The following is a 57671-nucleotide window of genomic DNA, read 5'->3' on the forward strand; positions in this document are numbered from 1 at the left end:
CTCGGCATCTCCGTCACCTACCACGAGATCTCGTTCGCCGACCACGGCAGCGTCGCCTACCTCGCCCTCCCGGGCATGCTGCACTGGCTCGACCGCATGACGCGCCCCTGAGACGACGCGTGTGCTTCTACGCGAGGTGTGGGCGAAGACCGAGCGCTTCGCGATAGCCGGTCCGCAGGACTGCCGCTCCGCCCAAGAGCGAGGCACCTCCGTCGACGACGATCTCCGCACCGGTGATCATCCTCGCCGAGTCCGAGAGGAGGAAGGCGACGGCTCCCGCGACATCGCCGGGACCCACCTGCCCATTGAGCGGCGTCGCCTCGTCGAGCGCCCGCGCATCGTCGTCGTCGAGGCGGGATCGGGTGTGCGCTGTCGCTGTCCAGCCGGGAGTCACCAGGTTCACCCTGATGCCTCGATGTCCGTACTCGGCTGCCGCCTGGCGCGCCATCGCGGCGACGCCGGCCTTGGCCGCGGCGTATGCCGGGTACCCCGGGTGAGGGGCCGCGGCGTGCACGGACCCCACGATGCCGATGGCGCCGCCACGATCCGCCATCGACCGGATCCCGGCGCGCAGCGAGCGGAAGACGGTGTGGAGGTTCGAGTCGAGAGTCTCCTGCCAGTCCCCGTCGGAGAGTTCGGCGAGCGAGCCTCCACGAGTCGTTCCGACGGCGATCGCGAGGCGGGCCAACCGTCCCGTCTCAGCGACCATGCCGAACACCCTGTCGATCTCCGCGGTGGATGCGGCATCGATCGCGAATGCGGATGACCCCGGATGTGTGGACGCGACCTCCGCCAGGCGTTGCGCATCCCGATCGATCAGCGCGAGCCGATTGTCTCCCGCCAGCGCATTCGCGATCGCCTCTCCGATCTGCCCGCCTGCACCGACGACGACGGCGACGGGTCGGGGATCCTCACTCATGGTCCTACTCTGCACGAAACTCATCGACGCGAGACCAGTCGAGCTCGATGCCGAGTCCAGGACCGGAAGGAACGCGCAGCATCCCGTCGGAGAACTCGAACGGGGTGGTCGCAAGTTCGTCGCGCAGGGGGTTCGGCAGGCGGTTGTACTCGTAGATGCGGAAGTTGGGAACGGACGCCGACAGCTGAAGGGCGGCAGCGAGCCCGACGGCCGACCCGACTCCGTGCGGAGCGATGTCGACGTGGAAGGTCTCGCACAGCGCGGCGATCTTGCGCGATTCCGTGATGCCGCCGGCGCGGGCGAGATTGGGCATCACGACATCCACCGCACCTGCCTGGAGGTAGTCCCGGAAGTCCCAGCGGGTGAACAGCGTCTCGCCGTTCACCAGGGTCACCGGAAACGCGTCGCGAATCCTCCGGTACCCCGCGACGTCATCCACGGCGACGGGCTCTTCGATCCACGTCACGTCCAGATCGATGAGCCGCCTCACGACGTCGACCGCCCGGTCCGCCGTGTACGCGCAGTTGAGGTCGACGTAGAGGTCGACCTCTGGACCGATGGCCTGTCGCACCGCAGCGGCGTGGGCGATGTCCACGCGCGTCCCTCTGCCGAGCTTCAGCTTGAGAGCGTGGAAGCCGGCGTCCACGAACGAGCGCGCGTAGTCGGCCGACTCCCCGGGTTCGTCGAGCATCGGCACGGGGCTCGCATAGACCTCCACGCGATCGCGGTGCGGTCCGCCGAGAAGCCGGTGCACGGGGAGCCCGAGCACCTTGCCCTTGATGTCCCACAGCGCCACATCGATGCCGCTGATGGCCTCGAGGAAGTAGCCGCGCACCTGACCACCCCCGCTCATCGAGGAGAACACGCGCGACCACAGATAGTCGGTCGCGAGCGCGTCCTCCCCGATGAGCAGAGGTGCGATGATGTCGCGCACGATCTGCGCGGTCACCCTCGGAGCAGGCAGCCCATAGCATTCACCGACACCTACGACGCCGTCCTCGGTGGTCACCCGGATCAAGGTCGAATACTGACCCTTGCGCTCGAGCGTCCGGTGGCTCGCGGCCGGCTGGAGCAGCCAGCCGGGCACATCGCCGTCCCGATACAGCCGGGAGAAGGGGGCGATCAGGGGGATCGCTTCGATGGAGCGGATGCGGGAACCCGCCCCCGCAACGTCGAGTCGGTCCATTCCCGGGGAGGTGTCGATGATGCTCATGACTACTTGACCAGCGCCTGCATCTCGGCGGCCGCCGTGTCCAGGGCCTCCTGAGCGGACTTCTCCCCGATCAGCACCGCCTGAATCTGCTCGGCCAGCTTGGCCTCCATCTGGGCGTACTCCGGGAACACCCACAGCGGGTTCGGCGAGGCGGTGTCGGTGATCTGACTCTGCCAGGTCGACGCGTATCCGTCGTCGGCGAACACCGGGTCCTCGAGCGCGGTCTGGGTCGTCGGGACGGAGCCGACCTGCGTGAAGCGGTTGATCGCGGTGTCGACATCGCTGGAGAGGAAGTGCGCGAATTCCCCGGCAGTCTGCGTCGGGCCCTCCGTGAAGACCACGAGCAGGCCGCCCCAGGCGAGCGAGCGCGGCTCGTCGCCGGCCTTCACGACGGGTCGGGCGATGGGAAGCGTGTCGTCGAGCAGGGTGGGGCTCGCCGCCTGGGCCTTCAGCGTGCCGCGCACCTGGTTGGCGTCGTCGAAGAATGCGGCCTTGCCCTGACTGTAGAGCGTGCGCGCCTCGGGACGGCCGACGTTGAGGCTCACGAGGCCCTCATCGACCAGCGACGCGATCCACTCGAGGGCCTTGACGGCGCCCTTGTCGTTGACCACGATCTCGTCACCGTCGACGACCTTCGAGCCGAAGGTCTGCAGCCACGGAATGAAGTCCTTGATCGTCTCCGGCTTCGTCGCAAGTGCGTAGGGGACGACGTCGCCGCCGAGCGCCTTGACCTTTCGCAGCGCGTCTTCGAACTCTGTCACCGTCTCGGGCGTCTCCGTGACGCCCGCCTGCTTCAGCAGCGCGGTGTTGGAGATCAGGCCGATGGAGCCGGTGTACCAGGGCAGGCCGTACTGGACACCGTCCACCTGGCCGTTCTTGAGCGCAGCGTCGGTGTAGTCGGTCTCGGCCGCGTACTGGCTGAGGTCGGCGAGCACGCCGAGTCGCTGGAGGGACTGGATGTCGGCGATGTCGAGCTGAGCGGCCCCGGTGGTCGAACCGTCGCGCGAGCGGAGCAGGATCTGATTCCGATACTCGGCGAAGGGGAAGGAGACGAGCTCGGCGTCGATGTCCTTACCATCGGTGAAGCCCGCGACCTCCTGCTCGATGAGCGCCTTCTGCGCATCCTCGCCGTAGTTCCAGCTCGTGAAGGTGAAGTCCTGGTACTCGACGGGACCGTCGGACGGTGCGGATGTCGGCGCGGACCCGCCTCCGGAGGCGCAGGCGCTGAGGGCGAAGGCGCTGACGAGGGCGAGACCGACGACGGCCATCACGCGGGGGCGACGGCGCGTTCGACGCTGAACTTCGGACATGGTGTTCCTTTCGGGGGTGTTTCGTGGTGCGGAATCGGGATGTGCGGGTTCAGCCCTTGATCGCGCCGGAGCTGAGCCCGGCCACGAAGAAGCGCTGGAGCGCGAGGAAGATGATGATCACCGGCACGGAGGCGATGAGGGATGCCGCCATGAGCTCGGGCCAGCGGTTGCTGAACTCGCTCAGGTAGGTGTTGACCAGCCCCGGGGGCAGCGTGCGGGTGGCATCGCCGGAGAGCGTGAGGGCGAAGACGAAGTCGTTCCAGCCTCGGATGAAGGCGAACAGCCCGGCGGCGATCATGCCCGGCGCGATGAGCGGCAGCAGGATGCGGTGGATGATGACGCCTTGACCCGCGCCGTCCATCTTCGCGGCTTCGATGATGTCATCGGGGATGTTGTCGAAGATGCCCTTCATCATCCAGACGCACAGCGGCAGGGTGAACGTCGTGAACGAGATGATGAGCGCGGGATACGTGTTGAGAAGTCCCCAGGCGCTGAACATGCCGTAGATCGTGATCAGGAGCAGGATCTGCGGAAACAGTTGCGACACCAGGAGGAGGAACATGAACGAGCGGCGTCCGCGGTAGCGGAACTTCGAGAACGAGTAGGCGCAGTACATCCCGATGAAGACGCTGCCGAGCGCTGTGACGGAGGCGACGAGAAGGCTGTTGCCGAGGTAATGGAGCAGTTTGCCGTCGGCGAAGATCGTCGCGAACGCGTCGAAAGTCACCGAGGTGGGGAGGAACCTCGGCGGGAACTCGAACACCTCGGCCCCCGTGCGCAGGCTCGTGAGAATCATCCAGTAGATCGGCAGCAGCGCGAACAGCGCGACGAGCGTCAGGGAGACTCGGCGCAGCCAGGCGATCGCCGTGCTCTCCCCCACCGCGCGGGCGCGTCGGCGCTCCTGACGACGGTCCGTGCGCGTCGGGCGGGATGCGGCATCCGTCGCGATGCGCTCGCTCGTCGTCGCGATCGGTCGTGGAGCGGTTGTCATCGTCACTTCTCGTTCTCCATTCCGCGCAGGTACAGCAGCACCACCGGCAGGAGCACGAGCATCCAGAGGATGCCGAGCGCGCCCGCCATTCCGAGGTCGAACCCCTTGAACGCCGTCTCGTAGACCGCGAGGGAGAACGTCGTCGTCGCGCCCGCGGGCCCGCCGCCGGTCAGGACGTACAGGAGGTCGAACTGCTGGAAGTTCCAGATGAACTCGAGCAGGACCACGATCGTGGCTACGGGCATGAGCCCTGGCACGGTGATGTACCGGAATCGCTGCCACGCGTGGGCGCCGTCCATGCGCGCGGCCTCGTAGGTCTCACCGGGGAACGACTGCAGGGCGGCGAGCAGCATCACCATCATCCAGGGAAAGGATGCCCAGGTGCGTGCCACGACCACCGCCGTCATCGCGCCGGCCCCGGAATCGAGCCAGCCGATGTTCTCGCCGATCACACCGAGGGAGCGCAGGATGCCGTTGAGGACGCCGTAATTCGCGTCGAAGATCCAGAGCCAGAGGAAGGACACGACGACACCGGGGAGCACCCAGGGGAAGAGCAGGACCGATCGCAGCACGGCGCGTCCGCGCATGCGCTGATTCAGACCGAGTGCGGCGACGAGTCCGATCGCGAAGGGCGCCACGGTCGCGGGGAGCGCGAACGCCAGGGTCTTGCCCAGCAGCTCCCAGAACTCGCCGGTGAACGCGGCACCGATGTTCTCCAGTCCGACGAACGTCTTGTCCGGGTACAGCAGGTTGCTGTCGAAGAACGCGTCGGCGAGCGCTCCGATGAGTGGGTAGATGAGCACCGCGACGAGCAGTGCCGCCGCCGGCGCGATGAGAAGCAGCGGGAACAGGCTGCGAGGCCGTCGGCGTGTGGGGGCGAGGGCATCGATGGCGCTCACAGGTCCTCCTCGATGAAGATCACGAAGGTTACAATATACGAAATTCGATCTATTGCAACCCATGGACCGCGCCGGTATATTTTTAGTCGATATACGATCAGCGACGATAGACGTCGCACGATGATGGAGGTCCCGATGAAGAGACGACTCCTCTCCGGAGTGAGTGCGATGGCGCTCGCCGTCCTGCTGGCCGGAGGACTGTCACCTGTATCTCCGGCGGGGGCGGCGGCACCCCCTCCCCTCCCGGAGGTGATCGTCGACAACCCCGACAAGGGCGACGTCGGCACGTGGACCCTGTCGAAGTTCAAGCCGAACTACTACGGCGCGACGGGGTACCTGACCACTCCGAAAGCTTCGACGGTGACGGCGAGCGTCAGGTTCACGCCCGATGTGCCCGTCGCGGGTACGTATGGCGTGTACTACTGGCTTCCTGACGGCGGGACCGACCGAGCGTGGGACATCCCGTTCCGTGTCCACGATGCGCTGGGCGACGTGGGCTACTCCGTCTCCGCGCAGCCGGCCAGGGGCGGCGAGTGGATCCTCCTCGGCAACCACACTTTCGAGGTCGGCACCACCGGTTATGTCGAGGTCACGAACAAGGCCGGCGCAGTGGTGGTCGCCGATGCCATCAAGCTGGGCGCACCCAGCGAGCACGTCGATTACCGCGTGCGCCCCGACATCGAGAAGCAGACCATCCTGGGCATCGGCGTCGAGATCCAGAGCGACAGCATCGGATCGGGCAACAATGGACTTCCCGACGACAGTCCGGCGTACGTCCCCGGAGATCTGACCCCCTCGGAGCGGCAGCGATTCTACGACGAGATGCTCACGGGCTTCCGATATGTGCGGCTCGCGATGGGGCTCTATCTCCGCGGGCTGACGCCCGACAGGAAGAACATCGTCGAGCGCTACTCGGGTCAGATGGAACAGCTCGCCGAGATGATCGAGGAATCCGGCATCGAGGGCGCGAACGTCGAGTACTGGTCGCCCGCCCCGTACTGGAAGGACAACGACAGTTTCGTCCGGGGAAGCTTGGACCTCGTTCACATCGAAGATCAGGCCGAGCGGGATGCCTGGGTCGACGAGTACTCCGACGCGATGGTGCAGGACATCGAGTACCTCGAGTCGCACGGCATCCCCGTCAAACAGTGGAGCCTCCAGAACGAGCCGACGGCGCTCACGGGGTATTCGTCGGTCTACCTCGATCATCAGGAGTACTACGAGGTCTTCCGTCAGGTGGCCAAGAAGATCAAGGAACGCGACCCTTCGGTGTACATCCACGGCGACAGCCACCACGGGCAGACCGGCCAGGGATCCGCGCTGATCAAGAGCGACCCGGAAGCGCTGAAGTACCTGGATGCCTGGTCGCACCACCGCAACTGGGGATCCAGTGACGAGCTCATCGACAACCGCGTCGCGATCAACTCGGGACTCGAAGGCAAGGACGTCTTCAACTCCGAGTGGGAGTTCCTGGACGACAAGACGAGCGAGACGCGGATGATCGAGACGGCTCAGTCGATCATGAACTGGATGACGTTCATGGACGCCCCGACCTGGTACTGGCTGCATGCACTCAAGCCGACATACAACAAGGAGTCCGAAGGGTACGGCCTCGGATTGTGGCGGCCCAGCGATGACCCGATCGAACCCGGCGATCCCTACGCCGACATCGCTCCGCAGCACTGGGCGCCGATCAAGACGAACTGGCACGGCGTCGCGCCGTTCGTACAGCACCTGCCCTGGGACTCCACCCGCCTGCAGGTCGATGAGAAGATCGTGCGCAAGGGTCAGCGCATCATGGCATGGGAATCGCCCGACGGCGACCTCGGTATCGCGTTGACGAATCGGTCCGATTCGCCATTCCGCTTCAACATCGACCTGGGCGACGCCCAGACCCTCTACGGCCACCGCTATGACAAGACCGTCGAGGATCAGGAGCTCGCCGCGAAGTCCGGGCAGGTGATCCAGGTCATCGTCCCGCCGAAGTCGATCGAGATCTGGACTGAGGACGACGGAGCATCCGCCCCGGTCCTCCAATCGGCACAGCTCAGCGCCTCCGATCTCGACCTGGTCGTCGGAGACTCGGCGACCACCACGCTCGCCGGCACCCTCTCCGACGGCGTGGCAGCCGACCTCGCGGGTGCTGCGATCGAGTACTCCTCCAGCGATCCCTCCGTCGCTTCCGTCGACGAGGCAGGACGCATCACAGCACTCTCGGGCGGCACGACCGAGGTGAGCGCCACAGTGACGTCAGGAGAGTCGGTCGTGTCGACGAATGCCCTCGCCGTCAGGGTCTCTACGGCGCCGCTCGCGACGGCCCGCCCCGGGTCGCCGGCCCTCTCCAGCAACATCGGGCACGCACACGGGCTCGCTCTCGGCGATTTCACGCTGTCGATGAACATGTGGTGGGGTCAGAACGCGACGTCGGTGCGGCTGTACGAGGGCGACACACTGATCGGCGAGAAGACCCTGAGGGATGCCACGCCCGCCGCGCAGTCGGCGTCGTTTCCCATCACGGGGAAGCCGAACGGAACATACGTGTACCGCGCCGAGCTCGTGAACCCGCACGGAGTGACCTCGAGCACGCCGCTCACGGTCACTGTCAAAGACGCCGCGCCGGGGAGACCCGCCCTCTCCCACGACAACTGGGACGGCGACGGATCCTTCGCCGTCACGGCGGATCTGTGGTGGGGGACGAATGCGACGTCGTACCGCGTGTTCGAGGACGGCGTCCTGCTCGACGAGGGCTCGCTGACGGCGGCGACGCCTCTCTCGCAGCGCGTCACGACGAGAGTCGCAGCGCGCACCCCCGGCACCCACTCCTATCGGGTGGAGCTGGTCAACGCGGCCGGCGTGACGAGCAGCGGCGACCTGATGGTCCAGGTCCGCCCATGAGCGATGCTGGGCGAGGCGGCGGGCCACACGGGCGAGTCGAGCAGATCGACATCGTGTCGCGCGTCGGTAGTATACGAAATGCGAAGCGGTACAGCCGCCTCGCCCAGCATCCGGGAGGACCACTCATGTCTTTCGCAAGCCACCCCTTGGTCGTGGACACCAAGGCGAACCTCGTGCGTCAGCGTCTGGCAGAAGCGATCATCAACGGCGAGCTCCGCCCCGGCGATCGACTGGTGCTCGACGAGATCGCCCGAGATCTCGGCATCAGTAAGATCCCGCTCCGCGAGGCCCTGTCCGGACTGGAGGCCGCAGGACTCGTGGTCACCAGCCCGCACGCCGGCCCGCGGGTCGCGCCACTGCCGTTTCACGAGATCCGCGGGATCTACCTGCTCCGCGAGCAGGTGGAGACCCTCGGGATGCAGCTCGCGGTCACCCACATCGACGACGCCGTCGTCGAGGATCTGCGCCAGATCAACGAAGAGATGCGAACAGGGCTCCGCGAATCCGACGTCGTCGCGATGAGCGACCTCAACGCCCGGTTCCACCTGGCGATCGCCCGCGCCAGCAGCTATGACACCATCGTCGAGTCCGTCGCCGAGCTGCTGATCAAGGTGCGACGCTACCGTGCCGTGATCAACGGTCTCGCCGCCAACTGGACTCGCGCCGTCGCGGAGCACGATGACATCATCGACGCGCTCGCCTCCGGCGACGCCGCGCGGGCGATCGACACGATGCGCTCGCATGTCCACAACCAAGGTCAGCTCGAAGCCGCCGAGGAGCTCATCCGCGCCGAGAGCGACGATGCCTGATGTGCTGACCGTCGGCGAGGCGATGCTCACGCTGAGCCCGCTCGGCGCGCCGCTCGCCAATGCGGACCGCTTCGCGGCGGGCGTGGCCGGGGCGGAGTCGAACGTCGCAGCGCACCTCGCCGCGCTCGGCCACTCGCCGATATTCGCCTCTCGCGTCGGCGCCGATCCCATCGGCCAGAGGATCATCTCTGACCTCGCATCCCGGGGAGTCGACACCTCCTACATCGTGGTGGATCCGACTCGTCCCACAGGAGTGATGTTCAAGGATCCATCGCCGGAAGGGTCGACCGTGCACTATTTCCGGCGCGGATCTGCCGCGTCGGCGATGGATGCCGGTTTCCTCCCGGCTCCGGCTCTCTCCGAGGTCACCGTGGTGCATCTGTCAGGGGTGACGCCGGCGCTGTCACCCACATGCGTCCGCCTGGTGGATCATCTGTTCGCGGATGCACAGGACCGCGGCATCCGGGTCTCGTTCGACGTGAACTATCGACCAGCGCTGTGGTCGGTCAGTGCGGCGGCGGCCGCGCTGCTCCCGCTCGCCCGCCGCGCGGACATCTGCTTCGTGGGGCGTGATGAAGCTGAGGCGGTCTGGGGCACCGAGCGAGCGGATGACATCCGGGCTCTGATATCGGAACCCGATCTGCTGATCGTCAAGGACGGAGCTGTGGGCGCCACCGCCTTCCAGAAGTCGCGCGCGCCGGTGTTCGTCGCTGCTCCGGCCGTAGAAGTGGCCGAGCCCGTCGGCGCTGGAGACGCGTTCGCGGCCGGTTTCCTCTCGGGCGTCCTCCGCGGACGATCGACCGCGGAGTCGCTGCAGTCCGGACACGATCGGGCGGCACTTGCTCTCACCACCCTCGCCGATCTGCCGGAGAGGGAGCGTGCCGCATGACCGGATTCGATCGGATGCTGGGCGGAGTTCCCGTCATGGCGATCCTCCGCGGCTATGGCGCTGAGCGCACGGTCGCCCTCGCGCGCAGAGCGTGGGAACTGGGGGTCACGTGCGTGGAGGTGCCGTTGCAGACGGAGAGGGATGCCGAAGCGCTCGCGGCGCTCGTCGATGCAGCGCGTCCTCACGGCCACCCCGTCGGGGCCGGCACCATCCTCGATGTCGAAGGTGCTCAGCGCGCTCAGGAGCTGGGCGCGGTCTTCACCGTGAGCCCCGGCCTCGACGCCGATGTCGCCCGCGCGTCGCTCGGCCTCGGGATGCCCCACCTTCCCGGCGTCGCCACCGCCACCGAGGTGCATCAGGCGCGCAAACTCGGCCTGGAGTGGCTCAAGGCCTTTCCCGCATCCGACATCGGTGCGGAATGGATCACCGCAATGCTCGCACCGTTCCCCGAGGCGAGATTCGTGGCGACAGGCGGAGTCTCCGCACGCAACGCCAAGATCTTCCTCGAGGCCGGCGCGAGGGCGGTCGCCGTCGGGTCCGCTCTCGACGACCCTGCTCAGCTTCCGATGCTGCAGCGCATTCTCGCTGCACGCAGCGAGAGCTGAGGTCGAGGCTTCCGCACTCGCGCCGCGGGCTCCGCACGCCCGGTCTGCGGGACGAGAACTGTTCGAAACGGCCAGTCGGCTCCGTCGCACCTTCAGCCAGTCTTTCCTGGAGAGACCACGGCCGAAGGGACCAGAGACGTCGATGAAAGCACAGCACCTCGAGCCCGCACAGCCGACGCTCTCCGGTGTCGGAGAACTCGACCGGCAAGCGGTGACAGCAGTGATGGCGCAACTCGTCGACGCATTCGCGCACCGGGACTCGGCGCTCCTCGACGGGATCTTCGCCGAGGACGTCGACTGGTTCACCGGACTCGGCTCAGCGGTCCGGGGTCGCGCTGCGGTCATCCAGCACTTTCACCAGCACTTCCTCCGACCCGACTTTCCCCGCACTGCCGTGACATCGGGGGCTGACTGGCTGGTTCATCGCCTCGACGAAGACAGAGTGGTCGTCCTTGCGCCCCTGCAGGTGGTCGGCTCCGTCCGCCCCACCTCCACCGATCGCGACACCCGCTCGGTCCACGTGCTCTCGCGGCTCGCCAGTGGGGCGTGGTGCATCACCCTGCAGCTCTTCCACAGCCCCCTGCGGATCTCGGATTCGGTCCACACGGGCGGCGCTGCCGTTCAACGACTGAGCCCCGACGCCCTGAGCGCGAACCGCCCAGAGCTCCTGAGCGGTCCGCGCATCGACCTGAGCGACTCGAGGTCAGTCGATGAATCCGACGGGTGAGGGCTCGGAATCCAGGGAACGGAGGAGAGCGGCAGCTTCGATTCCCCACCCGGCATACAGCTCGTACATCCTTGCGCCTGCGGCGCGAGCCTCTCGGGCTCGGGCCTTCAGGTCGCTCAGGTCCGCCACTCCGGCGACCAGGCCGATGAAGTCCACGCGCCGAAGCTCTGTGGTGGAGCTGGCCTTGTAGAAGAAGGCGGCATCGATCGATTCTCCGGAGGCGTACGCCTCTTTGTAGGCCGCAGCCAGTTCCAGCGAACCGTAGTCGTAGCGATTGAGTCGAACCTCGACGGATGGACCGACCGCGGCGATCACTTCGGTCGCGAGCTCGACCGACATCCCCCCGCACAGCTCGATCCGTTCCGCACCATCGGCCACCGCGGCCCTCGCGGCGGCTGCGAGGTCCCGCGGGATGACACCTTCGATCTTGGTGGAATCGTCTTGGACGAAGATGGCCGGATCGCCATCGAACTGTTCGATCAGTACGTGTGTTTTCATGTCTCAACGGTAAAAGCTCAAGCACACTTGAAGTCAAATCGCGGGCGCTCGACGCCGGCATCACGGAGGCGGAGTGTCCGATCAGCATGATTCTGGGGAACTGCTCACCATCGGCGAGGTCAGTCAGCGAACGGGTGTCGCGACCTCGGCGCTCCGGTTCTACGAAGAACTGGGCCTGATCGGATCGACACGCACCGCGGGGAATCAGCGCCTCTTCGCTCGCCACATGCTGCGTCGCGTCGCTCTGATCTCCGTCGCCAAGCGGCTCGGCATCCCGCTGTCCGACGTGCACAGCGTGTTCGCTGCGGTTCCGATGGATCGACCACCCAGTCAGAAGGAATGGCAGACGGCGTCCCGCGGGTGGAAGCGGCAGCTCGAGGAGCGCCGGCGAGAGATCGAGCAACTCGAGCGCGAACTCACGGGCTGCATCGGCTGTGGATGCCTGTCGATGAAGGCGTGCGCGCTGCTGAACCCTGATGACGAGCTCGCTTCCACGGGAGCGGGCGCCCGGAGACTGGGAACCTTCAAGGACTGAGTTCGCGGCTGGGGTGCGCGGTCTCGCCGCGGGCAGCCCGAGGGGAGAGCGCCGCCGCCCTCGCCCGCAGGCCGATGGCGACGAGCGCACCCCTGATCCGCAGCCCGGCGCCCTTCGCCCGACGGAGTGTGTGACTCCTGATCCACGATGATGCGTGGATCTGCGCGGATGGGGCGGCGGGCGCGGCGATCAGCGCGCCCAGGTGAAGAAGGCGAACAGCAGGAACGCGGGCACGACGAAGTTGACGAACAGGATGGCGGTGTTGTTGATCGCGAAGTTGCGGTCTTGGATCATGGAGCGGATGTGCCCGAAGCCGCACCCGACCCGGAAGATCGAGCTCACGAGGATGATCGCGAGCCAGTAGTCCGGCGAGAACTGCGCGGCGAGGAGGCCGACGATTCCCATGGCGAGATCAGCGAAGCCGACTTCGAGCTCGTAGGGGCTCTTGTCGAAGCCGATGCTCTGGGAGATCTTCCGACCGAAGAGGATGTGCGAGATCCCGGCCCCGACGCCGGACCAGCCGATCATGTAGATGACGGCGTTCTGGACGAGGGTGGGTCCCCAGTCATCCCCGGCGCCTTGTGCGAACTGCAGGATCGTGAAGATGACGAACAGGATCACTCCGATGAACGGCAGCAGGCCGCTGATCACGGACTTTCGCGCAGGTGTCTGCGGCTTGGCCGTCTCGCTCGTGGACACGTCATAGGTGTTGTTGCTCATGGGGGCCATGTCTCTTTCTCTGAAATCGTCCCACGATCGTGGGAGCGCTTTCAGAGTGGCCGAGCAGTCAGCGTGGTCGACTGGACGAAATGGATAGTTCCGGTGCGGTTCATGGCGCGGGTGGCCGCTCCGCGCGGGCGGCCTCCACCAGTTCGTGCCGAGAGGTCGTGTTCGTCTTGGCATAGACGCGGGTGAGATGGAAGGCCACGGTCGAGCGGGTGATGAAGAGCTCGCGCCCGATCTGCGCGTAACTCAGTCCCTCGAGGAGAAGTGTGGCGATCTCGCGTTCGCGATCCGACAGAGGGGCGAGCAGGGATGCTGCGACTGGATCTGCAGCGCGCCCCTCCGGTGCGTCAGGGAACAGCAGCGGCAAGAGCCGTTCGCCGCCGAATGCCGTGAATGAACGCTCGGCTCGGCTCCGCGCTTCATCGCCGCGGCGATCGGATGTGCGCCGGGCGAGATCGAGGTGGATGAGCGCTTCGAGCAGCGGGAAGTCGGGGATGCCGTTCTGCGAGATCGGCGAGACGATGTCCGCGAACCGTTCGTCGTCGTGGATGCGCGCGTCGAGCCAGCGCGCGACCTGCGCGCCCCAAGGGATGACCTCGGCCTCACGCAGGCCGCGCACCTCGTCCGCGACGACATCCGATCGGCCCGCCCACGATGCCGCGACCGCCCGCGCGACCTTCCACAACAGCTGGACATGGCGCCCGGCGTAGGCATCCATCGGTCCGAAATCGGCCGTCCTCGACGCGAACCAGCGTGCGCGCTCATCCGGCGTTCCGATCAGAAGAAGCGCGAGGACCTCGACGATGTCGCCCAGCCCCACCGCGGCAGACTGCGGTTCGGCGAGACGGATCGCCCGAGCGGCGGCAAGCTCTTCCCTTGCCGTGTCGCCGTCGCCGGCCATCAGCGAGGCTATCGGCAGCAGGGTGGCGGTCAGCGGGGCCGGGCGCAGCCGCGGCCCGACCCGTGCGAGGTCGAGGGCGATGGCGGCACGCCCCCACTGTCCATCGAGAAAGTACGCGAAACCTTGAAAGGCGGAGAACGCTCCGTCGCCGAAGTCGAAGATGCCGTCGCCGAGGCGCGCGGTGACGATCTCGAGATCGGCGATCTGACGCGCGGGAAGACCGTAGAACGACAGCGAGGTGCCGCGCCACGCGAGCGTGGACAAACCCTCGGGGCTCGCCGCGAGCGTGGAACGCTCGCCGCCGGTCAGCGCGCGAATCGTCTCGGGTCCGGAGGGGGCGGTGGTCACGAACTCCGCCTGTCCGCGTGTGATCGACAGATAGCCCTGGATCGCGCGGTCGGGGTCGGGAGACGTCTCCGCGATGCGGATGTCCTCCTTGGCCTGCGCCGCGGAACGGCCGCAGGAGATGGTCGCCCATGCTCGAATGACACGTGCGCGGTACGCAGCCCGGTCATCCAGATCGGAGAGTTCGGCGTCGGTCAACGTTGCCAGCACGTCGGCGGCCGCGCTGTAGTCGCGCTCGGCCGCCAACTGCGCTCCACGGATGAACCGCGCTCGCGGCTCCGCACCGGTGCCATCGCCGAGGGTGCTGACGTCGTCCATGTCCAGCGCGAGGATCGCGTCGAAGTCTGCGTCAAGCTCACGGTGGGCGCGTGCGTCGGGCGCGGCACTGAGGTAAGCGGCCTGCCGTCGTGTGTGCGCGGCCTGACGGTAGTGGCGCGCGTCGTGCAGTTCGTCGGCGAAGGCGTCGAGGTCCGAAGCGAGGCCGTCGTTCATTCCGCTGGCCGCCGCAACACGATGATCGAGGCGCTCGCGAGCCGAGGGCATCCGCGCGGCAGCTCGACCATGCAGGCGCTGCCGCTGTGAGAGTGGGATGGTCTCGTAGATGGCGGCACGGACCACACCGTGGAAGATCCGGGCCCTCGGCACGGGATGCTCCTCGCGCACGACGAGCCGCTCTGCGCGAAGGGCGGCGAGAGCTTCGTCGACGTGGTCGACCCCAGCGACGGCGGCGATGATGAACTCGTCCGCCCCCGTGTCGCCCAAGACCGCGAGCGTCTCGAGCACTCGGACCGGTTCGGGGTCGAGCTCCGACAGATGAGCGCGGAACATCGAAACGAGGTCGCTGGGAGCGGGCAGTCGACCGCGCTCGGCCATCGCGCGCAGAGAGGCGATCGGGTATTCGCTCAGCAGGGAGCGGAGGAGAAGAGGACTGCCGCCGGTGTGACGCCGGAGCGCATCGGCGAACTCGGGAGTGGCGGAGGGGTCCTCCGCCCGCACGACAGTGAGGCTCGTCTCCTGGTCGAGCCCGTCGAGCGTGATACGGAACAGCGCCTCGGCCGCCTCCATGACCGCATTCCACTGGCGATGGCGCGGCCCGCTGGGGCGATGTGCGGCGATGATCAGCACACGATCGCCCGCCATGCGCTCCAGCAGGACACCGAGCGCATCGATCGATTCGGGGTCCGACCACTGCAGGTCGTCGATGAGCAGAGCGACGGGGCCGCTGAGATGCCGTTCGTCGATGACCTCGCCCAGCCGGCGCGCGACCCGCAGTCGGTTGAAGTCATCCGGAGGCAGGTCCGGCTCGAGCTGTCGGGCCACCGCGAGCGAGTCGGCCTGATCATTCTCCCGCGCCGAGACACGCAGTACCTGGCCGGGCGGAAAGTGACGCGCCACCCAGCGGGCCAAGGAACTCTTGCCGTACCCCGCCTCGCCCGCGATATCGAGCACCGTCGGCGTGCCGGCCGCGGCAGACTCGACGGCTGAGCGAACGATCCGCTCGATGGTCTCAGGCCACCGCATCGCCATGGCTTCTCCACCTCGTCGAATCGCTCCCGCGCCGTTCACACCCGACTCGCTACGCGCGAGTCTATCGGCGCGAAATCGACGGCGGCACGACTAGACGTAAGGGACAGCCGCGCCGATCCGATCCGCCTGCACGCTGGGAGTACCGGTCGTCACCGGGACACTCTTCTCGCCCATCTCACTCAATGGAGTCCCCTCATGATCGCCACTGTGATCGCCGCTCTCATCGGCAACTACATGACCACCCTTTTCGTCGTCGGCCTCATCGTCGCCGCGGTGAAGATCCTCTCCCACCGAGGTCGGCGCACTGCCGAGTTCGTCAGCGGTACCCTTCTGAACTCCTTCGTCATCTGGGCGGTCGGCGTTGCGCAGACGGTCAACTTCGTCATGCACTCCTTCTTCGGCGACTACGCCGCGAAGACCATCGGGTGGGCTCAGAGCCCCTTCCAGCTCGAACTGGCCATCAGCAGCCTCGGCGTGGGTGTCATGGCGTTCATCCTGGGTCGACGGGCCGCCCCCCTCATCGGCAAGGTCGCCATCATCGTCGCCGTCGCGATCTTCGGCTACGGCGCCGCCGCCGGTCACATCTACCAGATGGTCGTGAACCATGACTACGCAGCCAACAACACCGGCCTCCTGCTCTTCTCCGACATCGCCATCAACACCGTCGGGCTGGCTCTCATGATCTGGCACATCGTCGCGATCCGTCGTCAGGACGACACGACCGACGCCAGCGCATTCGCCCCCCAGAGCGCCCGTGCCGCCGTCCGTATGTGAGGCGGCCTTCCCGGGCGGCCCGCGGCCGCACAGCACCGATCACCGACACCCGAGCACGAGGACTCCAGACGATGCCCACCCCTACACCTTCGGACATCCGGTTCTCCGCCGACGACGAGTTCGACTGGGAGATCAAGCGGGTGATCGGGCTCTCGTTCGGCGGCGGAGCGGACCTGGGGGCTGTGCTCGCGGCGACCGCGGGGGTCGGCGAAGGCGACCACGCTGAGTGGTTCCGCGCCTGGCACAGCCTCGCCCAGCGAACGGCAGACACCGCCCACCTCGAGGAGTCCGCGGGACGCAGGGTGAGCGCCGCGGGCGGGTACCTCCGCGCGTCGGTCGCCTACGACGTCGCCGTCCAGGCGGCCTCCGCCCTCGAGAACCCCGCCGAGACATCGCTCACGTTCCGCGAGCAGCGCGATGCGTGGGACTCGTTCGTCGCGTGCACGCCCGCCGATGTCGAGCGGGTGGACATCCCCTGCGGCTCCGGGTCGCTTCCGGGCTGGCTGTTCCGCGTGGCATCCCCCGCCCGGCGCCGGACGCTGGTCGTCGTCAACGGTTCACGTGGGTCTCTCGCCGCCCTGTGGGGCTCGGTCGGCGCCGCTGCGCACGCGCAGGGGTACGACGTGCTCCTGTTCGACGGGCCCGGTCAGCAGTCGCAGCTGTTCGAACGCGGCATTCCGTGCCGTCCGGACTGGGAGCACGTGCTGACACCGGTGTTCGACTACCTCGCTGCGCGCGACGACGTCGCCTCGGAGCGGATCTGCGTCTATGGCGTCGGGCAGGGCGGGTACTGGGTGGCGCGGGCACTGGCATTCGAACACCGCTTCGCCGCCGGAGTCGTCGACCCGGGAGTGGTCGAGGCCGCAACCCGAGCGGATGAGCTGGAAACCGTCGCCGGTGCGATCGTCACTCCGTTGCTCATCATGAGCGCCGAGGACGAACAGATCTGGCCGGGTCAGTCCGATCGACTCGCAGCGATGACCCCGGGGATCTCGACCCTCTTCCGCTTCACGGCCGCAGAAGGCGCGAGCGGCCACGGTCAGCCGCTCGCCCGCGCCCTGACAGCCGAGCGGATGTTCGCCTGGCTCGATGAGCGGCTCTCGCGGTCGACCGCGCGCGAGCGAACGAAGTCTGACCGGGCGTTGTGGCGGAGACGGAGGGATTTGAACCCTCGGTCCCCGTGAGGGGACTCCACCTTAGCAGGGTGGTGCACTAGGCCGAACTATGCGACGTCTCCAGGCATCCGGCTCGCAAGAGCATGGATGCGCCTGGCAATCATACCTGGTGAACTCCGCGGAGCCGAACCGCCCTCAGACCTCGCGCCAATCCACGGAGCGCAGATGCGACCCCGCCTGCGGGCCCATGAGGAGCATGCCGCCGTCGACCGCCCAGCTCGCACCGGTCACGTACGACGCGGCCGGCGAGGCGAGGAACGCGACGACCGCGGCGATCTCTTCGGGGGTGCCGGGGCGGGCGAGCGGGATGCCCGGACGACGCTCGTGCTGGGCGTCCTCCGAGGTCATGTCGTTCAGCGGAGTGGCGATCTCGCCCGGTGCGACCGCATTCACCGTGATGCCGAGCGGGCCGAGCTCGATCGCCATCGTCTCGACGAGGCCACCGAGTCCGTGCTTGGCGGCGACGTAGGCGGCGGATCCGACCCGGGGCTGGTGCTCGTGCACGCTGCTGACCGCGATGATGCGTCCGCCGGTGCCGGCCGAGAGCATGCGCCGGGCTGCCGCCTGCATGCCGACGAACGCGCCGTCGAGGTTGAGAGCGAGCACGTCGCGCCACTCCTCGACGGAGATCTCGGTCACCGGGGTGCCACCGCCGCCCCCGGCATTGCTCACGAAGACGTCGACGCCGCCGAGCTCGTCGAAGAGCCCTTCGAGGGTGCGACGCGCGTCGTCGAGTCGGGTCACGTCGAGCTGCGCCACGACGGCGCGGGATCCGCGGGCCCGCACGGCTTCGGCCGTCGCCTCGGCGCCCTCGCGGTCGCTGTGCCAGGTGACCCCGACGTCGAGCCCCTGCTCGGCGAGCGCGATGGCCGTCGCCGCGCCGATGCCGGAATCGGATGCCGTGACGACCGCGTGGCGGGGAGTGAAGGGCTTCTGCATGCCTCCGACGCTAGGCGTCGGCGCGTCCCCCGTCTGCGGGGTTTACATCGTGCGGCTCGACGCGTAAGGCGCTACCTCTGCGCGACGTTGCCGTTCGAGCAGGTCTCCTGCGCGGCGGTCTGTCCGGTGATGGCCGAGTCGAGTTCGACGCCGGTCTCGACAGGGGCATCCGTGGCGCCGGGAGTCGCGCCGGCCGTCGCGGCCGGATCGGGCGCAGGGGTGCCCGGATCGACGACGACCACACCGTCTCCTTGGCTGGCATCGCCCGTGAGGATGAGCGGCTGATTGGCCTCGAGGGCATCCCACAGCGACTGGGCGGCGACCTTGTTCGGCACGACCTTGTTGGGGTCGTCCGGGTCGCCGTTCACGGGGTACTGCACGAAGACGATCTCCTCGAATGGCACGTTCTTCACGGCGAGCGCGATCTGCACGAGCGTCATCGGATTGGTGAGGCTCTGCGAGGGCGTGACGTTGTCGACCGCGGTGACGGCCAGCTTGTACAGCGTCGCCGGGTTGGAGAGCACCTCTTCGCTCACGAGCTTGCGGGCGAGCCTCGACATGTACTGCTGCTGGTTCGAGATGCGGCCGAGGTCGCCGCCGTTGCCGACGCCGTGGCGGGTGCGGAGGAACTGGAGGGCCTCGACACCGGCGATGTTGCGGTTGCCGGCGGGCCAGTCGATGCCCGTGTACTTGTCGCGGATGCCGTTGGCGAGGCACACCTCTACGCCGCCGATCGCGTTCGTGACCTCGATCACACCGCCCCACGTGACCTTCGCGGCGTACTGGATGGGCTGCCCGGTGAGCTGGGAGACCGCCTTCACGACGCACGCGAGGCCGCCGACGCTGAACGCGGAGTTGAGGGGCTGCTTCGACATGGCGCTCGTCTGCGACCCGTCCTCCGCCGTGCACGACGGGATGGGCAGCATGAGGTCGCGCGGGAAGGAGATGACCGTGACGCGACGCGGAGCGTCGGAGATGTGCACGAGCATGTTGACGTCGTTGAGCTCGCCCTCGGCGTCGGCACCGGTGCAGCGGTCGCCGAAGATGCTCGCGTACGCCTCTTCGCAGGCATCCGTTCCCGCGAGGAACAGGTTGACGCCGCCCTCGATGGCTCCGATGTCGGGCGGCAGGTTCTCGTTGCCCTCGAGCTCCACGGCGTCGTCGGTGAAGCTCGCCGTGAGGTCGTATGCCGCGTACGCGGCCACGCTGATACCGGAGACGAGCGCGACGATCGCGGCGATGCCGACGACCTTCAGCAGCATGCTGAAGGGGTTCGGCGACTTGAGCTCGCCGTGGCGCGCAACGGTGTGACGGCCGCGCGGGGCGGGCTTGGTCGTCGGGCTCACTCGGGTCCTCTCGGGGGATCTGCCTGGTCGGGCTCTCGCCGCGCACACCCGGGACCGTTTGCGGAGGGTGTGGGATTCGAACCCACGGGACATCTCTGCCCACTGGTTTTCAAGACCAGGTCCATCGGCCGCTCGGACAACCCTCCCGACTCCGGCCGCTCTCGCGACAACAGTCGAACAGGCGTCGAGTCTAGTCGACGGCACTGCCTCTCATCGTCGCACGCACGCCTGTGGAGGCGCTGAGCGAGGGCCGTGCTAGAGCCCGCGGAGCACCGCGGCGACGCCGCCGTCGCTGACTGAGGATGTGAGCTCGCCCGCGGCATCCCGCACCTCCTGCGGACCCTGCGCCATCGCGACCGCGCGACCGCCGTTGCGCAGCGCCCACTGGAACATGCCCACGTCGTTGCGCCCGTCGCCGATCACGAGCACGTGCGCCGGGTCGATGTCCAGCCATCCCCGCACCCGGTCGAGCGCGGTCGACTTGTCGACGCCCTCCGGCGCGATGTCGAGCCAGGCGCTCCACCCGATCGCGTACGACACCTGCGTGAGGCCCATCCCGGCCACGATGTGCCCGAACTCCTCCTGCGATTCGTCGGGAGACACGGCCACGACGCGGCACACCGGCTGCGCGGACAGCTCGGCGAACGGCACGCGCCGCGCGTTCGCGAGGTTCCAGTCGTGCATCTCCTCCGTGTACAGGCGGCGCCCGTCGGCGAGCTCCACCATGTACCGGGCCTGCGGGAGGTTCTCGCGCAGCACCGTGAGCACGTCGGTCGGGTCGAACGTCTCGACGTGGAAGCGCTCGTACTGCAGCTCCTCGGCGAGGTCTCCCCCGCGCCGCTTGAGGATGACGGCGCCGTTGGAGCACACGACGTACTCCGGGGCGATCTCGAGCACGCGCATGATGCCGCGCGTGCCCTCCCACGACCGTCCGGTCGCGAGCATGACCTCGTGGCCCGCGCGGTGCGCGTGCTCGATGGCCTCGATCACACCGGGGCTCATCGACTCGTCTTCGAGGATGATCGTGCCGTCGATGTCGAGTGCGATGAGCAGTCGCTCGGTCGCGACATCCGGGTTCTCGGTGTCGTCGGCGATGTGCTCGACGAGCTTCGCGGCCTTCGTGGGCTTCACGACCTTGATCGAGCCCGTCGGAGGAAGGTGCGAGCTGCTCACTCGATCGGCTCCATGACCTCGAGCCCGCCGAGGTACGGTCGCAGCACCTCGGGGACGACGACGGAGCCGTCGGCGCGCTGGTGCGTCTCGAGGATCGCCACGATCCAGCGCGTGGTCGCGAGGGTGCCGTTGAGGGTCGCGACCGTCTGGGTCTTTCCGACGCCGCCGCCCTCGACCTCGGGCCGGTGGCGGATGTCGAGCCGCCGCGCCTGGTAGGTCGTGCAGTTCGAGGTGGAGGTGAGCTCGCGGAAGGCGTCCTGCGTGGGGACCCAGGCCTCGATGTCGTACTTGCGCGCGGCGCTGGAGCCGAGGTCGCCCGCCGCGACGTCGATCACGCGGTAGCTCAGACCGAGATCGTGCAGCATGGCCTCCTGCAGCGCGACCAGGCGCAGGTGCTCGGCCTCGGCGTCTTCGGGGGTCGTGTAGACGAACATCTCGAGCTTGTTGAACTGGTGCACGCGGATGATGCCGCGGGTGTCCTTGCCGTACGACCCGGCCTCGCGGCGGTAGCACGTCGACCATCCGGCGTAGCGCTTCGCGCCCTTCGCGAGATCGAGGATCTCGCCCATGTGGTAGCCGGCGAGCGGCACTTCGCTCGTCCCCACGAGGTAGAGGTCGTCCTCCTCGAGCCGGTAGACCTCGTCGGCGTGCTGGCCGAGGAATCCCGTGCCGCGCATGACCTCGGCTCGCACGAGCGTCGGCGGGATCATGGGGATGAACCCGGCGTCGAGTGCGCGTTGGAGGGCGAGCGACATCAGCGCGAACTCGAGGCGCGCGCCGACGCCGGTGAGGAAGTAGAAGCGGCTGCCCGACACCTTCGTGCCGCGCTCCATGTCGATGGCCCCGAGCAGCTCGCCGAGGGCGAGGTGGTCGCGGACCTCGAAGTCGAACACGGGGGGCTCTCCGTGCGTGCGGAGGGTGACGAAGTTCTCCTCGCCGCCGGCGGGCACGTCGTCGATCACGATGTTCTCGATGCGCGACAGGGCGGCATCGGATGCCTCCTCCGCGGCGGCGACGGCGTGCTGGGCGAGCTTCACCCGCTCGCTGAGCTCCTTCGCCTCGGCGACCAGGGCGGCCTTCTCGTCTTTCGGAGCCTGCGCGACCTTCTTGCCGTGCGCGTTCTGGGCCGCGCGGAGCTCTTCGAACGCCGTGATCGCCGCTCGGCGTGCACGGTCGGCCTCGACGGCGTCGTCGACCGTGTCGGGCGACTCGCCGCGCTTGATCTGCGAGCGCTTGACCAGCTCGGGATTCTCGCGGAGGAGGACGGGATCGATCACGCGTCAATCCTCGCACGACGGCGGGAGGGAGGCATCCGCGAGCCGCTCCCCCCGCTGCACCGCGCACTGCATCGCCGGGCCCGAAGAACTCTAGGGTGGAGCCATGGCACCCGCTCCCGGACCCGACGGCGAAACGGGCTCCGTCGACGGGTCGCGCCGGGCCGCGCTCGTGTACAACCCCACGAAGGTGGATGCCGCGTCGCTCCGCGCCGCGGTCGTCGCGCACTCCGAGGCCGCGGGGTGGGGAGAGCCCCTCTTCTACGAGACGAGGATCGAGGACCTCGGCGACGGCGTGACCCGCCAGGCCCTCGCCGACGGCGCCGCGGCCGTGCTGGTGGCGGGCGGCGACGGCACGGTGCGTGCCGTGTCGGAGGGGATGTCGGGAAGCGGCGTCCCTCTGGCGATCGTGCCGAGCGGCACCGGCAACCTGCTCGCCCGCAACCTCAAGCTCCCGCTCGATCACCGCGACGCCATGATCTCGGCGGCCTTCGGCGGTGACCGCGTGCCGATCGACATCGGGTGGGTCACGCTCCGCCGACCCGACGGGTCGCGCGAGGAGCATGCGTTCGTCGTGATGGGCGGGATCGGCCTGGATGCCGCGATGATCGCGAACACCAATCCGCAGCTGAAGAAGTCGGTCGGCTGGGTCGCGTACATCGACGGCGCCGCCCGCTCGCTGCCGAGCGCCAAGCCGTTCCGCGTCATGTACCAGGTGGCCGGGCACAAGCTGCACTCGGCGAAGGTGCAGAGCGTGCTGTTCGCCAACTGCGGATCGCTCCCGGCGGGCCTCGAGCTCATCCCCGAGGCATCCGTCGCCGACGGCGCGCTCGACGTGGTCGTGTTCCAGCCCAAGGGCGCGTTCGGCTGGCTCTTCGTGTGGCGGCGCGTGGCGTGGGACAACAGCGTGCTGCGCCGGTTCCGCGCCGGTCGACGCGTGCTGTCGCTGCGCACGAAGGACAACGCGGTGCGGTACTTCGTGGGCACCGGCATCGAGATCGGCGCCTCCGAGGCGCGGTTCGTCCAGCTCGACGGAGACGAGTTCGGCGAGGCGGTGCAGGTCGCGGCTCGCGTCGACCCGGGCGCCCTGGTGATCGCCGTGCCCCCGGGGCACGCCACCACGAGCCTCTGAGCGCCGCGGACCCGTGCCCACCGGGGGCGTAGACCCTCGCGCGGAACCCGTCAAGACGGACCTCGGCCTCCTCCCGCACGGCTAGCGTCGGAGCATGACTTCGATCGTGTGGTTCCGCGACGATCTGCGCCTGGCGGACAATCCTGCTCTGCGCGCGGCCCTCGATCGCGATGAGCCGGTCGTCGGCCTCTACGTGCTCGACGAGGAATCCCCCGGCATCCGGCCCCTCGGCGGTGCGGCGAAGTGGTGGCTGCACGGAAGCCTCGCCGAGCTCGGCGAGCGCCTGGAGGAGCGCGGTTCGCAGCTCGTCCTCCTCCGCGGACCGGCCGACAAGATGGTTCCCCGCGCGGTGCAGGATGCCGGGGCATCCGCCGTCTTCTGGAACCGCCGCTACGGCCAGGCCGAACGCGACATCGACACCGGCCTCAAGGCTCGCCTGCGCGACGACGGGCTCGAGGTCGCCTCGTTCGGCGCGTCGCTCCTGTTCGAGCCGTGGACGGTGCGCACGGGATCGGGCACGCACTTCAAGGTGTTCACGCCGTTCTGGAAGGCGTGTCTGGGCCTGCCCGCACCCCGCGCGCCCCTGCCCGAGCCGCGGGAGATCCCCGGCCCGAGCGACCGCGTGGCCTCCGACGACCTCGACGCGTGGTCGCTGCTGCCCACGAGGCCCGATTGGGCGGGCGGGCTCCGCGAGACGTGGGAGCCCGGCGAGCGGGCCGCCCGCGCACGGCTGCGGGAGTTCCTCGAGGAGGATCTGAAGACCTACGCGAAGGCGCGCGACGAGCCGTCGGCGGGTGCGACGTCGATGCTCTCCCCGCGGCTGCGGTGGGGCGAGATCAGTCCGCACGCGGTGTGGCACGCCGCCGTGGATGCCGGAGCCGACCGGTTCCTCTCGGAGCTGGGCTGGCGAGAGTTCGCGTGGCACACGCTCTTCCACTCCCCCGATCTTGCGACGAAGAACCTCCGTCCCGAGTTCGACGCCTTCCCGTGGCCGCGCCTGAAGCCCTCGCAGCTCGAGGCGTGGCAGCACGGGGAGACCGGGATCCCGCTCGTCGACGCCGGCATGAAACAGCTCTGGCACACCGGATGGATGCACAACCGCGTGCGCATGGTGACGGCATCCTTCCTCGTGAAGAACCTGCTCATCGACTGGCGGCACGGCGAGGAGTGGTTCTGGGACACGCTCGTCGACGCCGACGGCGCGAACAACCCGTTCAACTGGCAGTGGGTCGCGGGCTCGGGCGCCGACGCCGCGCCCTACTTCCGGGTGTTCAACCCGATCCTGCAGCAGGAGAAGTTCGACAGGCACGGAGCGTACGTGCGCGAGTGGGCGCCGGGAAGCGCCGCGCTCGATCCGATCGTCGACATCGGGCAGACCCGCAAGGAGGCCCTCGCGGCGTACGAGGTGGTGAAGCGCTCCTGACGACGGATGCCGGACGGAATGCCTCCGACCGGCCGGGCGTTGCCTTCGGGGATGACTTCCGCAGCCCCCGCCCTCTCCGTCCTCGATCTCGTCCCCGTCCGCGCCGGCCAGACCAGCAGCCAGGCGGTCGGCGCGTCGCTGAGCCTCGCGCAGCGGGCGGATGAGCTGGGCCTGCGCCGGTACTGGTTCGCCGAGCACCACAACATGCCGGCCGTGGCCTCCACCACCCCGCCGATCCTGATCGCCGCGGCCGCGGGCCGCACCACGCGAATCCGGGTCGGATCGGGCGGCGTCATGCTCCCCAACCACTCGCCCCTCGTCGTCGCCGAGCAGTTCGCGGCGCTGGAGGCGATCGCGCCCGGACGCATCGACCTGGGCATCGGGCGCGCGCCCGGCAGCGACCCCGTCATCACGCAGCTGCTGCGGATGTCGGGAACCACGAGCGACGTCGACCGCTTCCCCGACCACGTGCGCGACATCCGCGCGCTCGCCTCGCCCGAGGGAGCGACGCTGCGCTTCGCGTCGGGCGGCACGTACGACGTGCACGCGACCCCGGCGGCGACGACCCAGCCCGAGGTCTGGCTGCTCGGTTCGAGCGACTACTCCGCCCAGCTCGCGGCCGCACACGGACTTCCGTACGTCTTCGCGAACCACTTCTCCGGCGAGGGCCTGGAGCGCGCGCTCGACCTCTACCGCGCGCAGTTCCAGCCGAGCGAGACGCATCCCGTGCCCGTCACGTTCCTCACCGCCAACGCCATCGCCGCCCCCACGCAGGAGGAGGCGGAGGAGCGCGCGATCCCGCAGCTGCGGATGATGGCCCGGCTGCGGCAGAACCGCCCACTGACCGCGCTCGAGACCGTCGAGCAGGCGCGGGCCGCGGCATCCGATTTCGACTCGCTCGGCGAGCAGATCATGGCCGGCAGTCGCGCGAAGTGGTTCGTGGGCACCGGCGCGTCGGTCGCATCCGAGCTGCGCGCGTTCGCGGCGCGCTGGGGCGTCGAGGAGGTCATGATCTCGCCGGTCGCGGGCGCCTACGACGCCGAGCCGATGGATGCCTCTCCCGGCCGCGTGCAGACGCTCGAGCTCGTCACAGCCGCTCTCGCCGCCTGATCCGCGCGTTCCGTCGGGCTACAGGCCGATGAGCCTGTGCGGGCGGAGCGCGATCACGAGGGAGAAGTCGTCGACGAGACGCTGCAGCGACCAGCCGAGCGCGTCGAGCCCCGCCGTGTACTTCGCGAGGTACTGCTCGCGCACCCGCTCCATCCACACCGCCGTCGGCTCGGAGAGGAGCTCGGCGTCGCCCTGCAGCACGAGCCACTCCTCGCCGTCGGCGCTCGTCTCGAGCTGGAGCATGGCGCGCCGGTCGGCGCGGAGATTGCGCGCCTTGGCGGCGTGGGGCTGACTGAACGTGATGACGGCCTCGTCGTGCCACACGAACCACACCGGGACGGCGTGCGGGTAGCCGTCGCGCCCGTTCGTGCCGAGCCATCCGATCTCGCGATCGGCGAGGAGCTCGAGGGCGCGCGCGTGCCGCGGGTCGGACGCGTCGAGGCGGAACGTCACGACTCCTCCGGCTCGCCCGAGATGAGCGCGCGCAGCCAATCGCGCGCCTCCACGAACACGTCGTCGGAGTACCGCTCCGGATACCGGACGACAGCGCGGTCGGCGCGCGGATACGAGCCGAGGAACACCACCTTGGGGCTGTAGCGGCGCAGCCCCATCAGCGCGTCGGCCATGCGCTCGTCGTGCACGTGGCCGTCGGCGTCGATCACGAAGCGGTAGCGACCGAGGGCGTCGCCGATGGGGCGGGAGGCGAGCAGCGACAGGTTGATGCCGCGGGTGGCGAACTGCTCGAGCATCTCGAGGAGGCCACCCGGGTGGTCGTCGGGGAGCTCGACGATGAGCGACGTCTTGTCGGCCCCGGTCGGAGGGGGCGACGCGACCGTGCGGCTCACGAGCACGAAGCGCGTCACGGCGTTGTCGTTGTCGCCGATGTCCTCCGCCAAGAGCTCGACATCGTGGTGCTCGAGGATGCCGGGCGGCGAGATCGCGGCGTCGGCGTCGCTCGTGCCGTCGAGCAGGCCCACGGCGCTGGCGACGTTGCTCGCGGCGGGGACGTGCGCGTGCGCGGGGATGTGACGGGAGAGCCACTGCAGGCACTGCGCGTAGGCGACGGGGTGCGCGGCCACGAGCGAGACGTCGGCGAGCGTCGCCCCCGGTCGGCCGACGAGCACGAAGCGCACCGGAACGAGGTACTCCCCCACGATCCGCAGGCCGGGCACCGTCGCGAGGGCGTCCTGCGCGGTCGACACCCCGCCGTCGACGGAGTTCTCGATCGCGATCATCGCGGCATCCGATCGGCCCTCGACGACGTCCGCGAGCGCCTCGGCGACGTTGCGCACCGGCCGCCAGTCGTGGCCGCGGGCCTCGGGCACCTGCGCGAGCGCCGCTTCGGTGAAGGTTCCGGCCGGGCCCAGGTAGCTGTAGGTGCGGCGGACGGGGGCCTCGGGCTCGGGGATCACGCGGATCAGCCTAGCCCTCGGCTTCCGGCGCCCGCCGATCGTGACGGGACGCGTGCGCCGGATGCCCGGACGGGGCAGACTGAACGCATGAGCCGCGCAGGACAGCCCGCCGAAGCATCCGACCTGATCGACGTCGATGACCTCATCGCCGCCTACTACGACCGAAAGCCCGACGCGGGCGCGCCCGAGCAGCGGGTCGCGTTCGGCACGAGCGGCCATCGCGGATCGTCGCTGTCGACGAGCTTCAACGAGGACCACATCCTCGCCACGACGCAGGCGATCGTGGACTACCGCGCCGCAGAGGGCATCGCAGGGCCCCTCTTCCTCGGTCGCGACACGCACGGCTTGTCGCTGCCCGCGGAGCGCAGCGCCATCGAGGTGCTGGTCGCGAACGGCATCGATGTGCGCATCGACGCGCGGGACTCCTGGGTGCCCACACCGGCGCTGAGCCACGCGATCCTCGCGTACAACAAGGGTCGGGCGCTCGATGACCCGGGCCGCGCGGACGGCATCGTCGTGACGCCCAGCCACAACCCGCCGCGCGACGGCGGCTTCAAGTACAACCCGCCGAACGGCGGGCCCGCCGACACCGACGCCACCGGGTGGATCGCCGACCGCGCCAATGCCCTCATCGCCGCGGGGCTCGAGGGCGTCTCGCGCGTGCGCTTCGCCGACCTCGACGGCGACACGGTGGGCGAGTACGACTTCCGCGAGCACTATGTCGCCGACCTCGCGAACATCATCGACGTCGAGGCGATCGCGAAGGCGGGCGTGCGCATCGGCGCCGACCCGCTGGGCGGGGCATCCGTGGAGTACTGGGCCCTCATCGCCGAGCGGTACGGCCTGCAGCTGACCGTCGTCAACCCGGACGTCGACCCGACGTGGAAGTTCATGACGCTCGACTGGGACGAGAAGATCCGGATGGATCCGTCGTCGCCCTCCGCGATGGCGTCGCTCGTCGCGCGCCGCCACGACTACGACCTGCTCACGGGCAACGACGCCGACGCCGACCGGCACGGCATCGTGACGCCCGATGCGGGCCTCATGAACCCGAACCACTACCTCGCCGTCGCGATCGACTACCTGTACTCGCACCGCCCGGACTGGCCCGCCGATGCCGCCGTCGGCAAGACGCTCGTGTCGTCGATGATCATCGACAAGGTCACGGCGGCGCTCGGCCGACGCCTCTACGAAGTGCCGGTCGGCTTCAAGTGGTTCGTGCCGGGGCTGCTCGACGGGTCGATCGCCTTCGGCGGCGAGGAGTCGGCCGGCGCGTCGTTCCTGCGCTTCGACGGCTCGGTGTGGACCACCGACAAGGACGGCATCCTGCTGTGCCTGCTCGCCGCCGAGATCCTCGCCGTCACGGGCAAGACGCCGTCGCAGCGCTATGCCGAGCTCGAGGCCGAGTACGGCTCATCGGCCTACCAGCGCGTCGACGCTCCGGCCACGCCGGCGCAGAAGGCCGCGCTGGGCAAGCTGTCGCCGGATGCCGTGACCGCCACCGAGCTCGCCGGAGAGCCCATCACCGGCAAGCTCTCGCACGCACCCGGCAACGGCGCGGCGATCGGCGGGCTCAAGGTGCAGACCGAGCACGCGTGGTTCGCCGCGCGCCCCTCGGGCACGGAAGACGTCTACAAGCTCTACGGCGAGTCGCTGCGCGGCGAGGAGCACCTGCGCGAAGTGCAGGAGGAGGCGCGCGCGGTCGTGTCGGAGGCGCTCGGGGGCGCGTGACCCCGTCCTCCGGCGGGCGGCGGCGTCGAGAACCGTAGGAGTTTCGGCGTCCGACTGGCCGCACGCCGGCCTACGCCGGCGTGTCTCCTCCATCGTCGACGGCGGCGCGGCCCTATAGGGAGCGGGCGAGGTGCTCGCCCGCTGCGCGCAGCCAGCGGGCGGGATCGGCGAGCGCGGACTCCGCGGAGCCTGCGAGATCGGTGAGCGAGACGGATGCCGCGAACGCCGAGGTGTCGGCATCCGCCGCGATCCGCCCGGCGACGAGCGCCACCCGGACGCCCGTCGCCGCGGCGAGTGCGGCGACGTGGGCCGGCGCCTTGCCTGCGGCGGACTGCCCGTCGAACGAGCCCTCGCCCGTGACGACGACGGATGCCGTGGCCACCGCGTGCGGCAGCCCGATCAGCTCGGCGACCTCGGCCGAGCCGGGGACGAGTCGCGCACCCCACGCCAGCAGCGCGAAGCCGGTTCCGCCTGCCGCACCCGCGCCCGGCGTCGACGGGTCCGCTCCCCCGAGCAGCGCCGCCAGCCGGGCGAGGCCAGCATCCACCGCCGCGATGTCGGCGGGCTCGAGACCCTTCTGCGGGCCGAAGACGGCGGCCGCGCCGCCGGGTCCGAGGAGCGGGTGGGTGACATCGCTCAGCACGAGCGCTCCCCCGGCGGGCACCGGACGAAGCTGCGAGAGATCGATCGAGGCGATGTCGGCCAGGCCTTCGGCGCCGGACGCGACCGGGCGGCCGTCGGCATCGGCGAACCGCGCACCGAGCGCGGTGAGAAGACCGACGCCCCCGTCGGTCGAGGCGCTCGATCCGATGCCGAGCACGAGCCGCGAGACGCCGTGGTCGAGCGCGGCCGCGACGGCCTCGCCGAAGCCCCGCGTCTGGGCGGTCCACGGCAGCCGCCGATCGCCGAGGAGCTCGATGCCCGACGTGGAGGCGAGCTCCACCACGGCGGTGCCGGCGGGGGCGTCGGGTGTCGGCGGGAGCAGCAGCCACGCGGCATCCGTCGACGCATCGTCCGGTCCGGTGACCGTCACGGGCATTCGCTGCGAACCCGGAACGGCCGCGGCGAACGCATCGAGCGTCCCCTCCCCGCCGTCCGCCATCGGACGCAGCACGACATCGTCGTCCGGGCGCACCGACGCCCAGCCGGAAGCGAGCGCCGCCGCCGCGTCGGCGGCGGAGATCGAGCCCTTCAAGCTGTCGGGAGCGAAGACGACGGACGACATGGCGCCTCGCGGATTCACGTGAGGCGGACGGCGGCCCACGACACCACGGGCAGCGTGAAGGAGAGCACGGATGCCGCGACCCCGGCGTCGTCGATCGGGGCCGCGCCGACCCTCTCGGGGTCGTCGAGGGTGTTGGCGGCGTACCTGTCCTCGTCGTGGATGAGGTGCGTCTCCGCGAGCGCGGGTTCGTGCCCGAGGGCCGCAGCCAGAGCGGAGAGGTCGAGGCGGAGGGAGGCGGATTCGGTCGTCGACCTGTTCACCACGAAGAGGCTCGCCCCGTCGTCGTCGATCGTGGCCACGGCGTTGACGGTCGCCACGTCGCCGAACCGCTCGCTCGGGAACGTGCCCGCCGCGATCGGCACCTCGACGACGCGCTCCGCGGCGAGGCGGGAGGTCAGCGCGAACGGGAAGAACGTCGTCTGCCGCCAGGCCGGGCCGCCGGGCTCGGTCATGATCGGCGCGATGACGTTCACGAGCTGAGCGAGGGAGGCCGAGCGAACGCGGTCCGCGTGCTGCAGCAGGGTGATCAGCAGATCGCCGACGACGACGGCATCCAGCACGTTGTACCGGTCTTCGAGCTGGCGCGGCGCCACCGGCCACTCGTCGGGTCGGTACGAGACCGACTGCTCGGCCCACCTGTCCATGTACCAGACGTTCCACTCGTCGAACGAGACCATGATGCGCTTGTCGATCTTGCGGACCGCGGCGACGTGGTCGGCCGTGGCCACGACGCTCTCGATGAAGCGCGCCATGTCGACGCCGGATGCCAGGAACTCCTGCGCGTCGCCGTCGGTCTCCTGGTAGTAGGCGTGGCACGAGATGAAGTCGACGTCGTCGAACGTGTGCTCGAGGACGGTGCGCTCCCAGGCGCCGAACGTGGGCATCGTGCGACCGGAGGATCCGCACGCGACGAGCTCGATCGACGGATCGAGCTGGCGCATCCCCTTGGCGGTGCGCGAGGCCAGCTTGCCGTAGTCGTCGGCATCGCGGTGCCCGAGCTGCCACGGGCCGTCCATCTCGTTGCCCAGACACCACATCCTGACGCCGAACGGCCGGGCGCGACCGTTCGCCGCGCGTTCGCGCGTCCGCGCCGTGTCGACGGACGTGTTCACGTACTCGAGCAGGTCGAGCGCTTCGGCAGTGTCGCGCGTGCCGAGGTTGACGGCGAGCATCAGCTCCGAACCGACCTTGTCGAGCCAGTCCTGGAACTCGTGCAGGCCGACCTGGTTGGTCTCGGTCGCGTGCCACGCGAGGTCGAGCCGCCGCGGGCGCTGGTCGCGTGGACCGATGCCGTCCTCCCAGCGGTAGCCCGAGACGAAGTTGCCGCCCGGATAGCGGATCGTGCTGACCCCGAGCTCGCGCACGAGGTCGATCACGTCGGTGCGGAACCCGTCGGCGTCCGCTGACGGGTGGGTGGGCTCGTGGATGCCGTCGTAGATGTGGCGGCCCAAGTGCTCGACGAAGCCGCCGAACAGTCGCCGACCGAGGTCGGCGATCTCCCGCCGGGGGTCGAGCGATCCGGTGGCATCGATCGTCACGAGGCATCCTGACTGCGCGCACGGCGGCGACGCGTGGGCACGGCGGCGACGACGAGAGCCGCGCTGCCGATGGTGTGGACGAACGGCGGACGGGGCATCCGTTGCGACGAGCGCGAAGCCGGCCGCCGCGAGGGAGTGCTCCGCGCCGAAGGGGTCGTGTGCGACCATACCGCGTGCCGCATCCGCGCCGCCTCCCCGCTCCCGAGCCCTCCTCCTAGGATGTCCGAGACGGACGAGCGACGGCAGGGGCAGCACACATGGCGAAGATCACCGACGTCGCCGCCCGCGCCGGGGTGTCGCTGTCCACGGTGTCGCGCGTGATGAACGGCAACCCGACCGTGGATCCCGTCCTCGCCGAGCGCGTGCGCGCCGCGGCCCTGGAGCTCGGCTACACGGCGAACCCGCTCGCCCGCAGTCTCGTGCTCGGCCGCACACAGACCGTCGCCGTCGTCATCCCCGACCTCGGCAACCCGACGTTCCAGGCGATTTTGCGCGGACTGAGCCGCGCCGCCGCCGACGACGGGTACCACGTGCTCATCGCGGACTCCGCCGAGCAGGTCGACGAGGAGCGCGTGCTCGCCGTCGCGACCCGGCGCCGCACCGACGGCGTCATCCTGTGCGCGCCGCGCCTGGACCAGGCATCCCTCGATGTCCTCCTCCCCGAGCTCGCGCCGGTCGTGGTGGTCAACCGCGCCGCCCAGGACTCGGCACCCGTCGTGGCGGCGGACTACCGGACGGCGCTCGGGGAGCTCGTCGAGCACCTGTACGGCCTCGGGCACCGGCGCGTGGCCTACCTCGCCGGCGTGCCCCGGAGCGCGTCGAACGCGGCCCGTCTCGCCGCTCTCGCCGACGCGCGGGCCGCGCATCCCGATCTGGAGATCGCCGAGCTGCCCTCCGGCGTCGACTTCGACAGCGGTGCGGCGGCGGCCGATGCCGTGTGCGCCAGCGGGGCGACCGCCGTGCTCGCCTTCAACGACCTCGTCGCCATGGGTCTGCTGTCGGCGCTGACCGATCGCGGCATCCGCGTGCCGGCCGACATCTCCGTCGCGGGCTTCGACGACATCCCGTTCGCGCGGTACACCTCCCCGCCGCTCACCACCGCCGCCGTGCCCGCGGCCGAGCTCGGTGCGCAGGCGTGGGCGGCGATGCATGCACTGCTCACCGGGGCCGAGTCCGTGCCGTTCGTCGCGCTGCGACCGCAGACGATCCTTCGCGGAAGCACCGCCGCCGCACCCTGAGCCGGGTCGCATCGCCGGGCCTCCACCACGCCTCCGCCGGCCCGCCTGGATCGGAGAAAAGGGCTCGCTCGGACCCGCTGAAGCCAGGCATCCGAATGGGGACATATCTCCGATTCAACCCGGCCGTCCTCTCACCCGAGCCGCGTGCTACCCTCTCAGAAAACGTTTCCTGAGCGGAGGGCCCGACGATGAGCCGCACGCGCTACGCGCTCGTGGGAGCAGGCTCGCGTGCGCAGATGTACGTCTCCGCGCTCACCGGCCCGCACGCCGACCGCGCCGCCCTCGTCGCGATGTGCGAGCCCAATCCGACGCGGGCGCAGGTCCACGCCGATGCGATCGCCGAGCGGGGATTCGCCCCGCCGAGCAGGTGGCAACCGGACCAGCTCGAGGACATGATCCGCACAGAGCGGGTCGACCGCGTGGTGATCTGCGCACGCGACGACCTCCACGCCGAGCTCATCGTGCGGTCGCTGGATGCCGGAGCCGATGTCGTCGTCGAGAAGCCCCTCACGATCGACGCCCCGAGCGCCGCCGCCATCGAAGCCGCGGTGGAGCGCACCGGGCACGACGTCGTCCTGACCTTCAACTACCGCTACTCGCCGCGCAACAGTGCTCTACGTCACATCATCCAGGACGGCCTGATCGGGCAGGTCACCTCGATCGACTTCTCCTGGATGCTCGACACCTCGCACGGCGCGGACTACTTCCGTCGTTGGCACCGTGAGAAGAAGAACTCCGGCGGACTGCTCGTCCACAAGTCAAGCCACCACTTCGACCTCGTGAACTGGTGGATCCGCCAGACGCCTCGACGCGTCTTCGCGTCGGGCGGGCTTCGGTTCTACGGCGCCGACAACGCCGCCGCGCGCGGCCTCGGCGACCGCCCCGCCCGCGGGACGCACGACGGCGATCACGACCCGTTCGAGCTCGATCTGCGCCACGACCCCTCCCTCTCGGCGCTGTACCTCGACGCAGAGCAGCATGACGGCTACCTGCGCGACCTCGACGTGTTCGGCGACGGCATCACGATCGAAGACAACCTCGCCCTCGTCGTGGACTACTCCGGCGGCGCGACGCTGAGCTACTCCCTCAACGCCCACGCCCCGTGGGAGGGGTACCGCGTCGCGGTGAACGGCACGCTCGGTCGGGTCGAACTCGACGTGGTCGAGCGCGGCGCCGTTCTGGAGGGCGAAGGCCTGCATCCGGTGCTCGATCCGAGCGCGGTCGACGGGCGCACCGCCGCCTCCCTGCGTCCCGAGGGCGAGCGCCTCCTGCTGCAGCGCCACTGGGAGGAGCCGCTCGAGATCCCCATCGACGCGGGCGCCGGAGGTCACGGCGGCGGCGACGCCCTCCTCCTTGCGGATGTCTTCGTCGGCCCGGGCGAGGATCCGCTCGGCCGCCCCGCGACGTGGCGCGACGGCATCCGGTCGATCGCCGTCGGCATCGCCGGCAACCGCTCGCTCGAGACCGGCCTGCCGGTGCGCACGGCCGACCTCGGCATCCCGCTGCTCGCTCGGGACGACGCATGACCCGCATCGTCGTCACCGGCGGCGCGGGACGCGTCGGTCGCACCCTCGTCGCCGGCCTCGCCGCCCGCGGACACGACATCGTGTCGCTGGACCGCGCCGTGTCGGACTCCCCGGACCTCGCGGAGGTCGAGCAGATCGCGGTCGACCTGACGGATGCGGATGCCGCCGCATCCGTCCTCGCGGCGAGCCGCGCCGACGCGCTCATCCACCTGGCGGCGATCGCGGTGCCGTTCAGCGCCCCCGAAGACGTCATCATGCGCACGAACGCGGGCCTCGCGATCTCGGTGCTCGGGGGCGCCGTCGCCGCCGGGATCGGCCGGATCGTCGCCGCCTCCAGCCCGACCGTGATCGGCTACGGGGCTCCCCGGGGCTGGGTCCCCGACCGCCTGCCGCTCGACGAGACGAGCCCCGCGCAGCCGTGGAACGCGTACGCCCTGTCGAAGCTGCTCATCGAGCAGACCATCGGGATGCTGCAGCGCCAGACCGGCGACGACGTGCGGTTCGCCGCATTCCGCCCCTGCTACGTCATCGCCCCCGAGGAATGGGCCGGCGCGCCGACGCAGCAGGGGCACACGGTGCGCGACCGGCTCGACGACCCCGCCCTGTCGGCCCCGGCGATCTTCAACTACGTGGACGCGCGGGATGTCGCGGACTTCGCCGACACCCTCATCGCGGCGCTGCCCGACATCCCCAGCGGCGAGACGTTCTTCGTGGGGGCGGCCGACGCGCTCGCGCGCCGCCCGCTGGCCGAACTCGTCCCGCAGTTCCACCCCGGCACCGAGGAGGTCGCCGCCGCGCTGACCGGCACGACGCCCGCCTTCTCGAGCGCGAAGGCCGAGCGGCTGCTGGGCTGGCGACCGCGGCACGACTGGCGCACCGAGCTGGGCGAACCCGCCGCCTCCGACCTCGCCTTCCCGGCATCCCGATCCTGAAAGGCCGCGCATGCACTTCGACGGCATCCTGTTCTTCCCCGTGACCCCGTTCGATGAGAGCGGCCGCATCGACCACGATCTGCTCGCACAGCACGTCGCGTCCGGCGTCGACGCCGGAGCGGGCGGCGTGTTCCCGGCGTGCGGGACGGGCGAGTTCCACGCCCTGTCGGCCGCCGAGGCCGGGGCCGTCGTGCGCACGGCCGTCGCCGCGGTCGCCGGGCGGGTGCCCGTCGTCGCGGGCTGCGGCGGACCCCTCGGCCATGCGATCGAGGTCGCCCGCGCGGCGGACGACGCCGGAGCGGACGCGCTGCTGGTGCTGCCGCCGTATCTCGTGGGCGGGCCGCAGGCCGGGCTCGTGGCGTACGTCGAGGCGATCGCCTCGGCATCCGCGCTCCCCGTCGTGGTGTACCACCGCGCGAACGCGCAGTTCGCCCCGGACACGATGCGCCGCCTCGCGGCGAACCCGAAGGTCGTCGGATTCAAGGACGGGGTCGGAGACGTCGGCGTCGCCCAGCTCATCGTGCGCGCCGTGCGCGCCGTGCGCGAGGAGGGCCGCACCGATTTCGCGTTCTTCAACGGACTGCTGACCGCGGAGCTCACCCAGGCCGCATACCGCGGCATCGGCATCCCCCTGTACTCGTCGGCCGCCTTCGCGATGATCCCGGAGGTCGCGAACGCCTACTACCGCGCGTACTCCGACGGCGACGAGGTCCGCCGACTCGCGCTCCTCGACGGGTTCTACGCCCCGCTCGTCGCCCTCCGCGACGAGACACCCGGCTTCGGCGTCTCGCTCATCAAGGCGGGCCTGCGCCTGTCCGGCCTGCCCGTCGGTTCGGTGCGCGCCCCGCTCGTCGATCCGACACCCGCCCAGGAAGTGCGCCTCGCCGAGATCCTCGCGGCAGGACGCGCGCTGCTGTGACCGTCGACTTCGGCGACTCGACGATCGCGGCGTTCGACGCGCGCCTCGTGCGCGTGCCGCTGACGCGCCCGTGGGGTGCCGACGTGACCTCGGTCGGCGTGATCGCGACGCACGTCGAGCGCTCGGACGGCGCCGAAGGGTGGGGCTTCTCGTGGACGCCGCAGATCGGGGCATCCGCCGTCCTCGCGCTCACGCAGGACGACATCGCGACGTTCGCGGTGGGGCGCGCGGCCGACCCGAGGGCACTCTGGCCCGAAACCTGGGCTCACCTGCACGAAGCCGGCGGCGGCGGCATCACGTCGATCGCCCTCGCCGGACTCGACCTCGCGCTCTGGGATGCCGCGGCCCGCGCGGCATCCGTCTCGGTGTCGGATCTGCTCGGCCGCCGCCGCGACACCGTGCGCGCCTACGGCTCGGGCGTCAACCTCCATTACACGCAGGAGGAGCTCGTCGCGCAGGTGCGGCGATGGGTGGATGCCGGGTTCGACGCCGTCAAGGTCAAGGTCGGCAAGCCGGATGTCGCGGAGGACCTCGACCGCCTCACGGCGGTGCGCGAGGTGCTCGGACCGGATCGTCAGCTCATGATCGATGCCAATCAGCGGTGGTCGCTGGATCGGGCGACCTCTGCGATGGAGGTGCTGAGCGCGGTGCATCCCGCCTGGATCGAGGAGCCGCTGCGCGCCGACGACCTGGCCGGCCACACCGAGCTCGCCGGGCGCATCGACGTGCCGATCGCGGTCGGCGAGAACCTCCACACCGCCTACCGCTTCGACGAGTTCCTGCGCGCCGGCGCCGCACGCATCGTGCAGCCCAACGTCGTGCGGGTGGGAGGCATCACGCCGTTCCTGCGCATCGCCGACATCGCGACCGCGCACGGTGCGGCGCTGCATCCGCATCTCCTGCCCGAGCTCTCCGGCCAGCTCGCGCTGGCACTCGCGGGCGATCCGCTCGTGGAGGACGTGGAGGATGCCGGGTTCGGCTCCCTCGGCGCGCTCCGCGATCCCTCCCCCGTCGCCATCGCCGACGGACGCCTCACCGAGCAGGCGCACGCCGGCCTCGGCATCCGCTTCCTGTGAACCTCGAAAGGACCGCCATGGTCACCCCCACCGGCACCGCAGAGCTCGACGCCATCACCGCTCGCGCGGCCGCAGCCTTCCCGATCTGGCGGGCATCGGATGCCGCCACCCGCACGGGCTGGCTGCGCGCTCTGGCCGACGCGCTCGACGGGGCAGCCGACGAACTCGTGCCGATCGCCGACCGCGAGACGCGTCTCGGCGAGACCCGCCTCCGCGGAGAGGTCGGGCGCACGACCGGTCAGCTGCGGCTGTTCGCGACCGTCGTCGAGGAAGCGTCGTACCTCGAGCTGACGGTGGACGACGCGGATCCGTCGGCGACCCCGCCGCGCCCCGAGCTGCGACGCCTGCTCGTGCCCGTCGGACCCGTGGCGGTGTTCTCGGCGTCGAACTTCCCGTTCGCGTTCTCGGTGTGCGGCGGAGACACCGCCTCGGCTCTCGCGGCCGGAGCACCCGTGATCGTGAAGGCGCACTCGGGGCACCCGGAGCTGTCGCGCCGCACGGCGGAGATCGCCGCGAACGCCCTCGTCGCGGCCGGCGCGCCGGACGGGTCGCTGCAGCTGATCGAAGGGCGCGAGGCCGGCAACGCCCTCGTGCAGCATCCGGTCGTGCAGGCAGCCGGCTTCACCGGCTCGCTGTCGGGCGGGCGCGCACTGTTCGACCTCGCGAACGGACGCCCTGACCCGATCCCGTTCTACGGCGAGCTCGGCAGCGTCAACCCCGTCGTGCTCACCCCTGCCGCGGTCGCCGCGCGGGGCGAGGCGCTGGCGAGCGGGCTCGCGGGTTCGTTCACCCTCGGCGTCGGTCAGTTCTGCACCAAGCCCGGCGTGGTCTTCGTACCGGCGGGCGCGGGGTTCGAGGCATCCGTCGCCGCCGCCGTCGCGGAAACCTCGGGAGGCGCACTGCTCACCGACCGCATCACCGACGCGTTCCCGTCGGGGATCGACGCCCTCCTCACCGACCCGTCGGTCGACGAGCTCGCCCGCGGGTCGGCCGGCCCCGACGGGGCTCGGCCGATCGTGCTGACGACGGACGCGGCAGCTGTCGCGGAGCGTCCGGAGACCCTGCTCGAGGAGGTCTTCGGACCCGTCACGCTGCTCGTGCGCTACGCCTCCGACGCCGAACTGCATGCGGGGCTCCGCGCCGTGCCGGGCAGCCTGACGGCGACGCTGCACAGCGAGGCATCCGATGACGTCGCCGACACCCTGGCGCTGCTCGAAGCCCGCGCAGGACGCGTGCTGTTCACGGGCTGGCCGACGGGCGTGGCCGTGACGTGGTCGCAGCAGCACGGCGGTCCGTGGCCGGCGACGACGTCGCTGCACACCTCGGTGGGCGCCACCGCGATCCGCCGGTTCCTGCGCCCGATCGCCTTCCAGGACGCGCCCGAGCGCCTGCTTCCTCTCGTGCTCCGCGATGCCGCCCTCGCCGGGCTTCCGCACCGCCGCAACGGGGTGCTGCGCGTCCCCGCGCAGGACTGAGCGCGGGCGCGCTCTCTCCCCTCGGGCTCCGATGTGGCAGCGCATGCCGCATCCCGCACGAGCAGGCGACACGAGCCCGCCACCGTGCGGAAGCTGTCCGCGCTCAGGTGGCGCGAGGTGTCGCATCAGCCGCGATGAGGCGACACAAGCCGCCACTTCGGCACTGCCGGATGCCCCGCGCGCCGCTCACCGAGGCGGGTTCGGCCCCGACGACATCGCGGTGCTCTCGCGCACGACGAGCCGCGTCGGCACCGTCGAGAGCCCGGACTCTGCTCCCCCGTCGATCGCGGCGACCACGGTGGCGACAGCGCGTTCGCCGAGCTCGTCGAAGTCCTGCCGCACGGTCGTGAGCGGAGGGCGGTAGTCCGCGGCATCCGCGACATCGTCGAACCCGACCACGCTCACGTCTTCAGGCACGCGCCGCCCGGCATCCGCCAGCGCGTGCAGCACGCCGAGCGCCATCTGATCGTTCGCCGCGAACACCGCCGAAGCGGCGCCCAGTGCGGATGCCGCCTCCCGACCGGACGCTGCCGTCCAGTCGCCGCGCACCACATCGGGGGCGGCGATCCCGGCCGCGGCGAGCGCCTCACGCCATCCGCGCTCGCGCTCGGCGGCGGCGAAGGAGGTCGCGGGACCGGCGAGGTGATGCACGGCCGGATGCCCGAGCGACAGCAGATGATCGACCGCCGCCCGTGCTCCCCCGGCGTGGTCGGTGGCGACGACGCCGAAGCGCGGATCGGCCGGCGAATCGACGACCACGAGGGCCAGATCGGCCGACGCCGCGGCGCCGCGCGCCAGCACCGTGGCTTCGTTCAGGACGATCGCGCCGTCGACGCCCTGGTCGCGCAGCCGTTCGAACGCGGCGGCGATGTCGCCGGGCGCCCCGAGGGTCACGACGGTGAGCGCGTACCCGCGGGCCGACGCGGCATCCGCCACCGCCTGCAGCATGCGCGAGTTGCCGACGGTCGCCAGCGTCTCGGCGACCAGGCCGATCGTGTGGGTGCGGCCGGTGCGGAGGGCGCGCGCCGCGCGGTGCGGACGATACCCGAGACGCTCCATCGCGGCTTCGACGCGCGCGCGGGTGTCGGGATCGACGCGCGGGCTGTCGTTGACCACTCGCGAGACCGTCTGGCCGGAGACGCCGGCGAGCGCGGCGACGTCCGCCATGGAGACGCGCTTGACGGGGCCGACGAGCCGACGCTCGGGCCGCTCGGCGCGGGCCGCCTCCCGTTCGAGACGCTCGAGCGCACGTATGTCTCGGTCCACGGCGCCCTCCCTCTGTCGATTCTGTCGGCGTGTTGACGATAACACGTCCTTCGCGGTACCGTGTTGACGTGAACACGCCTACAGATGACACCGTCGTCACCCCGGAGCCCCTGGGCGCTGGTGTCGTGAAGCGCGCGACGCGCCTCGCCGACGGTCGTGAGCTCGTGTACTACGACGACCCCGACACGACTCTCGGCCCCGACCGCGCCGTCGACGCCCGCGATCTCGCCGCCCGCCCCGAGACGGCGACGATGCGGCTCGACGTGCTGACGGGCGACTGGATCACCGTCGCCGCCAACCGGCAGAACCGTGTCATGCTGCCCAGCGCCGACGCCGACCCGCTCGCTCCCCAGACGCCGGCCAATCCGTCGGAGATCCCGTCGCGGTACGACGTCGCGGTGTTCGAGAACAAGTCGCCCGCGTTCGGACCCGCCCTCGCCGAGGCGCTCGGCACGGCGCCGACCGCCGCCGATGCGCCGCGGGGACTCGACGATCTCGCGGCCCTGGGCCTCGGCCGCACCCGCACATCGGTGGGCCGCTGCGAAGTCGTGTGCTTCAGCCCCGAGCACTCCGGCTCGTTCGGCACGCAGAGCGTCACGCGCGCCCGCACGGTGATCGAGGCCTGGGCCGACCGCACGGCCGCGCTGTCGGCGCTGCCCGGCATCCAGCAGGTCTTCCCGTTCGAGAACCGCGGAGAGGCCATCGGCGTCACGCTCCCCCACCCGCACGGCCAGATCTACGCGTACCCCTACGTCACGCCCCGCACCACACGCCTGCTCGAGAGCATCGCGCGCACCGGGCCCGACCTGTTCCAGCGCATCCTCGAATTCGAGCAGGCCGGCGAACGAGTGATCCTCCGGGGCGAGCACTGGACCGCGTTCGTGCCGTTCGCGGCGCGCTGGCCGATCGAGGTGCACCTGATGCCGCACCGGCACGTGCCCGACTTCGCCGCGCTGAACGACGCCGAACGCGACGAGCTCGCTCCGCTCTACCTGCGGCTGCTGCGCGGCGTCGACGCGCTCTACGACACTCCGACGGCCTACATCGCCGCGTGGCACCAGGCCCCCGTCGGCGTCGGGCGCGACACCGTGCGGATGCGCCTCGAGCTCACGAGCCCGCGCCGCGCCGCCGACAAGCTGAAGTTCCTCGCGGGGTCCGAGGCAGCCATGGGGGCGTGGGCGGCCGAGATCCCGCCCGAGACCGCCGCCGCACGCCTCCGCGCCGCCGTCGAGTCCATCCCGGACCCGGCAGCCGAGACCGACCAGACGACCGCATCCGAAGGAGACGCACGGTGACCACCCCCGCAGGCGAGGCGTTCGCCCTGTTCACCGAGCTCACGTCGACCGAGCCGACCGGACTGTGGTCGGCCCCCGGCCGCGTGAACCTCATCGGCGAGCACACCGACTACAACGACGGGTTCGTGCTGCCGTTCGCGATCGAGCACCGCACGCATGTCGCACTCGGCCGGCGGGACGATGCGCGCATCCGCGTCGTGTCGACGTTCGATCCCGTCCCCGTCGAGGTCGAGATCGCCGATCTGGCGGCGATCTTCCCCGACGACCGCGAGGCCGTGCCGGAGTGGGCGCGCTATCCGCTCGGCGTGGCCTGGGCGCTCCTGAACGCCACGGGCGCCACCCCGCCGGTCGGCGTCGACCTCGCGTTCGCAAGCGACGTTCCCGTCGGCGCCGGGCTGTCGTCGTCCGCGGCGATCGAGGGCGCGACCGCGACGGCCCTCAACGAGACGTGGGGTCTCGGCCTCGACCGCACCGCGCTCGCCCGGATCGGCCGCACGGCCGAGAACCTGGCCGTCGGCGCCCCGACGGGCATCATGGACCAGATGGCCTCGATGCTCGGCCGAGCCGACGCCGCGACCTTCCTCGACTGCCGATCCCTCGAGACCCGGTCGGTCGACCTGGGCTTCGCGAAGGCCGGCCTCGAGCTCCTCGTGATCGACACGGGCGTGAAGCACTCGCATGCGACCGGCGGCTACGGCGAGCGCCGCGCCTCCTGCGAGCTCGGCGCCGGGATCATGGGCGTCACCGCACTGCGCGACCTCTCGGTCGCCGACCTCGACCGGGCGCGCGAGCTCATGGACGACGTCACCTTCCGCCGTGTACGGCACGTCGTCACCGAGAACCAGCGCGTGCTCGACACGATCGACGTGCTCGCCGCCGAGGGGCCCCTCGCGATCGGCGACCTGCTCGTCGCCTCGCATGCGTCGATGCGCGACGACTTCGAGATCTCGGTGCCCGAGCTCGACACGGCGGTCGAGGCCTCCCTCGCCGCCGGTGCGATCGGCGCGCGCATGACCGGCGGCGGCTTCGGCGGCGCCGCGATCGCGGTGGTGCGGCGCACGTCGAAGAAGACGGTGACGGATGCCGTGACCGCCGCGTTCGACGACGCCGGCTTCGCCGCACCGCACATCTTCACGGTGACGCCGTCGGAGGGCGCCCGCCGCGACGGCTGACCGAGGACCGCCATCGCGCGCAACCCCCTTGGCCGATGCCGCACGGCCGCCTAGCGTCGAAGGTGCGCCCGGGGCGACCCCGAGGCATCCGATCCGCAAGGGAGTGCACGTGGCCTACATCACCGTCGGAACCGAGAACTCGGCCGACATCGAACTGTTCTACACCGACCAGGGCGACGGGCAGCCCGTCGTGCTGATCCACGGCTTCCCGCTCAACGGAGAGTCGTGGGGCAAGCAGGCGGATGCGCTGCTCGATGCGGGATTCCGCGTGATCGCGTACGACCGACGGGGCTTCGGCGCGTCATCGAAGGCGGGGTCGGGTTACGACTACGACACGTTCGCGGCCGATCTGCACGCCCTGATCGAAGACCTCGATCTGCAGGACGCGATCCTCGTGGGCTTCTCGATGGGCACCGGAGAGATCGCGCGCTACCTCTCCCGCTACGGTGCCGGCCGCATCGCGAAGGCCGCGTTCCTCGGATCGCTCGAACCGTACCTGCTGAAGACCGACGACAACCCCGAGGGCGCCGGTCCGCAATCGTTCTTCGACGAGACGAGCGCGGCCGTCAAGAAGGACCGCTTCGCGTTCCTGACCGGGTTCTATAAGGACTTCTACAACCTCGACCAGAACCTCGGCAGCCGCATCTCGCAGGAGGCCCTCGATGCCAGCGTGCAGGTCGCGAACCAGGCGGGCAACGTCGCGCTGGCCGCCGCGCCCCTGACCTGGCCTACCGACTTCCGCGGCGACATCCCCTCGATCACGGTGCCGACGCTCATCGTGCACGGCACCGCCGACAACATCCTCCCGATCGACGTCACGGGGCGCCGCTTCTCGAAGCTGCTGCCCGACGCCGAGTACGTCGAGATCGAGGGGGCGCCGCACGGGATGCTGCTGACCCACGCCGACGAGGTCAACGCCGCCCTGCTGGCCTTCGTGAAGGACTGAGCGCGGGACGGGTCGCGCGGCCCGCCGCGTAGGCTCGCGGCATGCTCCGGATGCCGCGCGCCAACGTCCTGGCGGCGGGCGCGGCCGGGGTCGCGCTCCTGGCCTTCGGGGAGTGGCAGGCGTGGCGCGCGTCGCGTCGCCACTACCCCGCGGCGACGCGGCCGGGACCGCCCGGTGGGCGCGACGTCGTGCTCGTGCTCGGATTCCGCTCCACCGCGAGCGGGCGTCTCAACGCCGTGCAGAAGTGGCGCACGCGCATCGCGGCGCGCTCAGCCGACCCGGCGACGGCGCTGTTCGTCTTCTCGGGCGGCGCCGTGCGGGGCGAGCGACCCGAGGCCGAGCTGATGGCCGACTACGGGATGTCGCGGCTCGGCATCCCTCATCGCAACGTCGCGATCGAGCCGCTCGCGACCTCGACCCGTGAGAACCTCGCATTCGGGATGCCCTGGCTGCGCGACGCGCGCACGATCCGCATCGCGTCGAACACGCACCATGCGCTGCGCGCGCGGGGGTACCTGCGCGCGCTCGATCCCGCCCTGTGGGAGCGCCTCGCCCCCACCCGCGACCACGTGCTGCTCGAGCTCGGACCCCTGCGCCTCGCCCTCACGTTCTACGACTGGGTCGCGGGCCGCGCCGCGACGTCGGGGGCGGAGACCGCCGCTGACCCGCCGTCCTCGACGCACCGCAGGCATGCCCGTACGATCGGTGCGCCGACGCTCCTCCGGAAGGACACCGCATGACCCCCGATGCACCGATCGTGTCGATCTCGTCGGGCCGGGTGCGCGGCGCATGGCGCGGCACCCCGGGCGCCCCGGGCGCATCGGCCGCGTTCCTCGGCATCCCGTTCGCACAGGCACCCGTCGGCGAGCTCCGCTTCGCCGCTCCGGTCGCTCCGGAGCCCTGGGACGACGTCCACGACGCGCTGGCCTACGGCGCGACCGCCCAGCGCGGCGACACGGGAGACACGCTCATCCCCGAGCCGTCCGTGCCCGGCGATGCGACGCTCAACGTCAACGTGTTCACCCCCGCTCCGGGCGGGTCGGATGCCGCGCTCCCCGTCCTCGTCTGGATCCACGGGGGCGGCTTCACGGCGGGCTCCCCGGCCAGCCCGTGGTACGACGGCCGGGCGTTCAACCGTGACGGCGTCGTCACGGTCTCGATCTCGTACCGCCTGGGGTTCGACGGCTTCGGTCACATCGCCGGGGCGCCGAGCAACCGCGGCGTGCGCGACTGGCTTGCCGCCCTCGAATGGGTGCAGGAGAACATCGCGGCGTTCGGCGGCGACCCTGGCCGCGTCACGATCGCCGGGCAGTCCGCCGGCGGCGGAGCGGTGCTGACGCTCCTCGGGATGCCGGCGGCCCAGCACCTCTTCCATGCGGCGTGGGCTCTGTCCGCGGCGATCGGCGACGTGCCGCGCGAACGCGCCCGCACGTCGTCGGCCAAGCTCGCCGCCCTCGCCGGTGTCGCGCCGAGCCGAGCCGGGTTCGCCTCCGTGCCCGAGGGGCGGCTGCTCGAGCTGCAGGAGGCCGCGGCCTCCGCTCCCTCGAAGCATCCGCTCGCCGCCGTGCACGCCATCCTCGAGGACGGTCTGCCCTGGGGGCCGACCATCGACGGCGATCTCCTGCCGCAGCCCACGCTCGACGCGCTGCGCGCGGGTGTCGGCGCCGGCAAGCCGCTCGTGCTGGGCGCGACCGACGACGAGTTCACGATGACGACGGATGCCGCCAAGAACGCGCTCCGCCTCATCCCGGCCGCGGTCGCCCTCGGGCGGCTGCGCTTCGACGGCGATGCGCGGACCGCGTACCTCGAGGCGAACGCGGCGCAGCGCCGCAAGGGCACCGCGGCGGTGCTCGGCCGGTACGTCACCGACCGGGTGTTCCGCTCCACCGTGGTGCGCGTGGCCGAGGCACGCGGCGATGCGCCGACCTGGGTCTACCGCTTCGCATGGGTGTCGCCCGCGAGAGGGTGGTCGCTGCACTGCCTCGACGTGCCGTTCTGGTTCGACTGCCTGGACGCCGCAGGAGTGCGCGAGCTCGCCGGCGAGGCGCCGCCGCGCCGACTCGCCGCCGCGGTCCACGGAGCCGCCGCCGCGTTCGTGCGCGACGGCGACCCCGGCTGGCGGCCGTGGTCGACGGCGCCGGGCACCACGAGGGTGTTCGGGGGCGAGGCGTCCCGCCCCGACATCTCCTCCGACGGCTACGCCGAAGTGCGCGCCCTCGTCACCGGCGCCTGAGCCTCACCGGTCCCTGAGCCCGTCGGTCCCGGAGCCTGTCGAAGGGTCAGCTCAGGGCGGGGATGACCTCGCGCTCGAACAGATCGATGCCCGAGCGGTCGTACGCGTGCTCGGGGAAGTAGTGGATCGCATACCCGAGACCGAGGTCGGCGCGGGCGCGGAGCTTCTCCACGATCTGCTCGGGCGTGCCGAATCCGTCGGAGGCGAGGTAGTCCTTCTCGATCCCCGCTGCGCGCTCCTCGCCCACGTGGGGCGTGAGGCGGGCGATCACCGCGGCGAGGCGCTCGCGCGCCTCGGACTCCGTCTCGGCGACGATCGTGTTGAAGTTGGCCGAGAGGGTGATCTCCGACCGGTCGCGACCGAGCGCGTCGCAGTGCCCGTGCAGCACGTCGCGCTTGTGCGCGAACTCCTCGAGCGTGCCGGCGAAGTTCGTGTACGCCGCGTACTTCGCCGCGACCTTGAGGGTCACCTTCTCGCCGCCGCCGGCGATCCACATCGGGATGCCGCCCTCCTGGAGGGGCTGCGGCTGCACGATCGCACCGTCGACCTGGTAGTACTTCCCGTCGAGCGTCGCGCTGCCGGTCGTCCACGCCTGCCGGAAGATCTCGACGCCTTCGCGGAGCATCCCGAGCCGGTCGCCGATCGCCGGGAAGCCGTACCCGTACGCGTTCCACTCGTGCTCGTACCACCCGCCGCCGATGCCCATCTCGGCGCGTCCTCCCGAGATGATGTCGACGGTCGCGGCGACCTTCGCGAGATAAGCCGGGTTGCGGTACCCCATGCAGGTGCACATCTGACCGAGGCGCACGCGGTCGGTCGCCGCGGCGAACGCCGCCATGAGGGTCCAGGCCTCGTGCGTCGCCTCCTGGCTGGGCACCGGCGTGGTGTGGAAGTGGTCGTAGACCCAGATCGACTCCCACGGGCCTTCGTCGGCGCGCTGGGCGAGTTCGCGCATGACGCGCCACTGGTCGGAGGGCTCGATGCCGACGAGGTCGAATCGCCAGCCTTGGGGGATGAAGTTTCCGAAGCGCATGAACGTCAGCCTACGACGCGTGGGGGCCCTGCGCCCGGTCGACGCCGTGCTCGCGCCGTCAGTCGTGCGCGACGACGGATGCCGCCGGCATGCGCCGCCGCATCACGGCGATCGCCTCGGGGTTGGCGTCGACGAGCACGGCGTGGCGCCCGAGCGCCGCAGCGACGGCGCCGGTCGTGCCGCTGCCGGCGAAGAAGTCGAGGACTCGGTCGCCGGGGCGGCTCGAGGCCTGCACGATGCGGCGCAGGACGCCTTCGGGCTTCTGCGTCGGATACCCGGTCTTCTCGCGGCCGGTCGTCGGCACGATCGTGTGCCACCACACGTCGGTGGGAAGCTTCCCGCGCGCGGCCTTCTCGGGAGGGACGAGCCCCGGAGCCATGTAGGGCTCCCGGTCCACGGCATCCGAGTCGAACCAGTACCGGTTCGGATCCTTGACGTACACGAGGATCGTGTCGTGCTTGGTCGGCCAGCGCTTGCGCGTCTTCGCGCCGTAGTCGTAGGCCCAGATGAGCTCGTTGAGGAACCGGTCGCGCCCGAAGAGCGCGTCGAGGAGGACCTTCGCGTAGTGGGCCTCGCGGTAGTCGAGGTGCAGGTACAGCGTGCCGTCGTCGGCGAGGAGCCGCCAGGCCTCTTCGAGCCGGGGCTCGAGGAACCCCCAGTAGTCGTCGAAACGGTCGTCGTACACGCGCAGGTCGCCCCGCAGGCGTTCGTACTCGCGCCCGTGGAACCCCCGCCGCACGACGCCGCGCCGCGCCGCGCCGTCGTCGCCGAGCGCGGGAGCGTCCTCCGGTGCGCGAGACTCCGTCGCGGAGGGGTCGTGGTCGGCGAGCCGGGGCGTGGGGCGCGCGGTCTCGATCGCGCGCTCCTGCGGGCGGCCCGTGTTGAACGGCGGATCGAGGTAGATCAGGGTGAACGAGGCATCCGGGAACGACCGGATGACGGACAGGTTGTCGCCCTCGTGGATCTCGACCGACCCTTCGACCGGCTCAGGGACCGGAGCAGGCTCAGGGACCGGAGCAGGCTCGGGGGAGGTCACGGAACGCGGTGCAGCCACGCGTCGGAACCGAACTTCGACGCGACGAGGGCTTCGGCCTCGGCGTACTCCTCGTCGGAGATCGTGCCGGGCACGGCGCCGTACAGGGTCGAGAACGTCTCGATGAAGCGGTCGATGATCGCCTCGCGCGGGAGGCCGGTCTGGCTGCGCAGCGGATCGACGCGCTTCGCCGCCGACACCGTGCCCTTGTCGCTGAGCTTCTCGCGGCCGATGCGCAGCACCTCGGACATGACCTGGCCGTCCATGTCGTAGCTGAGGGTGGCGTGGTGGAGCACTCCGCCGTTGGCCAGGCGCTTCTGCGCCGCCCCGCCGATCTTCCCCGAGGGCGAAGCGATGTCGTTGAGCGGCTGGTAGGTCGCCTCGATGCCGAGCGAGCGCAGGGCGTGCAGCACCCAGTCGTCGAGGAACGCGTACGAGTCGGCGAACGTCATGCCCGACACGAGGGATGCCGGAACGTACAGCGAGTACGTCACGATCGAGTTCGCCGCCATGAGCATCGCGCCGCCTCCGGAGATGCGTCGCACGACGTCGAACCCGTGACGGGCCGCGCCCTCGGGGTCGACCTCGTTGCGCAGCGACTGGAACGACCCGATCACGACGGCCGACTCATCCCACTCCCACAGCCGCAGCGTCGGGTTGCGGCGCCCGTCGCCGACTCTGGTGGTGAGAACCTCGTCGAGCGCCAGGTTCATGCGCGGCGAGACCGGACGGTCGTGCACGACCTCCCACGAGAAGTCGCGCCACCCGGGCGCCGTGATCAGCGCCCGGCGCACGGCGGTGCCGACCGACTCGGGCGTGAAGCCCAGCAGCTGCGCTCCCTCGGGGAGCGCCGCGCGCACCGCGGCGGCGATCGTCGGCACGTCGGATTCGACCGCCAGACCGGTCACGGCCGCGTCGATGTCGGCGAGGGCGTCATCGGGCTCGAGGAAGAAGTCGCCCGCGAGGTGGAAGTCCGCGATCCGCCCGTCCCGCACCTCGAGATCGACGACGACGAGCTTGCCGCCCGGAACCTTGTACTCACCGTGCATGGCCTCAGCCTATTCCGCGGGGCACGCGGCCGGTCCGTTCTCGTCCGCGGCACCGCGGGAGAGCACGGGCACCCGGCGGGCGCTCAGGCTGCTCGCCGCCGGACTGCTAGGGTGGGTGAGCGGCCACCTGAGCCGTTGCGTCGTCGATACGCTTCCGGCACCCGCCGTGACTCTTTTCGAACGGCGAACCGATGCGCGAATCCGCGCCGTCGCCACTCTTCCGCACTCCGCATCCGCGGCCGGGCACCGTGCCCGCCTGTGCGCTCTTCCGAAAGCACCTCCATGTCTTCCTTCCTTTCTCTCGGCGTGCCCGAGAAGCTCGCTTCGATCCTTGCCGCAGAGGGCAAGACGGAGGCGTTCGCCATCCAGCGCGACACGCTCCCCGACGCCCTCGCCGGCCGCGACGTGCTCGGCCGCGGCCGCACGGGCTCCGGCAAGACCCTCGCGTTCTCCCTGCCGATGGTCGCCCGACTCTCCAACGCGTCGGCTGCCCGCCGCACGCCCGGACGCCCCCGGGGCCTCGTGCTCGCCCCCACCCGTGAGCTGGCCACGCAGATCGCGGCCGTCATCGCGCCGCTCGCCAAGGCCACCGGCCTCACCGTCACCACGATCTTCGGCGGCGTCAGCCAGAAGCCGCAGGAACAGGCGCTCCGCGCGGGCGTCGACATCGTCGTGGCCTGCCCCGGACGCCTCGAAGACCTCATGAAGCAGAAGGTCATCGACCTCTCCGCCGTCGAGATCTCGATCCTCGACGAGGCCGACCACATGGCCGACCTCGGCTTCCTCCCCGGCGTGACGCGCATCCTCGCGGCGACCCCCCAGGGCGGACAGCGGATGCTGTTCAGCGCGACCCTCGACCGCGGCGTCGACGTGCTCGTCAAGCGCTTCCTCCGCGAAGAGGTGCGCCACGAGGTCGACGAGTCCAGCGTGCCGCAGGGCGTCATGACGCACCGCGTGTTCGTCGTCCCCGGCACCGACGAGAAGACCGCGCTGGTCAAGCACCTCGCGTCGGGCCGCGGACGTCGCATCCTCTTCACCCGCACGAAGCACCAGGCCAAGAAGCTCGCGAAGCAGCTCACCGCCGCAGGCATCCCGTCGGTCGATCTGCACGGCAACCTGTCGCAGAACGCCCGCGACCGCAACCTCGCGGCGTTCAGCGCGGCTCCGGATGCCGGTGGCGTCCGCGTGCTCGTCGCCACCGACGTCGCCGCGCGCGGCGTGCACGTCGACGACGTCGAGCTGGTCGTGCACGTCGACCCGCCCATGGAGCACAAGGCGTACCTGCACCGCTCGGGCCGCACGGCCCGTGCCGGCGCCGAGGGCGTCGTCGTGACGGTCGCGCTCGACGCGCAGCGCCGCGACGTGAAGGACCTCCTCCGCATGGCGAAGATCGACGTCGCGCTCGAGCCCGTCGAGGCGAACGGCTCCGCCGTGTCGACCCTCGTCGGCCGCCCGGCCGATCACGTCACGCCCGCTCCCGTGCAGGCTCACGAGCAGCGCCCGGCACGCAAGAAGGCCACCGCCGGCCCCGGCCAGCAGCCCCGCAACAAGCCCCGCGTGACCCGCGACAGCGACTCGACCGAGAGCCGTGAGCGTCAGGCTCGTGCCGCGGGCGGCGCGAAGGGCCGCGGCGGCCAGTCGTCGGGCTCGAAGGGGCGCGGCGGGCAGTCGTCGGGAGCCGCCCGCAACGGCCAGGCGCCCGCGCAGCGCTCGGCAGCCCAGCGGTTCACCACGGGCAGCACCGTGAGTGACATCCAGCGCGGGTCGCGCACCCCGAACCGCCGCGCGCGCGGCTGATCCTCCGCACCACGCATCGACGAAGGGGCAGGCTTCCACCACGGAAGCCTGCCCCTTCGCCGTCGGCCGGGCTCCGGGCGCGACGCGCGCAGGCGGGCGGCGGGAGACGGTCCGAGAGCGCCATCCACGAGCAGAGGGGGCGGGTGCGAGGGCACCCGCCGCCTCCGCTCCGGGGGGGTCAGCGCGACGAGCAGGCGGTGCCGGCCAGACGGAACTGCCACGGGGTGTCCGCCGCCCCCTTGCCCGTCACCACGAACGCGGTCTTCTTGCCGGGGGCGAGGGTGCCGAGTGCCTTCGGTCCCGTCACGGTGACGTCGGCGCCCGACTGCGTGTACGAGCCGCCGACGACGCGGGTGACCTTCTGCGTGCCGCCGAAGGTCCACGCCAGCGTCCACGGCCGCAGCGTGGTCGCGCCGCGGTTCTCCACGGTGATCGCCGCGATGAAGCCCGATCCGACCTTCGTCCCCACGACACGCACGTCGCAGGCCAGGGGCGCCAGCGCCGGCGAGGCGAGCGAGATGAGCTCACGGGCCTGCACGGCGAACCACTGTCCCGCCGCCGGATCCTCGATGCCGCGGGCCGGGTCGAGCGGACCCGCCGTGCCGCGGTAGCACTTGCCGTCGGACTCGCCCGGGACCTTGATCCACAGGTGCGCGTCGACCAGCGGCGTGCCCGTCGACGTGGTCGGCAGCGCGCCGAGGGCGCGACCGGGAGGGTTGCACCAGTCCTCGTGCGCCGGATAGACCCCGGCGGGGTACTGCCACGGCCCGAGACCGTTGCGGCTCGTGTCGATCACGAAGTGCGTCGTGGGTTCGACGCCGCCGAGGATCGACGCGTACCGCGAGTCGACGCCCGCCGTGCTGACCTGGATCGGCGCCGCGGGATCGGTGGTCCATTCGGCGTACTGCGACATCGCGTCGCCGACCCAGCCCGTCGCGGGCCCGCCGTTCCAGTACTGGTTGCCGCAGTCGCCGAAGGCGCCGGGGGCCCCGGGCGCTCCGGGTGCGTACGTGCGCACGACCGTCGCGTAGGCGATGCACTGCGAGATCCACGTTCCGAAGAACGTGGAGTTCACCGTGAACTGGTAGTTCGACGCGTTCAGGTAGAAGCCGTCGGCGCGGGCGACGCCCGCCTTGAGGAGGCGGTCCGACACCTCGCCCACGTTGAGCCACGCGGCGCCGGTGCCGTCGAGGTACACCGACGTCTGCGCACCCGCCTTGAGCGCGTCGACGGCGTGGTTGAGCTGCGTGTAGCGATCGGATGCGGCCGTCGCGGCATCCAGTTCCGCCGGCTGGCACCACTCGAGGTTGCCGTCGAGGGTCGTGTAGTGAGGGATGATCCCGACGCCGTCGGGCTCGAGGATCACCGTTGCGGCCCGGTCGCCGATACCGGCGGCGAAGGCGTCGATCCATGCCGCGTACGACGCGGTGTCGGCGGCGCCGCCCGCGGAGTACTGCGCGCAGTCGCGGAACGGCAGGTTGTACGCGACGAGGACGGGCATCTTGCCCGACTTGGCCGCGGCGGTCACGACCTCGTCGACGGCCGCCGTGACCTCGGCGGGGGTGCCCTTGGTGAACCAGTCCGCCGAGGGGATGCTGCCCAGCAGCTGGGCGTCGGCCCGCGCTTGTCCGGAGAGCTTCTGCGCGGCCTCGAGCGTCGTGTTCAGGGGGTTGGCGTACAGCTGCGCGCCGGGGAGTCCGGGCTCTTCGGCGGATGCCGCGGAGGCGCCGAGGGGGACGGCGACGGCGGCCGTCAGCAGCACGGCGGCTGCCAGCGCGCCGCGTCGCAGCAGGCGTGGGCGGGGGGATCGGGGGGACATGCGCTTCCTCCGGGGTCGTCATCGACCGAGCCGACGTCGTCGTCGGTTCGGAGGCGGCCGCGGGTCCGATTCCCCTGGCATTCCTGGGGTGTTTCCATGGGAGCGCTCCCACGACATCCTCAAGAGTCAGGATGACGTGCGGCACGCACGCCTGTCAACGGCCCCGGTGGCGGGAGGGGTCAGTCGCGGGCGGGGAAGCGCGCGTCCAGCCACGCCAGGAGATCGGCGCGCACGTCGTTCTGCACGGCCTCGTTGAAGATCTCGTGCCGTGCGCCGGGGTACACGAGGGTCGTCACATCCGTCAGCTTCGAGCGGTCGCGATACGCCGCGGCGAGGCGGTGCACACTGCGCGGGCCTCCCACCGTGTCCTCCCGGCCGACCATGAGCAGCAGCGGAAGGTCGCGGCCGAGGTTCTTCTTCGGCTTGCCCATGAGCCGCAGCGTGTCGAGCGGGCCGAAGAGCTTCGGCAGCGGCTCGGTCGTCGTGAGCGGATCGTCGAGGAACGCCTGGCCCACGGCGTGGTCGGACGAGAGCCACTCGGTCCCCATCGCCCCGTCGCGCTTCCACGGCTTGTTGAGGTCGCCGGCGTTGAGCGAGCCCGGCCAGCGCAGCGACGATCCGCTGAGGACGACCGCGTCGTAGGCCTCCGCATGGTCGTCGACGAGCATCTGCGTCAGGAACGATCCCCACGAGTGGCCGAGGATGATGAGCGGCAGATCGGGGTTCTCGGCGCGGATGAGCTGCGTGAGCTGCCACACGGCGGCGACGGCCGCGCGGAGACCGCCCGGCCCGAGCCGCCCGAGCTTCGACGCATCCCCGTCGTGCTGCTTCATGCCGGTGCGGCCGTGTCCGCGGTGATCGTCGGCGTAGACCGTGTACCCCTCGGCAGTGAGGGCTGCGATGGTCACGGCGTAGCGGGCGGCGTGCTCGCCGACGCCGTGCAGCAGCTGCACGACCGCGCGAGGAGTGCCCTGTGCGGGGTGGACGTCGTAGACGATCGCGACGCCGTGCGCGTCGATGAACTCGGGCATGGCCTCGAGTCTAGGCATCCGGCTCCGCGTGGGCACGGACCGGAGCGTCGACCGTATTTACTTAGCAAGGCTAATGAGCTATGCTAACTATCCTGATGAGCCTGACTGAAACGCCGCCCGACACCGATTCCGCCGGCCACCAGTTCGCCGACGAGGCATCCGCCTTCCGCATGGCGACCTTCCGCCTCGCCCGCCGCCTCCGGGCAGAGCGGGCCGTCGACTCGATGAGCGACGGGCAGTTCGCCGTCCTGGCCGTGCTCAAGGTGCACGGCCCCCACACGCTGGGCGAGCTCGCCGACCGCGAGCGCGTGACTCCCCCGTCGATGACGCGCACCGTCAACTGCCTCGAGGAGTCCGGCTACATCACGCGTACGCCCGACGAGGTCGATCGCCGCAAGGTCAACATCGACCTCACCGACGACGGTCTCGCCGTCGTGCTCGAGACGACGCGGCGCCGGGATGCCTGGCTCGAGGAGGCGATCGGCGAGCTGAGCCCCGAGGGGCGCGCCACTCTCGCGGCCGCCGCCGAGATCATGCTGGGAGTGGCCGCCCGATGAGCGCCATGTTCCGTTCGTTCTCGGTCTTCAACTACCGCGTCTGGTTCATCGGCGCGCTCGTGTCGAACACGGGCGCGTGGATGCAGGCGACGGCTCTGAGCTGGGTCGTGCTGACCGAGCTCACGAACAACGACGCCGGCGCCATGGGCGTCACGATGGCCCTGCAGTTCGCTCCGCCGCTGCTGCTCGTGAGCGTCACCGGATGGGTCGCCGACCGCTTCGACCGCCGCAGGCTGCTCATGGTGACGCAGTCCGTCCTCCTGCTGCTCGGGCTCGCGATCGGCATCCTGCTGCTGGCCGGCGTCATGACCCTGCCGATCATGTACGCCTTCGCGCTCGCGCTCGGCGTCGTCTCGGCGTTCGACAACCCGGCGCGTCAGGCGTTCGTGTCCGACATCGTGTCGCGCGAGAACGCCTCCAACGCGGTCGCGCTCAACGCGGCGTCGTTCAACGGCGCCCGCATGATCGGTCCGGCCGTCGCGGGCATCGTCATCGTCGCGGTCGGCACCGGGTGGGTCTTCTTCGTCAACGCCTTCACGTTCCTCGCCATGATCGGCGCGCTGATGCTGATCCGCACCGACGACCTCGTGCCGCGCGTGCGGGCGGCGGGCGCCTCCCGCCTGGCCGACGGCTTCCGCTACGTCGGCAAGCGCCCCGACCTGATGGTCGCGTTCGCGATGGTGTTCCTGCTCGGCGCGTTCGGCATGAACTTCCCGATCTTCGCCTCGACGATGGCGATCGAGTTCGGCCAGGAGGCCGACGGCTACGGCCTCCTCAGCTCGATCCTCGCGATCGGATCCCTCGCCGGAGCGCTGCTGGCTGCCCGGCGCGACACGGCGCGCATGCGCATCGTCGTGATGGGCACCGGCATCTTCGCCGTCGCGGGCACCGTGTCGGCCTTCATGCCGGGCTACTGGACATATGCCGCGACGCTCATGGTGACCGGATTCGCCGTCGTCACCACCCTCACCACCGCGAACGGCTACGTGCAGACGACGACCGACCCGGCGCTGCGGGGCCGGGTGCTCGCGCTGTACATGGCGATCCTCATGGGCGGAACCCCCATCGGCGCGCCGATCGTGGGATGGGTGGCCTCGGAGTTCGGCCCGCGCGTCGCGATCCTCGTCGGCGGAGCGGCGGCCTTCGTCGCCTTCTCCATCGGGGCGGTGTGGATGCTGGCATCCGGCCGGCTCCACCGGGTCGAGGAGAGCCGGTTCCGTCTCACCCTCGACGAGACCCGCCCGCTCACGGTCGTGGCCCCGGAGGAGTTCTCCGACGAGGTCGCCGCGACGACTCCGCTGAAGCTGCCGGAGCTGGAGGACGCGGCCCGGCACCGAGCGGCTCGCTGAGGCGGTCGCCGGCGGGCGAGGCGCCGTGACGCACAATGGTGAGCACGGACCTGGGCGCGTGAGGGAGATATGGCGGAGAACGGCAGCGACATGAGCGACGACGACGATCTGCCGATCTACCTCCCGCCGGGAGGCGCGGAGAGCGTGCCGGGCTTCTGCGATCGGCTGGTCGAGCACCTCCAGTCCGCAACCCACCCCGGCGAGTTCACGTTCGAGGGCGTCGACGTCGACGAGTCGCAGGGCGTGTGGCTGGCGCCCCTCGGAGGCTACGACCCCGAGGTCGACCGGGAGGGCGCGGCCGACCGGCCCGCCGATCCGACGCTTCCCCCCGGCGGCTACGCCGAGGTCGCCGAGATCTCGGCCGAAGCGGTGCGGCGCGAACTGCATGCCGCGTGGGGTGCGCCCACCGTGCGCACGCCGCGTTTCGTCGGCAGCGAGCGCGAACCCGAGGGCATCCTCGACTACGTCATGACCGCCATCGGCGTCGACGAGGCCGAGATGTGGGATCGGGGAGCGCTCTTCTGCGTCGTCATCACCAGCTGGGACGGCGAGCCGCGCCGGAGCATGCTGCGTCAGGCCCTGGTCGTGCTGCCCCGCGAGTTCGCGCTCGGAGGCTTCGCAGCGGTCGCGGGCGACGAGATCACGATCCACGACCTTCTGATGCACGGCGAAGACCTGGGCGAGCTGCGCCGCCGCGCGTGGCTGCTGAGCACGCTGTTCGACGCGGGCGAGGTCCGCGTGCGCGAGGCGGTGCTCGAGGCCTCCCGGTTCAGCCTTCACTTCCGCAGCGGCAAGACCACCGTCTGGACGTTCGCCGACGACGGACGAGCGCTCGTGCTCTTCAACGACCCGGCATCGGAGTTCGCCCGGAGCGCGGCCGATCAGCTGATCGCCGATCATCTGCGCGCGGGCGACGAGTCCGAGTCCCCCGCCGACCCCGAAGAGCTGCGGGAAGCCGCGGAGCTGATCCTCGTCGCCCGGATGCTCGAGGGCATCCCCGACGATCTGCGGGAGCTGATCGCGGCGCCGGCGCAGAACGCGCGCGGCGAGGCCGCGGAACACGACCTCGAGTTCCGCCTGTCGAGCAGCGGCGCTCTGCCGATCATCTCGGGGGTGGCCTGGTACGACGGCGAGCACTGGCGCGTCCCGGCGGGTCTGCTCGAGATCGGCAGCGTCAACGACTTCGGCATGGACGACCTCGGGTTCGCGGAGGCGGTGCGCCGCCCGTTCCGTCTGGGCGGAGAGCTCACCGTCGACACCTTCGTCGCGCCGGACGACCACGAGCAGCGCGCGGTGTTCGAGCAGGTGTTCGCGGCCTGCCCGTACCCGGCGCAGCCGCGCCCGGCCGCCGCGGTCCGTCTCGGGTACGGCCTTCCGCAGGACGTGACCCACACCGAGCTCGTGGGTCAGATCGAGCGCGCCACCGAGGCGTGGTGGGATGTCGAGCCCGACGAGGCCGATCCCCGCGACGATCCCTTCCGGGTGGGCGGACGCCGTCTCCGCAGTTTCGACGGCAGGATCCTGCGCTCCATCGTCGCGATGGCCGAGCCCTGGACGAGCGACATCCTGCTGGAGTGGACTGCGGAGCTCCGGGAGGCGATGGAAGCGCGCTGGGGCAGGGCCGTGCAGATGCAGGCGCACAACCCCCACTCGGGGCTCGAGCGCAAGACGCCGGTCACGCGCGTGATGCGCGGGGTGGGGCTCCTTTCGGCGCCCCTGTGGTGGGTCAACGGACATGCGGTGCTGCTGATCTCGGGCATACCCGACCCCTCGTACGGCGAGGAGCCGCAGGCGATCCTCGTGATCGCGCGGGCCGATGCCGTGCTCGACGTCGTCCGGAACACGCGCACGTGGGAGCTTCGCACGCGGGCGCGCGTGCTCGGA

The 57671-nt window shown here is 70.6% G+C and carries 49 protein-coding genes, 2 tRNA genes and 1 pseudogene (1 of these 52 running past the window's edge); 27 read left to right on the top strand and 25 right to left on the bottom strand.

Translation table 11 applies throughout. From position 1 onward, the window contains the following. Window positions 1-127: 127 nt before the first annotated feature. Genes B0B14_RS15785 through B0B14_RS15805 form a run of 5 tightly spaced genes read right to left on the bottom strand, consistent with a single transcriptional unit; the run spans window position 128 to window position 5332 of the window. Window positions 128-919, bottom strand: a complete 792-nt coding sequence (locus tag B0B14_RS15785) for an SDR family NAD(P)-dependent oxidoreductase (RefSeq protein WP_076683713.1) — start codon at window positions 917-919, stop codon at window positions 128-130. 4 nt (window positions 920-923) lie between these two features. Further along, window positions 924-2132 carry a mandelate racemase/muconate lactonizing enzyme family protein gene (locus tag B0B14_RS15790; protein ID WP_076683715.1) on the bottom strand — a complete coding sequence of 403 codons (1209 nt, stop codon included), beginning with the start codon at window positions 2130-2132 and terminating at the stop codon, window positions 924-926. Window positions 2133-2134: 2 nt separating this feature from the next. Then, window positions 2135-3442 (bottom strand): sugar ABC transporter substrate-binding protein, encoded by a 1308-nt coding sequence (locus B0B14_RS15795; protein ID WP_076683717.1) that lies wholly within the window; start codon window positions 3440-3442, stop codon window positions 2135-2137. A 49-nt stretch (window positions 3443-3491) separates the two neighbouring features. Further along, the gene (locus B0B14_RS15800; protein WP_076683719.1) at window positions 3492-4433 is read right to left on the bottom strand and encodes a carbohydrate ABC transporter permease; all 942 of its coding nucleotides are present in this window, start codon (window positions 4431-4433) and stop codon (window positions 3492-3494) included. Between the two features lie 2 nt (window positions 4434-4435). After that, window positions 4436-5332: a carbohydrate ABC transporter permease gene (locus B0B14_RS15805; protein WP_256714424.1), complete on the bottom strand. Its 897-nt coding sequence runs from the start codon at window positions 5330-5332 to the stop codon at window positions 4436-4438. 135 nt (window positions 5333-5467) lie between these two features. On the opposite strand from B0B14_RS15805, the gene B0B14_RS15810 reads away from it, so the two are divergent. The 5 genes from B0B14_RS15810 to B0B14_RS15830 all read left to right on the top strand — a co-directional run bounded on the left by B0B14_RS15810 (window position 5468) and on the right by B0B14_RS15830 (window position 11257). Next, complete coding sequence (locus B0B14_RS15810; RefSeq protein ID WP_076683721.1) at window positions 5468-8227, top strand: golvesin C-terminal-like domain-containing protein; 2760 nt, start codon at window positions 5468-5470, stop codon at window positions 8225-8227. Window positions 8228-8352: 125 nt separating this feature from the next. Further along, window positions 8353-9036: a GntR family transcriptional regulator gene (locus B0B14_RS15815; protein ID WP_179085353.1), complete on the top strand. Its 684-nt coding sequence runs from the start codon at window positions 8353-8355 to the stop codon at window positions 9034-9036. Then, window positions 9029-9925 carry a sugar kinase gene (locus B0B14_RS15820; protein ID WP_076683726.1) on the top strand — a complete coding sequence of 299 codons (897 nt, stop codon included), beginning with the start codon at window positions 9029-9031 and terminating at the stop codon, window positions 9923-9925. Before B0B14_RS15815 ends, B0B14_RS15820 begins: the two co-directional genes overlap by 8 nt. Next, complete coding sequence (locus B0B14_RS15825; RefSeq protein ID WP_076683728.1) at window positions 9922-10530, top strand: bifunctional 4-hydroxy-2-oxoglutarate aldolase/2-dehydro-3-deoxy-phosphogluconate aldolase; 609 nt, start codon at window positions 9922-9924, stop codon at window positions 10528-10530. The genes B0B14_RS15820 and B0B14_RS15825 overlap by 4 nt, the downstream gene beginning before the upstream one ends. A gap of 142 nt (window positions 10531-10672) precedes the next feature. Beyond that, window positions 10673-11257, top strand: a complete 585-nt coding sequence (locus B0B14_RS15830) for a YybH family protein (RefSeq protein WP_083710673.1) — start codon at window positions 10673-10675, stop codon at window positions 11255-11257. Here the strand turns inward: B0B14_RS15830 and B0B14_RS15835 are convergent. Continuing rightward, a complete protein-coding gene (locus B0B14_RS15835) occupies window positions 11234-11755 on the bottom strand; it encodes a DUF6506 family protein (protein WP_076683732.1) in 522 nt (173 codons plus the stop codon). The two genes, B0B14_RS15830 and B0B14_RS15835, sit on opposite strands and share 24 nt — an antisense overlap. A gap of 73 nt (window positions 11756-11828) precedes the next feature. Between B0B14_RS15835 and soxR the strand changes: the two genes are divergently transcribed. Next, complete coding sequence (gene soxR / locus B0B14_RS15840) at window positions 11829-12290, top strand: redox-sensitive transcriptional activator SoxR (RefSeq protein ID WP_076683734.1); 462 nt, start codon at window positions 11829-11831, stop codon at window positions 12288-12290. Window positions 12291-12479: 189 nt separating this feature from the next. Here soxR and B0B14_RS15845 read toward each other — a convergent pair whose 3' ends face one another. From B0B14_RS15845 to B0B14_RS16975, 3 genes and pseudogenes are all read right to left on the bottom strand, one after another. Further along, window positions 12480-13019, bottom strand: a complete 540-nt coding sequence (locus B0B14_RS15845) for a DUF6790 family protein (protein ID WP_179085354.1) — start codon at window positions 13017-13019, stop codon at window positions 12480-12482. Between the two features lie 100 nt (window positions 13020-13119). Further along, window positions 13120-14925, bottom strand: a complete 1806-nt coding sequence (locus B0B14_RS15850; protein WP_256714426.1) for a LuxR family transcriptional regulator — start codon at window positions 14923-14925, stop codon at window positions 13120-13122. A gap of 510 nt (window positions 14926-15435) precedes the next feature. Continuing rightward, window positions 15436-15789, bottom strand: a pseudogene (locus B0B14_RS16975) (ATP-binding protein); the annotation flags it as partial. Between the two features lie 195 nt (window positions 15790-15984). Between B0B14_RS16975 and B0B14_RS15855 the strand changes: the two are divergent. Together B0B14_RS15855 and B0B14_RS15860 are read left to right on the top strand one after the other, a co-directional pair. After that, entirely contained in the window at window positions 15985-16563 is a 579-nt protein-coding gene (locus B0B14_RS15855) for a DUF6790 family protein (protein ID WP_076683739.1), read from the top strand. Between the two features lie 71 nt (window positions 16564-16634). Continuing rightward, complete coding sequence (locus B0B14_RS15860; RefSeq protein ID WP_076683741.1) at window positions 16635-17747, top strand: alpha/beta hydrolase family protein; 1113 nt, start codon at window positions 16635-16637, stop codon at window positions 17745-17747. On the opposite strand, the gene B0B14_RS15865 is transcribed toward B0B14_RS15860, so the two are convergent. The 6 genes from B0B14_RS15865 to serS form a co-directional block, all read right to left on the bottom strand. After that, window positions 17709-17800 (bottom strand) — tRNA-Ser (locus B0B14_RS15865). The genes B0B14_RS15860 and B0B14_RS15865 overlap by 39 nt on opposite strands. Before the next feature lie 73 nt (window positions 17801-17873). Beyond that, complete coding sequence (locus tag B0B14_RS15870) at window positions 17874-18677, bottom strand: SDR family oxidoreductase (RefSeq protein ID WP_076683743.1); 804 nt, start codon at window positions 18675-18677, stop codon at window positions 17874-17876. A gap of 71 nt (window positions 18678-18748) precedes the next feature. After that, window positions 18749-20023 (bottom strand): LCP family protein, encoded by a 1275-nt coding sequence (locus B0B14_RS15875; protein ID WP_076683745.1) that lies wholly within the window; start codon window positions 20021-20023, stop codon window positions 18749-18751. A gap of 61 nt (window positions 20024-20084) precedes the next feature. After that, window positions 20085-20169: transfer RNA gene (locus tag B0B14_RS15880), tRNA-Ser, on the bottom strand. 109 nt (window positions 20170-20278) lie between these two features. Beyond that, on the bottom strand, window positions 20279-21196 hold the full coding sequence (locus tag B0B14_RS15885) for an HAD family hydrolase (RefSeq protein ID WP_083710675.1): 918 nt from the start codon (window positions 21194-21196) through the stop codon (window positions 20279-20281). Next, window positions 21193-22473, bottom strand: a complete 1281-nt coding sequence (gene serS / locus B0B14_RS15890; RefSeq protein WP_076683747.1) for a serine--tRNA ligase — start codon at window positions 22471-22473, stop codon at window positions 21193-21195. The genes B0B14_RS15885 and serS overlap by 4 nt, the downstream gene beginning before the upstream one ends. 103 nt (window positions 22474-22576) lie before the next feature. Between serS and B0B14_RS15895 the strand changes: the two genes are divergently transcribed. The 3 genes from B0B14_RS15895 to B0B14_RS15905 all read left to right on the top strand — a co-directional run bounded on the left by B0B14_RS15895 (window position 22577) and on the right by B0B14_RS15905 (window position 26135). Continuing rightward, entirely contained in the window at window positions 22577-23602 is a 1026-nt protein-coding gene (locus tag B0B14_RS15895) for a diacylglycerol/lipid kinase family protein (protein WP_076683750.1), read from the top strand. Between the two features lie 94 nt (window positions 23603-23696). Further along, a complete protein-coding gene (locus B0B14_RS15900; protein WP_076683752.1) occupies window positions 23697-25025 on the top strand; it encodes a cryptochrome/photolyase family protein in 1329 nt (442 codons plus the stop codon). Window positions 25026-25076: 51 nt separating this feature from the next. Continuing rightward, complete coding sequence (locus tag B0B14_RS15905) at window positions 25077-26135, top strand: LLM class flavin-dependent oxidoreductase (protein ID WP_076683754.1); 1059 nt, start codon at window positions 25077-25079, stop codon at window positions 26133-26135. Window positions 26136-26153: 18 nt separating this feature from the next. Here B0B14_RS15905 and B0B14_RS15910 read toward each other — a convergent pair whose 3' ends face one another. Then, on the bottom strand, window positions 26154-26588 hold the full coding sequence (locus B0B14_RS15910; protein ID WP_076683756.1) for a pyridoxamine 5'-phosphate oxidase family protein: 435 nt from the start codon (window positions 26586-26588) through the stop codon (window positions 26154-26156). Beyond that, window positions 26585-27556: a prephenate dehydratase gene (pheA, locus tag B0B14_RS15915; RefSeq protein WP_372236651.1), complete on the bottom strand. Its 972-nt coding sequence runs from the start codon at window positions 27554-27556 to the stop codon at window positions 26585-26587. The genes B0B14_RS15910 and pheA overlap by 4 nt, the downstream gene beginning before the upstream one ends. Window positions 27557-27634: 78 nt before the next feature. On the opposite strand from pheA, the gene pgm reads away from it, so the two are divergent. Further along, window positions 27635-29278, top strand: a complete 1644-nt coding sequence (gene pgm / locus B0B14_RS15920) for a phosphoglucomutase (alpha-D-glucose-1,6-bisphosphate-dependent) (protein WP_076683760.1) — start codon at window positions 27635-27637, stop codon at window positions 29276-29278. A gap of 112 nt (window positions 29279-29390) precedes the next feature. Here the strand turns inward: pgm and B0B14_RS15925 are convergent, their stop codons facing one another. Beyond that, complete coding sequence (locus B0B14_RS15925; RefSeq protein WP_076683762.1) at window positions 29391-30503, bottom strand: glycerate kinase; 1113 nt, start codon at window positions 30501-30503, stop codon at window positions 29391-29393. A 14-nt stretch (window positions 30504-30517) separates the two neighbouring features. Next, window positions 30518-32041, bottom strand: coding sequence for an arabinosylfuranosidase ArfA (locus B0B14_RS15930; RefSeq protein WP_256714428.1), 1524 nt, complete (start codon window positions 32039-32041; stop codon window positions 30518-30520). Window positions 32042-32298: 257 nt separating this feature from the next. Between B0B14_RS15930 and B0B14_RS15935 the strand changes: the two genes are divergently transcribed. From B0B14_RS15935 to B0B14_RS15960, 6 genes are all read left to right on the top strand, one after another. Next, window positions 32299-33279, top strand: coding sequence for a LacI family DNA-binding transcriptional regulator (locus B0B14_RS15935; protein WP_076683765.1), 981 nt, complete (start codon window positions 32299-32301; stop codon window positions 33277-33279). Window positions 33280-33467: 188 nt separating this feature from the next. Beyond that, window positions 33468-34805: a Gfo/Idh/MocA family protein gene (locus B0B14_RS15940; RefSeq protein WP_076683767.1), complete on the top strand. Its 1338-nt coding sequence runs from the start codon at window positions 33468-33470 to the stop codon at window positions 34803-34805. Next, window positions 34802-35737 (top strand): NAD-dependent epimerase/dehydratase family protein, encoded by a 936-nt coding sequence (locus B0B14_RS15945; RefSeq protein ID WP_076683768.1) that lies wholly within the window; start codon window positions 34802-34804, stop codon window positions 35735-35737. The genes B0B14_RS15940 and B0B14_RS15945 overlap by 4 nt, the downstream gene beginning before the upstream one ends. 10 nt (window positions 35738-35747) lie before the next feature. After that, window positions 35748-36656, top strand: a complete 909-nt coding sequence (locus B0B14_RS15950) for a 5-dehydro-4-deoxyglucarate dehydratase (protein WP_076683769.1) — start codon at window positions 35748-35750, stop codon at window positions 36654-36656. Continuing rightward, window positions 36653-37732 (top strand): mandelate racemase/muconate lactonizing enzyme family protein, encoded by a 1080-nt coding sequence (locus B0B14_RS15955; protein ID WP_076683770.1) that lies wholly within the window; start codon window positions 36653-36655, stop codon window positions 37730-37732. Before B0B14_RS15950 ends, B0B14_RS15955 begins: the two co-directional genes overlap by 4 nt. Before the next feature lie 17 nt (window positions 37733-37749). Then, complete coding sequence (locus B0B14_RS15960; RefSeq protein WP_076683771.1) at window positions 37750-39207, top strand: aldehyde dehydrogenase (NADP(+)); 1458 nt, start codon at window positions 37750-37752, stop codon at window positions 39205-39207. A 186-nt stretch (window positions 39208-39393) separates the two neighbouring features. Here B0B14_RS15960 and B0B14_RS15965 read toward each other — a convergent pair whose 3' ends face one another. Then, window positions 39394-40374, bottom strand: a complete 981-nt coding sequence (locus tag B0B14_RS15965) for a LacI family DNA-binding transcriptional regulator (RefSeq protein WP_076683839.1) — start codon at window positions 40372-40374, stop codon at window positions 39394-39396. A 167-nt stretch (window positions 40375-40541) separates the two neighbouring features. Between B0B14_RS15965 and galT the strand changes: the two genes are divergently transcribed. From galT to B0B14_RS15990, 5 genes are all read left to right on the top strand, one after another. Beyond that, window positions 40542-41768, top strand: coding sequence for a galactose-1-phosphate uridylyltransferase (galT, locus tag B0B14_RS15970; protein WP_076683774.1), 1227 nt, complete (start codon window positions 40542-40544; stop codon window positions 41766-41768). Further along, window positions 41765-42940, top strand: coding sequence for a galactokinase (gene galK, locus B0B14_RS15975; protein WP_076683777.1), 1176 nt, complete (start codon window positions 41765-41767; stop codon window positions 42938-42940). The genes galT and galK overlap by 4 nt, the downstream gene beginning before the upstream one ends. A 109-nt stretch (window positions 42941-43049) precedes the next feature. Further along, window positions 43050-43886 (top strand): alpha/beta fold hydrolase, encoded by an 837-nt coding sequence (locus tag B0B14_RS15980; RefSeq protein ID WP_076683779.1) that lies wholly within the window; start codon window positions 43050-43052, stop codon window positions 43884-43886. 41 nt (window positions 43887-43927) lie between these two features. Next, complete coding sequence (locus tag B0B14_RS15985; RefSeq protein ID WP_256714431.1) at window positions 43928-44626, top strand: YdcF family protein; 699 nt, start codon at window positions 43928-43930, stop codon at window positions 44624-44626. Beyond that, on the top strand, window positions 44623-46119 hold the full coding sequence (locus B0B14_RS15990; RefSeq protein WP_076683781.1) for a carboxylesterase/lipase family protein: 1497 nt from the start codon (window positions 44623-44625) through the stop codon (window positions 46117-46119). Before B0B14_RS15985 ends, B0B14_RS15990 begins: the two co-directional genes overlap by 4 nt. A gap of 46 nt (window positions 46120-46165) precedes the next feature. On the opposite strand, the gene B0B14_RS15995 is transcribed toward B0B14_RS15990, so the two are convergent. From B0B14_RS15995 to B0B14_RS16005, 3 genes are all read right to left on the bottom strand, one after another. Then, on the bottom strand, window positions 46166-47152 hold the full coding sequence (locus tag B0B14_RS15995) for an LLM class F420-dependent oxidoreductase (RefSeq protein WP_076683783.1): 987 nt from the start codon (window positions 47150-47152) through the stop codon (window positions 46166-46168). A gap of 58 nt (window positions 47153-47210) precedes the next feature. Further along, window positions 47211-48116 (bottom strand): DNA-methyltransferase, encoded by a 906-nt coding sequence (locus B0B14_RS16000; protein ID WP_076683843.1) that lies wholly within the window; start codon window positions 48114-48116, stop codon window positions 47211-47213. A gap of 68 nt (window positions 48117-48184) precedes the next feature. Then, complete coding sequence (locus tag B0B14_RS16005) at window positions 48185-49234, bottom strand: lipoate-protein ligase LplAB (protein ID WP_076683785.1); 1050 nt, start codon at window positions 49232-49234, stop codon at window positions 48185-48187. Window positions 49235-49516: 282 nt separating this feature from the next. Between B0B14_RS16005 and B0B14_RS16010 the strand changes: the two genes are divergently transcribed. After that, complete coding sequence (locus B0B14_RS16010; protein ID WP_083710679.1) at window positions 49517-51031, top strand: DEAD/DEAH box helicase; 1515 nt, start codon at window positions 49517-49519, stop codon at window positions 51029-51031. Window positions 51032-51209: 178 nt separating this feature from the next. On the opposite strand, the gene B0B14_RS16015 is transcribed toward B0B14_RS16010, so the two are convergent. Then, a complete protein-coding gene (locus B0B14_RS16015) occupies window positions 51210-52850 on the bottom strand; it encodes a glycoside hydrolase family 6 protein (RefSeq protein WP_076683787.1) in 1641 nt (546 codons plus the stop codon). A gap of 179 nt (window positions 52851-53029) precedes the next feature. Continuing rightward, on the bottom strand, window positions 53030-53881 hold the full coding sequence (locus B0B14_RS16020) for an alpha/beta hydrolase (RefSeq protein WP_076683789.1): 852 nt from the start codon (window positions 53879-53881) through the stop codon (window positions 53030-53032). Window positions 53882-53976: 95 nt separating this feature from the next. Here B0B14_RS16020 and B0B14_RS16025 point away from each other — a divergent pair, with 95 nt between their 5' ends. The 3 genes from B0B14_RS16025 to B0B14_RS16035 form a co-directional block, all read left to right on the top strand. Further along, window positions 53977-54438 carry a MarR family winged helix-turn-helix transcriptional regulator gene (locus tag B0B14_RS16025; RefSeq protein WP_076683791.1) on the top strand — a complete coding sequence of 154 codons (462 nt, stop codon included), beginning with the start codon at window positions 53977-53979 and terminating at the stop codon, window positions 54436-54438. Continuing rightward, on the top strand, window positions 54435-55787 hold the full coding sequence (locus tag B0B14_RS16030) for an MFS transporter (protein ID WP_083710680.1): 1353 nt from the start codon (window positions 54435-54437) through the stop codon (window positions 55785-55787). Before B0B14_RS16025 ends, B0B14_RS16030 begins: the two co-directional genes overlap by 4 nt. A gap of 90 nt (window positions 55788-55877) precedes the next feature. Next, window positions 55878-57671, top strand: partial view of a hypothetical protein gene (locus tag B0B14_RS16035; RefSeq protein WP_143733751.1) — the 5' portion only. The gene runs 1212 nt beyond the window's last position; only the first 1794 of its 3006 coding nucleotides appear in the window; it begins with the start codon at window positions 55878-55880; its stop codon lies off the right edge, out of view.

The sequence above is a fragment of the Microbacterium sp. RU33B genome, assembly GCF_900155915.1.
Taxonomy (GTDB): domain Bacteria; phylum Actinomycetota; class Actinomycetes; order Actinomycetales; family Microbacteriaceae; genus Microbacterium.

What these genes read in the sequence shown, in the direction of transcription:
- B0B14_RS15785 (WP_076683713.1), bottom strand. Translation starts at nt 919, where the DNA reads ATGAGTGAGGATCCCCGACCCGTCGCCGTCGTCGTCGGTGCAGGCGGG.
- B0B14_RS15790 (WP_076683715.1), bottom strand. Translation starts at nt 2,132, where the DNA reads ATGAGCATCATCGACACCTCCCCGGGAATGGACCGACTCGACGTTGCG.
- B0B14_RS15795 (WP_076683717.1), bottom strand. Translation starts at nt 3,442, where the DNA reads ATGTCCGAAGTTCAGCGTCGAACGCGCCGTCGCCCCCGCGTGATGGCC.
- B0B14_RS15800 (WP_076683719.1), bottom strand. Translation starts at nt 4,433, where the DNA reads ATGACAACCGCTCCACGACCGATCGCGACGACGAGCGAGCGCATCGCG.
- B0B14_RS15810 (WP_076683721.1), top strand. Translation starts at nt 5,468, where the DNA reads ATGAAGAGACGACTCCTCTCCGGAGTGAGTGCGATGGCGCTCGCCGTC.
- B0B14_RS15815 (WP_179085353.1), top strand. Translation starts at nt 8,353, where the DNA reads ATGTCTTTCGCAAGCCACCCCTTGGTCGTGGACACCAAGGCGAACCTC.
- B0B14_RS15820 (WP_076683726.1), top strand. Translation starts at nt 9,029, where the DNA reads ATGCCTGATGTGCTGACCGTCGGCGAGGCGATGCTCACGCTGAGCCCG.
- B0B14_RS15825 (WP_076683728.1), top strand. Translation starts at nt 9,922, where the DNA reads ATGACCGGATTCGATCGGATGCTGGGCGGAGTTCCCGTCATGGCGATC.
- B0B14_RS15830 (WP_083710673.1), top strand. Translation starts at nt 10,673, where the DNA reads ATGAAAGCACAGCACCTCGAGCCCGCACAGCCGACGCTCTCCGGTGTC.
- B0B14_RS15835 (WP_076683732.1), bottom strand. Translation starts at nt 11,755, where the DNA reads ATGAAAACACACGTACTGATCGAACAGTTCGATGGCGATCCGGCCATC.
- B0B14_RS15845 (WP_179085354.1), bottom strand. Translation starts at nt 13,019, where the DNA reads ATGGCCCCCATGAGCAACAACACCTATGACGTGTCCACGAGCGAGACG.
- B0B14_RS15855 (WP_076683739.1), top strand. Translation starts at nt 15,985, where the DNA reads ATGATCGCCACTGTGATCGCCGCTCTCATCGGCAACTACATGACCACC.
- B0B14_RS15860 (WP_076683741.1), top strand. Translation starts at nt 16,635, where the DNA reads ATGCCCACCCCTACACCTTCGGACATCCGGTTCTCCGCCGACGACGAG.
- B0B14_RS15870 (WP_076683743.1), bottom strand. Translation starts at nt 18,677, where the DNA reads ATGCAGAAGCCCTTCACTCCCCGCCACGCGGTCGTCACGGCATCCGAT.
- B0B14_RS15895 (WP_076683750.1), top strand. Translation starts at nt 22,577, where the DNA reads ATGGCACCCGCTCCCGGACCCGACGGCGAAACGGGCTCCGTCGACGGG.
- B0B14_RS15900 (WP_076683752.1), top strand. Translation starts at nt 23,697, where the DNA reads ATGACTTCGATCGTGTGGTTCCGCGACGATCTGCGCCTGGCGGACAAT.
- B0B14_RS15905 (WP_076683754.1), top strand. Translation starts at nt 25,077, where the DNA reads ATGACTTCCGCAGCCCCCGCCCTCTCCGTCCTCGATCTCGTCCCCGTC.
- pgm (WP_076683760.1), top strand. Translation starts at nt 27,635, where the DNA reads ATGAGCCGCGCAGGACAGCCCGCCGAAGCATCCGACCTGATCGACGTC.
- B0B14_RS15925 (WP_076683762.1), bottom strand. Translation starts at nt 30,503, where the DNA reads ATGTCGTCCGTCGTCTTCGCTCCCGACAGCTTGAAGGGCTCGATCTCC.
- B0B14_RS15935 (WP_076683765.1), top strand. Translation starts at nt 32,299, where the DNA reads ATGGCGAAGATCACCGACGTCGCCGCCCGCGCCGGGGTGTCGCTGTCC.
- B0B14_RS15940 (WP_076683767.1), top strand. Translation starts at nt 33,468, where the DNA reads ATGAGCCGCACGCGCTACGCGCTCGTGGGAGCAGGCTCGCGTGCGCAG.
- B0B14_RS15945 (WP_076683768.1), top strand. Translation starts at nt 34,802, where the DNA reads ATGACCCGCATCGTCGTCACCGGCGGCGCGGGACGCGTCGGTCGCACC.
- B0B14_RS15950 (WP_076683769.1), top strand. Translation starts at nt 35,748, where the DNA reads ATGCACTTCGACGGCATCCTGTTCTTCCCCGTGACCCCGTTCGATGAG.
- B0B14_RS15960 (WP_076683771.1), top strand. Translation starts at nt 37,750, where the DNA reads ATGGTCACCCCCACCGGCACCGCAGAGCTCGACGCCATCACCGCTCGC.
- B0B14_RS15965 (WP_076683839.1), bottom strand. Translation starts at nt 40,374, where the DNA reads ATGGCGGACGTCGCCGCGCTCGCCGGCGTCTCCGGCCAGACGGTCTCG.
- B0B14_RS15985 (WP_256714431.1), top strand. Translation starts at nt 43,928, where the DNA reads ATGCTCCGGATGCCGCGCGCCAACGTCCTGGCGGCGGGCGCGGCCGGG.
- B0B14_RS15990 (WP_076683781.1), top strand. Translation starts at nt 44,623, where the DNA reads ATGACCCCCGATGCACCGATCGTGTCGATCTCGTCGGGCCGGGTGCGC.
- B0B14_RS15995 (WP_076683783.1), bottom strand. Translation starts at nt 47,152, where the DNA reads ATGCGCTTCGGAAACTTCATCCCCCAAGGCTGGCGATTCGACCTCGTC.
- B0B14_RS16005 (WP_076683785.1), bottom strand. Translation starts at nt 49,234, where the DNA reads ATGCACGGTGAGTACAAGGTTCCGGGCGGCAAGCTCGTCGTCGTCGAT.
- B0B14_RS16010 (WP_083710679.1), top strand. Translation starts at nt 49,517, where the DNA reads ATGTCTTCCTTCCTTTCTCTCGGCGTGCCCGAGAAGCTCGCTTCGATC.
- B0B14_RS16015 (WP_076683787.1), bottom strand. Translation starts at nt 52,850, where the DNA reads ATGTCCCCCCGATCCCCCCGCCCACGCCTGCTGCGACGCGGCGCGCTG.
- B0B14_RS16020 (WP_076683789.1), bottom strand. Translation starts at nt 53,881, where the DNA reads ATGCCCGAGTTCATCGACGCGCACGGCGTCGCGATCGTCTACGACGTC.
- B0B14_RS16025 (WP_076683791.1), top strand. Translation starts at nt 53,977, where the DNA reads ATGAGCCTGACTGAAACGCCGCCCGACACCGATTCCGCCGGCCACCAG.
- B0B14_RS16030 (WP_083710680.1), top strand. Translation starts at nt 54,435, where the DNA reads ATGAGCGCCATGTTCCGTTCGTTCTCGGTCTTCAACTACCGCGTCTGG.